The following is a 46,030-nucleotide window of genomic DNA, read 5'->3' as shown; positions in this document are numbered from 1 at the left end:
ACGCTGTCCGGTCGTACGGACAACCCGCCCCTGGTGGCGGGACCGAACGACCTGGCGTACTGCATCTACACCTCCGGCTCCACCGGGCGCCCCAAAGGCGTCCTCATCGAGCACCGCTCCCTCGTCAACCGACTGCACTGGATGACCGACGACCTGGGGCTGGGCGCCGACGACGTCTTCCTGCAGAAGACGACCTACTCGTTCGACGTCTCCGTCTGGGAGCTGCTGCTGCCCGGGATCATCGGGGCAAAGCAGGTCATGCTCCGGCCGGGCGGTGAGTCCGACCCGGAGGCGATCCGCGCCACGATCCAGCGGCACGGCGTCACCACCCTGCACTTCGTGCCCTCGATGCTGAGCCACTACCTGGCCACCGTCGACAACGGCTTCACCGGCGTCCGGGTGTGCGTGTGCAGCGGCGAGGAGCTGGACCAGGACCTCGCCCGCCGATTCCTGGACGCCGCCGCGGGCACCGGCGCCCGGCTGTTCAACTACTACGGCCCGACCGAGGCCGCCGTCGACGTCACCACGCTGCTGGTCGCGGATCCGGACCAGCCTGTGACGTTGGGGCGTCCGGCGCCGAACAACCGGTTGTATGTGGTGGACGAGCGGGGTGAGGCGTGTCCGGTGGGTGTGACGGGTGAGCTGTGCATCGGCGGCGTGCAGGTGGCGCGTGGCTATCTGAACCGGCCGGAGCTGACAGCGGACCGGTTCATGGCGGACCCGTTCGTTCCGGGCGGGCGGATCTACCGCACCGGTGATCTGGCGCGCTGGCTGCCGGATGGTGAGGTGCTCTACCTGGGCCGCCGCGACAACCAGATCAAGATCCGTGGCCATCGGATCGAGCTCGGTGAGATCGAGCAGGCACTGCGTGATCTGCCGGGAGTCGAGCGGGCGGTGGTGCTGGCCCAGCGCGACGGCGCGGGGACGCAGTTCCTGTGTGCGTATCTCCAGGCGGGATCGGCTTGCCTGCCCGCCGATCAGGTGCGTCAGGCGCTGTCGACGCGACTGCCGCGGTACATGGTTCCCTCGCGTTATCTGCGGGTCGAGGAGACCCCGGTCACGCGGAACGGCAAGGTGGACCGGGGCGCACTGCTGCGGATGGCGGGTGCGGAACTCGCCGCGGGTGAGCATGTGGAGGCGTCCACGGACGCCGAGCGGGCGCTGGTGGAGATCTGGCGGTCGCTGCTCCCCGTCGAGCGGCTCGGCGTCACGGATGACTTCTTCGCGGTCGGGGGCCACTCGCTGCTGGCGCTGCAACTGGCCAGCCGCGTCAACCAGCACTTCGGGACCGACCTCCAAGCCGCGACCGTCTTCACCCACCGCACCATCACCGCACAGGCCGAACTCCTCCGGCAGCCCTGCGACGGCACTCGGGCGACCCCGGTGGAACCGGTGGCCCGTGGTGAGCGCCACGTCCTGTCCTACGCGCAGGAACGCATGTGGTTCCTGCACATGCTCGACCCGGACAGCACCGCGTACCACATCCGCACGCTCGCCGCCTTCCACGGCCCGTTCGACACCGAGTCGCTGCGGGCGGCGCTGGCCGATCTCGTCGACCGCCACGAACTGCTGCGCGTCACCTACGACACCGTCGGCGGCGAGCCCTGCCAGCGGCAATGCCCGGGCCTGCCTCTGGCGTTCGACCTGGTCGACCTGTCGGGACTCGGCACGCAGGAAGCCGAGGAGGCGGTCGCACGCGTGGTCCGCGAGGACGACACGCGCCCCTTCCGGCTCCGCGAGGAGTCACCCGTACGGTTCACGCTCCTCAAGCTGGGCGACACCGAGCACCGGCTGCTCACCACGCTCCACCACATCGCCGGCGACGGCTGGTCGGTGCGCCTCCTGATGCGCGAACTGTCGGCCCTGTACGCCCGCCGCACGGGAGGAGTCGCCGAGCCGTTGCCGGAGCTGCCCGTGCAGTACATCGACTACGCGGCCGCCGTCCGTGACCCGGCCCACCAAAAGGCCGTGGAAGGCGACCTGACGTACTGGGGGGAGCGGCTGGCCGACGCCCCGGCACTCGAACTGCCGACGGACGTCCCGGACCGGGACACCCGGCGCGGCAGTGGCCGGGTCGGGCTGACCCTGTCCGCCGCGCACGGCCGCCTGCTGCGGGACCTGGCCGAGCGGACCTCCACGACCCCGTTCGAGATCACCATGGCGGCTCTCAACCTCCTGCTGTCCCGACTGGGCGACCAGCAGGACATGGTTGTCGGCTACCCGGTGGCCAACCGCAAGAGCGTCGAACTGGAAGGAATCGTCGGCCTCTTCCTCAACACCCTGGTGCTGCGCACCGACCTGTCCGGCGACCCGGTCTTCGCCGACCTGCTGGGCCGGGTCCGCACCGGCATCCACGAGGCCTACGCCCACCAGTCGGCCCCGTTCGAGCTGCTCGTGGAGCGGCTCAACCCGGTGCGCCGACTGGACCGCACCCCCGTCTTCGACGTGCTGCTCAACTACATGGGCAGCCTCCGCGAGGAAGCCGAGATCGAGGGGCTGGCGGTCGACTTCGACGACCAGCTGTTCGAGCCCGAGGCCAAGTTCCCGCTCACCTTCTACGTGTGGGACGAGGACACGGACGCCGCCGGGGGCTCGGGCGAAGCCGAAGCAGGACGTGGCCCGCACATCGAGCTGGTCTACCGGCCCGACCTGTTCTCACCCGCCCGCGCCGCAACCATGCTGCGGCAGTTCGGCGGACTGCTGGAGCAGGTCGCCGACTCCGCCGAGCAGCCGCTGAGCGCGTACACCCTGGCCCTGGCCGGCCCGGCCGACTCCCGCCGCCGGCTGAAGCAGCCCCTTGACGTGCCCGCGCAGCGGCCGGTCACCGAGCTGATCGCGGCGCGTGCCGCGGCCGACCCCGACCGGGCCGCGGTCGCCCAGGGCGCCAGGAGCCTGTCGTACGGGGAACTGGTGCGTCGGTCCGAGGCCGTCGCGCGGCAGTTGCTGGCCCAGGGCTGCCGGCCCGGCCAGGTCGTCACCGTGACCGGCCCGCGTGGCATCGGGTTCTGCGTGGCCATGCTGGGCGTCCTGCGCAGCGGCGCCGTGTTCTTCCCGCTCGACCCGGCGCTGCCGGAAGCACGCCGTGAGCACCTGTTGAAGGTCGGCCGCCCCACCCTGTGCGTCCACGCCGAAGCCCCGGTTCCGGCGGTGGATCCGCTGACCGGCGAAGCCCAGCCACAGCACCCGGTCGGCCTGCCCACGCTCGTCGTTGACGCCCACACCGGGCTGATGGAGCGGGAAGCCCTGGCCGGCGTGCTGCCGCCCGTGGACCCGGACGGGCCCGCCTACCTGTTCTTCACCTCCGGCACCACGGGCACCCCACGGGGCGTCCTCGGACGGCACGCGTCGCTCAGCCACTTCCTGAACTGGCAGAGCAGCACCTTCGGCATCGGCGCGCAGGACCGCTGCGCCCAGCTGACCGGTGCCTCGTTCGACGTGATGCTGCGCGACACGCTGCTCGCCCTGGTCTCGGGCGGGACGACGGTCGTTCCCGAACCCACCGACGTGCTCGGGGGCAAGGCGGTCTTCAGCTGGCTGGAACGCGAGCGGATCAGCGTCCTGCACGCGGTGCCGACCCTGCTGCAGACCTGGCTGCCCGACGCCCCCGGTCTCGCGCTGCCGTGGCTGCGGCTGACCTTCCTGGCCGGCGAGCCCCTCAAGGCCGCGCTGGTGGAGCGCTACCGGTCCGCCTTTCCCGGCGTCGGCGAGATCGTCAACCTCTACGGGCCCACCGAGACCACGATGGCGAAGTTCGCCCACCGGCTTCCCGCTCAGGGGCCCCTGCCGCCGGTGCTGCCGGTCGGTTCCCCGCTGCCGGACACCCAGGGCATCGTGATGCGCGACGGAGCGGTGTGCGGCGTCGGCGAGCCAGGCGAGATCGTCATCCGGACCCCGTTCCGCACGTTGGGCTACCTGGACGACCCGGACGCGAGCACGGCGGCCTTCTTCCGCAACCCGGTGCGCAGCGACGCGGACGACCTGCTGTACCACACCGGAGACATCGGCCGCCTCCGTCCCGACGGGCTGCTGGAGATACTCGGCCGCGCCGACCACCAGATCAAGATCAGCGGCGTACGGATCCACCCGTCCGAGATCGAGCACGCGCTGGTGTGCCACCCGCAGGTGTCCGCCTGTGTGGTCGTGGCCCACAAGACGCTCCAGGACGAGTACCACCTGGTCGCCTACGTGGTCCCGGACGCCTCCGCGGAGCTCGACGGGCTCCCGGGCCGACTCCGCCGCCACCTCATCGGGCAGTTGCCGCAGCCGATGGTGCCCGCCGAGTTCATCGTGCTCGACCGGATCCCTGCCAACCCCAACGGCAAGCCGGACCGGGCCGCCCTGCCGGCGCCCCGCTTCCTCGACTCCGCCCAGGCGCCCGCCGAAGCACCCCGCAGCGACACCGAGCTGCGTATCCGCGACGCGTGGAAGACCGCGCTGGCCCGCCCCGTGCCGGGGGTGGAGCAGGACTTCTTCGAACTCGGCGGTACCTCCCTGAAGCTGCTGCGCCTCTACTCCTTGCTGGAGGAGAGCTTCCCCGGCGCCTTCCGGGTCGCGCAGCTGTTCACCCACCCCACCATCGCCCTCCAGGCCCGGCTGGCCGCACCCGCGTCCGGCGACGCGGACCCTACCCACTGCGAAGACGAGGTTTCCGAGCATGACTTCTGACGAGAGCGCCACGGCCGCCGGGGCCCGCGACATCGCCGTCATCGGCATGGCCGTCCGGCTGCCCGAGGCCGACGACACCCGGCAGTTCCTGGAGAACCTTCGCGAGGGCCGCGACAGCGTCCGCCCGTACTCCGCCGAGCGGCGCGCACGCACCTCGATGCCCGCCGACACCGACTTCCAGCTGAACGGCTACATCGAGGACATCGACTTCTTCGACCATGCCTTCTTCGGCATCTCCAGGGGTGAGGCGCAGCTGATGGCCCCCGAGCACCGTCTGCTCCTGCAGACCGCCTACCAGGCGGTGGAGAACTCCGGCCACGACCCGGCCTCCCTCCGGGGCCGCAGGGTCTCGGTGTACGTCGGCGACACCCGTATCGCGTACCACCAACTGGCCCGCACCATCGAACCGTCGATGGTGATGGGCGTGCACCTGTCCGCAATGGCCGGCCGGATCTCCCGCTTCCTCGGGCTCACCGGGCCTGCCGCCATGGTCGACTCCTCCTGCTCCTCAGGCCTGATGGCCACGCATCAGGCCGTCAACGACCTGCTGCTCGACGAAGCCGAACTCGCCCTGGTCGGCGGGGTGAACCTGAACCTCTTCGGCGAGCCCCGCACCAACGACGACGGACTGGACCTCGGCATCCGGTCCGCCGACGGCAAGACCAGGGCCTTCTCGGCCGAAGCGGACGGGACCGGGTCCGGCGAGGCCGTCGTCACCGTGGTCCTCAAGCGGCTGGGCGCTGCCCTGCGCGACGGGGATCCGGTGCACGCCGTCATCAAGGGCATCGCGGCCAACAACGTCGCCGACCGGTCCAGCTCGCTGACCGCCCCCGACAGCACCGCGCAGGCCGAGGTGATCGAACGTGCCTGGCTCAAGGCGGGTATCGACCCGGCCACCATCTCGTACATCGAGGCCCACGGCACCGCCACCCGCCTCGGCGACCCCATCGAGATCGAGGCCCTCGACCTGGCCTTCGACCGGATCAGCGGCCGGAAGGCACCCGTCGCGCTGTCCACGGCGAAGAGCAACATCGGCCACGCCTGGAGCGCCTCCGGCCTCGTCGGCCTGGTGAAGGCGGTCCTGGCGCTGCGCGAGGGGCAGCTCTTCCCCAGCGTGCACGCGCAGACCCTCAGCCCGCTCATCGACTTCACGAGATCGGCGGTCACCGTCACCCGGGAACTCACCTTGTGGGAGCCCGCGTGCGGGGTGCGCCGGGCCGGTGTCAGCTCCTTCGGCATCATGGGCACCTGTGTGCACACGGTCCTGGAGGAGGCACCGGAGCGCACACCCGTCGGCGACCCGTCGGCCATGCCGGCGGACGGGCACTGGATTCCGGTCTCCGCCAAGACCGCCACCGCCCTCGCCGCCAACGTGGCCGCCCTGCGCGCCTGGCTGGACGGCGAACAGTGGCCGCGGCTCGCCGATATCCGCCGAACCCTGGTGGAGGGCCGCGAGCATCACCGGTACCGCCACGCCGTGACCGCGCGCGACACGGACGAGCTGACGCGGGCCCTGGCCGAGGCGCCTGGTACCGATCCGGTGCCGGAGCCGGTGACCGTGCTGCTCGTGTCCGGCCGCTGCCCGGCCACCCCCGAGCTCACGGCCGCGTTCCGGGCCGCGCACCCGCAGTTTGACGCCCTGTATGTGCGGTGCGAGAGCGCGGCCGAGGCGCAGGACGTGCCGCTGGACGAGCAGTTCGCGTTCCAGTACGCCCTGCACGGGCTGCTGCGGGAGATCGGCCTGGGGTTCCGCCACGTGGTGGGCGAGGGAGCGGGCAAGCACGTGATCGATGCCGCTGCCGGGCGTGTCCCGCTCGCGGACGCGATGCGGCAGTCACGCGCCGACCGGGACCGGCAGCCCGGCCGGCCGGCCGACCTGGACGCGCGCGTGGACCGTCTGCTGGGCAAGTTCGGCGGCGAGCAGCCGGTGCTCTTCGTCGAGGCCGGCCCGCTGTCCACCGTCTCCGGCGCTCTTCGCGGACGCGGCGGCGCCGGCTACCGCGTCGTCACCGTGACCGCGGGGCCCGCCACCCTGCTCCGCGACCTGTACACGGCCGGCGTCGACTGGCGGTGGGCGACGACGGCGGGCGACGGCCTGCGCACCGAACTGCCCGCGTACCAGTTCGACCGGGTCCGCTGCTGGCTGGACGACGCGAGCGTCGTCCAGCACGAGGAGGCCTCGGCCACTGCCGACGCCATGGCGGAACCGGCACCGCAGGCCGCTGCCCCCGTCGAGCTGCTCACGGGTGTGACAGGGATCTGGCAGGAGGTCCTCGGCAGCGACGACGTCTGCGCCACGGACTCCTTCTTCGACCTCGGCGGCGACTCGATCAGCGCCCTCCAGGTCGTCAACCGGGTGCAGACTCTCTTCGGCATCGAGATCGATGTCCTCACCGTCTTCGAGTACGAGACTCCCGAAGACCTGACCGGGCTCCTGGAGGAACTGCTGGCGGAGCGGGCGGCGCCTGTCGCGGCCGAGGAACCGCGGGCCCCGCAGCCCGCGGCGCCGGTCGCGGGCGAGCCGTTCCCCGCTTCTCCCGCCCAGCTGAACGTCTGGCTGGCCTCCCAGTTCGAGGGCGGCTCCGTCGCCTTCAACCTGACCCGCAGCTTCGAGCTCGGCGGCACGGTCGACACGGCGGCGCTGCAGTCGGCGGTGGACGGCTTGCTGGCCCGCCACGACGGCCTGCGAACGTCCTTCGCACTGGATGGGGAGCACCTGCTCCAGCGGATCACCCCGCATACCGATGGGGCTGTCACCGTCGATCTGCGCACGGCGCCGACCCCCCTTCCCGACCGGCCCGAAACCGTACCGCTGATCAGGGAGTTCGCCGCCCGGCCCTTCGACCTGGAGCACGGACCGCTGCTGCGGGTCCAGCTCACCAGCTTCGAGGACGAGCGTCATCTGCTCACGCTGAGCACCCACCACATCGTCGCCGACGGCTGGTCGCTGGGCCTGCTGGTGCGTGACGTGTGGGCCCTGTACGCCGCTGCCGCCGAGGGCCGGCCGGCAGTCCTGCCGCCCGTCTCCGGAAACTACCGGGAGCACCATGTCCAGGAGGCGGAGCGCATCCGCGACCAGCGCGAGCGGGATGCCGCGTACTGGCTGGACACGTTCGCCGCCCCGCCGGCCGCCCTGTCCCTGCCCACCGGGGCAGGGTTGGCCGAAGGCCCCGCGTTCAGCGGCGCCTACCGTGACTACGTGCTGCCCGCCCCCCTGTGGCAGCGGCTGAAGTCCTTCACCCGGTCCCGGAAGGGTACGGCCTTCACCTCCGTCGTCAGTGCCTTCTCCGCCGTGCTGTCCCGCTGGAGCGAGGGCGGCGAGATGGTGATCGGCACCTCTCTGGCCGGCCGAGGCAAGCAGTCCCTGGAACAGCTCGTCGGGATGCTGGTGCGCACCGTGCCGCTGCGTCTGAGCGTGGACGAGGAAGCCGGATTCGACGACCTGTTCGAGCACGTGCGCACGACCTTCAACGGTGCCCTGAACCACGCCGACTACCCGTACGAGGACCTTGTCCGGGAGCTCCAGCGGCGCGGCATCACGCAACAGCCGGACCTCTTCGACGTACTGATCGAGTTCCAGCAGTTCACGGGCGCCGGACAGCGGCCCACCGGCCGGCCGAGCGCCGCCGGGCTGTCCGTCACCCCGGTCGACGTGACCCTCGAGACCAGTGTCTTTCCGCTCAACATCATGCTCGCGGAGCAGGAAGAGACACTCGAAGCGGCCATCCGCTTCGACACCACCCTGTTCGATCCCGCCACCGTCGACGGGATCTGGGCGGCCTTCGAGACGCTGCTGGAATCCGCCCTGGCCGATCCGGCCGGCCCGCTGCAGAAGCTGCCGCTCCTCGCCGCCGAGGAGGAGCGGCGCGTGCGCACCCTCGGCCACCGGGAGCTGGAGTTCGACCACACCTTCCAGATCCACCGGGCCATCGAGCGGCACGCCGTGGCCGTGCCCGACCGGCTCGCCGTGTCCTGCGCCACCGACCCCGCCGACCGGCGTACCTTCGCCCAGCTCAACACCCGGGCGAACCAGCTCGCCCGGTACTTCGCCGAGGACCTCGGGGTGCGCCCCGGCGAGGTCGTGGCCCTGGTCATGGACCGCTCGGTGCTGATGATCGAGTCGATCCTCGCGCTGTGGAAGTGCGGTGCCGCGTACATGCCGGTCGACCCCGGCTACCCCGCCGCGTTCGTCCGGTCCATGCTGGACTCCTCCGGCGTCCGCGCCGTCGTCCTGGACCCGCGGCAGGTGCCCGACGCGATATACGCCGAGATCCCCGCCGACTGCCGGTCCGTCGAGCTCACCGAGGCCACCGGCCGCCACCACGCCGGCACCGACCTCGAGACGCCCGTGGACGTGTCCGGGCTCGCGTACGTCATCTACACCTCCGGCTCGACCGGAGTGCCCAAGGGCGTCATGGTGGAGCACCTCGGCATGCTCAACCACCTCCACGCCAAGATCGCCGACCTCGGGATCACCGAGGACAGCGTGCTCGTGCAGAACGCCTCCAACAGCTTCGACATCTCGCTGTGGCAGATGTTCGCGGCGCCGTTCGCAGGGGGCCGCACCGTCGTTGTCGCCGAGGCGCTCCAGCTCGACCCGGTCCGCTTCGCCGACAGCGTGGAGGCGGAGGGCGTCACGGTGCTGGAGCTCGTGCCCTCCTACCTGGAGGCGATGCTCGACGCGTGGGAGCGCGCGGGGCGGGAGATCGCCCTGGAGAAGCTCGAGTACCTGATGGTCACCGGCGAAGCGTGCCTGCCTCGCCAGGTCAACCGCTGGCTGCGGGCCTACCCTGAGATCCCCGTGGTCAACGCGTACGGCCCGACCGAGGCCTCCGACGACGTCACCCACCACATCATGGCGCGGGCCGTGGAGAGCGAGATCGTGCCGCTCGGCCGGCCCGTCCCCAACACCCTGATCTACGTCCTGGACGAGCACCTGCGGGCCGTGCCCCAAGGCGCCCGCGGCGAGGTCTACGTCTCCGGCATCTGCGTGAGCCGCGGCTATCTCAACGCACCCGAGCAGACCGCCCGCGCCTTCATGACCGACCCCTTCCTGCCCGAGCGGCGCATGTACAAGACGGGTGACAACGGCCGCTGGACGCAGGACGGCCTGCTGGAATACCTGGGCCGGACCGACAGCCAGGTCAAGGTACGCGGCTTCCGCGTCGACCTCGGCGAGATCGAGCGCCGGGTGGACGAGGCCCCCGGGGTGAAGCAGACCGCGGTGGTCGTCAAGAACCGAAGCGGAAGCGACCGGGACAAGGAGCTGTACGCCTACCTGGTCCTGGAACCCGGCGGCACGGTGTCTGCCTGCCGCGACCATGTGGTGCGCGAACTGCCGCACCACATGGTGCCGAGCGAGTTCGTCGTCCTGGAGCGCCTGCCGCTGACCTCCAACGGCAAGGTGGACCGAAAGTCGCTGGCCGCCCTGGAGGCCGCGAGGACCGTCTCGGCGGCCGTCGCCCCGCAGACCGAGACCGAACGGGCCCTGGCGGGCATCTGGGCCGAGGTGCTCGGACTGGACACCGTCGGCGTCACGGACCGCTTCTTCGACATGGGCGGCAACTCGCTGCGCGCCATCCAGGTACTGGCCCGGGTCCGTGAACGGTTCGGCGCCGACGTCGGCCTGGAGCAGATCTTCGCGCACCCCACCGTGGTGGGGCTGGCGCGGCAGTTGTCGGGCGCCACCGGAACGGACGCGACCCGCGCCATCCCCCGCCTCGGCGGCCCCGGCACCTACGCAGCCGCCGCCACGCAGCGGCTGCTCCTGGACGTCGAGAGCGCGTACGCCCCCGAGCAGCGTGCCGCGTTCAACCGCAACGACCTCCTCGAACTGCGCGGCCCGGTCGACCCCGAGCTGCTGGAACGCGCCTTCGCGCTGCTGGCCGAGCGTCACGAGACCCTGCGCACGACCTTCGACCCACGCATCGAGCCGCCGGTGCAGACCGTGCACGCGCCGGGTGCGCTCGCCCCGCAGTTCCGGACGCACGACCTCGCCGCCGCCCCCGACCCGCAGGCCCGCCTCCAGGCGTTCGTCGAGCAGCGCATCCGGGAGCCGTTCGACATCACCGGGCAGCCGCTGGTCCGGGCCGACCTGCTGCGCTCCGGCGAGGACAGCCACGCGCTGCTCACCTCCATGCACCAGCTGGTTTCGGACGGGACGTCGGCCGTCGTGCTGCACCGGGAATGGCAGGAGCTGTACGACGCGCTGGTGGCGGGCCGGGCGGCCGAGCTGCCCGCGCTGCCCGTCCAGTACAAGGACGTGGCGGCCTGGCGAAACGGCCGGCTCGACGAGGAACGCCAGCAATCGCACCGCGAGTTCTGGAAGCGGGAACTGGACGGCGCCTCCTCGCGGGTGCCGCTGACCGGGGACTTCCCCCGGCCGTCGATGAGCGCGCTGGCGGGCAACCGCCTGCGGCTTGCCGTGCCCACGGGCCTCGCGCGACGCTTCGCCGAGCTGGCGAGCGAGCTGGGAGTGACGGAATTCGTGGTGGCGCGCGCCGCGGTCGGCCTCCTGCTGGCCGCCGAGACCGGGCAGGACGACCTCACCATGGGCACCTACACCCAGGGCCGCGGCCGGCTGGAGCTGGAGGGCCAGATCGGTTTCCACATCAACACCGTCCCGCTGCGGTTCCGGATCCGGCCAGGGGAGGACGTTCACGGCCTGCTCTCGCGGACCCAGCACGAGGTGCTGCGCGCCTTCCGGCACGAGGAGTACCCGTACGGCTGGACCATGCGCGATCTCGGCTGGGAGCGCGGCACCGACCGCAGCCCGCTGTTCGACGTCATGGTGGCGATGGACCGGCTGGACGACGACGAGCGGGCGCGCCGCAGCGGCGGCGTCTCGTTCGAGATGCGCGAGCTGCCGCGGCGCTCGAAGGAGGCCGACCTCCAGTTCGTCTTCCTTCGCTCCGCCCGTGGGCTGGAGCTCGCCCTGACCCACAACAGCGAGCTCTTCGGCCACGAACGAGCCCAGGCCCTGCTGGAGAAGCTCTGCTCTATTCTCGACACCATGATCGAGAACGGGCCGATGGCCCAGATTCTGGACCGCGAGGGGGCCTCCCATGACTGACCACGATCTGCTGGCAGGACTCGACGGAGAGCGCCGGGCCGTGGGGAGCAGCACCGGGCGGGGAGGTGTCGTCCGGGAGCACGCGGCGGACGGCTCCGAGCGCCGGATCGTGTACGCGCGCTGCGCCCCCGAGGAACTCGACGAGGTCATCAAGGAGGAGACCGACCTCGCACAACGGCTGTCCTACACCCTCGAATGGAAGGTCTACGGGCACGACACTCCCACGGACCTCGGTGAGCGGCTCATCACCGCGGGCTTCGAGCCCGACGACCGGGAGAGCGTGCTGGCGCTGCCGCTCTCAGAGGGCGCCTTGGCGGCCTTCGACCCGGCAGGCCGGGACATCCGGCGCGTGGTGAACGAGCAGGGCCTCGACGACTACGCAGAGATCGCCGCCGCGCTCGGCAGGCGCGACGCGCAGCAGGAGAGACAGCGGCTGGCCTGCGAACTGCGGGACGTGCCGGGGGCGATGAGCATCCACATCGCCTATGTGGACGGACGACCGGCGGCCTGCGGCCGGGTGTACTTCCGACCGGGCGGCCCGTACGCCGAGCTGGCGGGCGGCCGCACCCGGCCGGAGCACCGCAGGCAGGGCCTGTTCACCGCGCTGGTGGGCAGCAGGCTCCGGGAGGCACGGGACCGGAGCCGCACGCACGCCTTCGTCGACGCCCTGCCGACCTCGGATCCCATCCTGCGCGGGCGGGGCTTCGAGCCGGTGACCTGGACCCGGCCGTTCGTGTACGAGCCCGGCGCCTGACAACGACAGGGGCACAGCAAGGAGGACTGACGTGGCGGCAGATGTCGTCGTGGTGGCCAGCGGGCCGAACGGCTTGGCGGCCGCGGTCACCATGGCCCGGGCCGGTCTGTCGGTCGCCGTGTACGAGGCGGCGGCCGACATCGAGGGCGGGCTGCGCACGAAGGCGCTGTTCCGCGACGACGTGGTGCACGACATCTGCTCCGCCGCTCGGCGGGCAGCGCAGCCTCCCCGGGATCCGCGTGCTCCGCTGCTCCTGGGGCTGGGCATGCTGCGCCACGGCAGACCGTGGGCCCGGCGTGCCTTCGCCGGGCAGGAGGCGGCGGCCCTGCTCGCCAAGGTCGCCGCCCATGTGGTCGGCCGTATGCCGACTCCCCGCCCGCTGCTGCCGCGCGCCTACCGCGCGGACCTGCGGGCCTTCCGGTACCGCCCCGGCGCCGCCAAGGTCGACCTCCTCACCTCGGGGCCTGTTCCCCGGGCCGACCCGGATATGGGACGGGCCGGCACGGTGCACCTCGGCGGCCGAGGATCGCAACCTCGCAGATGTCCAGACCCTCGGCATCAACGCGGGCGTGGCGGTCGCCGTTCGGGACGGCCGAGGAGCGCAACACCGCGACCAGCGTGGCCGACGACGCGACCGGCCAGTGGCGGTCGCCCTCCGGGGCGGCCGAGGATCGCAAGCGCTTGGAGACCCGTTGCCGCGTTGCAGGCCGTTAGCCTGTCGGTATGTCAGAGCGTGTCATGCCCGGTCGCACGGACGGCCTGATCACCCTGGGTGCCGCGGACGCTCTGTGGGTCGATTTGACGGCCGACAGTGCTGTGCCGACGGCTTCTGGGGCATTCACCTGCTCTCCTGCCCATGCCCGGGTGGGATACGTCCTGCTCGGCGGCCATGTGGTGGCGACGGTGAGGGCGAGCGGCGGGCAGTGGAGTGTTCCGGAGGTTGAGGTGCGCCGGGCGGCCGCGGAACTGAACGCGGTTGGGATGGATCGGCAGGACCTGGTCCGCATCGGTCCGTTTCGTGGGGCGCCGAGGCAGGAGTGCAACGAGGAAACGCCGCTGCGTTGGCGCCGGCGCATCACGGGGGAACTGCGGGAGCTGGGCGGCCCCGAGAGGGCAGCACGACGTGAAATCGGCCGGCCGTACCATCTGGCGGGGATCGACTGGCGACAGATACTCGTGGAGCAGACCCGCGACGGGACGCAGCGGACGTGGTGGCTGCCGCGCGCTGTGGTCAGGCTGCTGGACGCGGCCGAGTACACCGAAACGCAGTGGGTGCAAGCCGCGCGGACCCACCAGGCAAGCGCAGCCGTCACCGGGCCGCCCTCCCACCCCCGGAAGGCCCGAGATGCCGGCGGTCGGCAGACGACGAGCCCCGAGGGCCCCACCGCCTCACTGCGCCCGTACAAGAAAGAGCTGGAAGGCCAGCTGTACTCGGTGCTCAGCAGGAAGCCCGGTACCTCCCGCAGGGTGGCCGGGTGGGCGTGCGCCGTCTGCCGCACCGCGCCCGCCACCGTGCTCGACCACTGCCACGAACACGGCTACGTCCGCGCCCCCGTCTGCCAGTCCTGCAACACACAGGAACGCCCCGACCACCTGTACAGCAACGACATCCGCGTGGCGAACCGCTACACACGCCTCTTCCACACCGACACCGACGACTGGCTCCGCCACTGGCACCGCTGCCCCGGCTGCCGCTCACGCACCACCCTGCCCCTGCCGCACCTCGCCGCATGGACCGCCCACATAGCCTGCCGATCGCTGCGCCCGACCCACCGCGCCCCCCGCGGGCGCAAGCCCTGCGGTGTCCTGCGCGTGTCCTGGACGGGCAGTCAGAACGCCCCCCGTTCCTGCCTGCTCACTGTCGCCGTCGACTTCTGCCCCTCCGGCGAGCACCGTGTCCTGGCGCAAGTCCCCTACCGCGAAGCCGCCGAGCGGTTTCGCCTCTGGTTGGCCGAGACGGCCCCTGCCGTGGCCGCCGCGGCCGGTCCTGACCGCTTGGACGGCCTCCCTGCCCAGTTCCGGCCAGTCATCGCGGACACCAGCGGCGAGGGCCTAGCACTGTTCTGAGCGGGTACCGGGAGACCTGACACCCCAACGTCACCTCGCAGCTGCTGACCCCCGACACGGTCACCCCGCACGCCCCAGCGAAATGCGCAGCGGGCGGTCGGTGTCCGCGTCGAACGCCACGGCCTGGGCGTGCCCGGCGAGCCCGGGCGCGGCCGCGGCAAGGCTGGCCTCCCACTGAGCGGGGACGCTTCCGCCGACGGCCGGGGCGACCAATGCCGCGCCGCGGTGCCGAGTCCGAGCGGGTCGTGGCCGTCTTGGTGACCGCACCCGGCGGACCGACCACCAAGACGAGGGCCCGATCGGTCCGTCTCGCGCGCCGTGTTCAGCGACTGGTGTCGGTCATCCGAACTCGGGCGTCATGGCGGCGGCCATCTTCAGATGCAGAGAGGCTTGGCCCTCATCCCCCAGGCGCTGGAGGGTGCGACCGAGCATGAGCCTCGCATAGGAGTCGTCCGGCGCGTCGTTGATCAACTGCTCCAGCATGTCACGGGCCCGGCTCAGTTGCGCGGAGTGGAAGTAGCCGCGGGCCGCGATACGACGGACGTTCAGGTCATCCGAGTGGTCGTCGAGCAAAGGCTTCAGCAGGGTAAGGGCGCCCAGCGGCTGCCGCTGGTCCAGCAGGGACTCGGCCCAGCGCAATCGCTGGACCTCCTCCGGCACCTTGCGCTCGAAGTCGCCTCCGGCGAGAAAGTCCGCGATCACCTCTGGCGGCTGGGCGCCGGCAAGGGCCCGGTCACCGACCACGATCGTTGGTGATGTCGTGATGCCTCGCGCTTTGCCGATCAGAAGAAGCTCCCGTACCTCTCGGTCACCCGCGTCGGTGTTCAGTAGCTCCGCGCCCTCGGCGAATCCGGAGCGGACAGCGGCCATCCTGAGGCGACGGCGGTCACTGATGTCGTCGCCATCGATGAAGTGGGCCTTCAGCACCTGCTCGGCCACCTCGTTCTGCAGCGCAGCGCTGCCGCGCTCCCGGGCCAGGTGGAGAAGACGGTGAGCGTCATGGCTGCTGGCGCGCCAGGCCGCTCCCCACTGTGGCCCCAGTCCTTCGTCCGCCGCGATCTGGGAGACACGGACCCGGTTCTCCGCCGGAGACAGGTCCGGGGCGCACTGCCGCAACGCGGCGTCCACCAGCGGATCGCGCCATGTCTCCTCGATGGGAATCGCCTGGTCCGGCGTGGTCGGGTCGATACGGAACGGACGCCATACCACCTCGGCCCCGGCATCGGCGAGTGCCGGACTGGCCAGTGCCTTCTCAAGGCGCCGCTTACCGATGTATGCCCATGCGCAGACCATGTCTGCCCAGATCTCGACTCGCATACCCGGAACACTAACCGACACCCGTCGATTACCAAAGCAACAAATGCTGGTTAGTGTGGAGCCATGAACCTGGACGACCCTCGTGCCCAGCGCAGCCGGGCCCGGCTGCGCACGGCGATCCTGGAACTCGCCGCGGTCAAGGACCCCGCCGCGATCACCATGTCGGAGGTCGCCAAGCACGCCGACGTGAACCGGGCCACCGTCTATCAGCACTTCCCCGACGTGAACGCGCTCGTGACGGACGCCATGGAAGACGCGGTCGAGCATGTGGCGCATGCGGCAGCTCTGTGCCCTCTCGACGCGCCTGGGGACGATGTGCCCCAGCCGTTGAACGATTTATTCCAGGGCATCGCCGACAACGCAGCCCTGTACCGACGCATGTTGGGCCCCCAGGGAAGTGCATTGCTCGCCGCGCGCATGCGGGAGCGGCTGACCACCGAACTCGTCACCTCATTCCGCGAAGGACGCCGCCCTGCCGGGTTCGACGATGTGCCGGACGAAGTACATGCTGCGTATCTGGCCGGCGCCTTGATCGGCGTGATCACCACCTGGATCACGAAGAACGCGTCGGTCTCCGCGCCGACGATGGCCCTCGCCTTCTGGAGGATGTTCCGGCGCTGACTCCGCCAGCCAGCCGGGCGCGGCGATGGCGCCAGGTGGGAGCGTCCAATCAACAGCGGATCTGCTGATCAAGGAGAGACGCCAAGTGAGTGAGACGACGATCGAGCAGGTAGCGGCTGGCGGGGAATGCGGCGGAGGGGCAGGCGGCGTGCACGGGCAAACGGCACCCCGGGCGCGGGTCAGGTGAGGTTCAGCGGAGTAATGCCGGTACCCGCACACAGCTCGGGTTCCAGCGACAGAACCGTGAGCGGCTCCCCCGCCTTCACCGCGTGCCAGGCGATCGCAGCCGCGTGAGCCACCGGCCAGTCCACGGCTCTCCAGTCCAGCGCATCCACGGCATGCGCAGCGGTGAACGCCGAATTCGTGCCGTTCACCACTGGCTGTGTCACTTCGGGGGAACCTCAAACCACTGTAAGATACAAACTAGCCGGTTTTTTTCGTGAGAGACGGCGCAACCCTCATACATCAACCATGCAGGTGGAGGAGGCGAGAGTGGCGAAGCAGGATCGAGCCATCCGTACACGTCAGACGATCCTGTCGGCAGCGGCCAAGGTCTTCGAAAAGCACGGCTATCAAGCAGCCACCATCACCGAGATACTCGCCGAAGCGGGAGTGACGAAAGGAGCCCTGTACTTCCACTTCCAGTCCAAGGGAGAACTGGCCCAAGGAGTACTCAGCGAGCAGGACCAGCGCCTCACCGTCCCCGACCGGCCGTGCAAGACGCAGCAGGTCGTAGACGTCATCATGCTGCACGCCCACCGACTGCAGACCGACCCCATGGTCCGCGCCGGTGTCCGCCTGTCCCTGGACCAGCAAGCACAGGACCTCGACCGCAGCGGCCCCTTCCTGAACTGGAGCCAGATCATGCGAGGACTCCTGGAAAAAGCACAGGCCCAAGGAGAACTCCTCCCCCACGTTGCACCCCACGAAACCTCTGACGTACTGGTAGGCAGCTTCGCCGGCATCCAGGCAATGTCACAAGCACTCAGCAACTACCAAGACCTCGACGAACGCGTCCGCTCCCTCCTCCGCCACCTCCTGCCCAGCGTGATACTGGCATCCGTACTCGCATCGGTAGACCTCTCCCAAACACGAGGCAGGACCGTCTTCACCGAACTCACCGAAACACCCGCCAAGAAAACCAACACCCCAGCCGGCCAGAACCCGTCCAGCGGTCCGGGAACAGACCGCCCCCGGCACCTCACCCCATGAAAACCCCCATGCCGCAGAGCGTATGCGCGTACCAGGATCTACTGGCCGGACCTCGGCCCTGCTGCGGCACCTGTTGCCCAGCGTGGCACTGTCCTCCGTGCTCGCTCTGTAGACCTCACTCCGAGCCAGGGCGAGACCGTCTTCACCGAACTGCGGCCCCGGCTGTCCGACCAGGAGCAGACGGCAGGCCAGTGACTAGTGTGATGCACCGCAAATCGCGAGGGTAAGTTGCCACCCTTTTCCTGTGTCGCATCCTGGGCCTTCTGCTGTGTCGATTACGTTGTCTGAGGACGAGCGTGCCGAGTTGGTGCGTCGGGCGGAGGCGTGGGACCGGAGGGCGGCCGAGCGAGCCCGGATCATTCTGGCGTGTGCTGACGGTATGTCGAATGCTGCTGTCGGGCGGCTTGTTGACGTCCAGGCCAAGACGGTGGGCAAGTGGCGTCGCAAGTTCGCGGCCGAAGGACTGGCCGGCCTGCAGGATGCGGCCCGTATCGGTCGGCCGAAGGCCGACCTGCTCCTCAGTGACGGCGAGCGGGACCAGTTGGTGCGCTGGGCAAGGCGCGCGAAGACCGCACAGTACCTTGCGCTGCGGGCCAAGATCGTGCTGCGCTGCGCGGAGGGCGGGACGAACCGGCAGGCCGCGATGGACCTGGGCGTCGACGAGTCGACCGTCGAGCGCTGGCGGGCCCGGTTCGTGCAGCGGCGGCTGGACGGGTTGCAGGACGAGCCGCGTCCCGGCAGGCCTCCCTCGATCCTTCTCGACCAGGTCGAGGATGTGCTGGTGACAACGTTGGAGTCGACGCCGGGCCGGGACACGCACTGGTCACGGGCCTCGATGGCCGCGCGCACGGGGCTGTCGAAGTCGACCATCGGGCGGATCTGGAAGAAGTTCGACCTCAAACCGCACCTGCAGGACAGCTTCAAGCTGTCCACCGACCCGCAGTTCGTGGACAAAGTGGTGGACGTCGTCGGGCTGTACCACAACCCGCCCGAACGGGCAGTCGTGCTCTGCGTCGACGAGAAGAGCCAGATCCAGGCGCTGGACCGGTCCCAGCCAGTCCTGCCGATGATGCCGGGCATGCCCGAACGCCGCACCCACGACTACCTGCGGCACGGCATCACCAGCCTGTTCGCGGCCTTCAACATCGCCGACGGGACCGTCATCAGCGAACTGCACCGGCGCCACCGGGCCCTGGAGTTCAAGAAGTTCCTCACCACCATAGACAAACCGTCCCCACCGAACTCGACGTACACCTGGTGTGTGACAACTACGCCACCCACAACACCGCCGAGATCAGGACCTGGCTGGACCGGCACCCTCGCTTCCACATCCACTTCACCCCGACCGGATCGTCCTGGATCAACCAGGTCGAGCGCTGGTTCGGCTTGCTGACGGACAAGCTCATCCGGCGAGGCGTCCACACATCCGTCAAAGCTCTCGAGGACGACATCAAGTCCTGGATCGACACCTGGAACCAGGACCCGAGACCATTCACCTGGACCAAGACCGCCGACGAGATCCTCAAATCCCTCGCCGACTACCTCGCCAAGATCAACCCACCCAGCCAGACATCAAAGAAATAGTTACCCTCGCGATTTGCGGTGCATCACACTAGTCGGCATCGACGTCAACATGGCCTTCGCGGCGGACGCCAACGGGCTGAACGTCGGCCTCGGAGCGCCGACACACGTCAAGGCCCCGGTCTTCGACCCGGAGCTGCCCGCCTCGTGGCTGGTGGACCTCTCCCACGTCGACCTGTCGAAGGTGAAGGTCGGCAAGGAGTGGGCCCGGATCAACCTGTACAGGAAGCTGCTCAAGCACGCGGCGTGCACCGGCCAGTACCCCGTCGCGATCGTCTCCGACTGCGTCGTCCACGCGGTCGACGGCGCGAGCCCGCTGGATTTCCTGCCGTACCGGGAGAGCAAGCCGCTGCAGGGCGGCTGCAAGCTCGGGGTCGACCCCGGCCTGGTGGAGCACGAGGGCACGCAGACCACGCTGTGGGGCGAAGGTGTCAGGGAGCACTTCAAGGCCCCGGAGCTCAACCTCGCCCGGTACATCAAGGACGGCACTGTCACCGACGTCGACAACGGGGAGGAGGTAGGCGATGAGCATATTCCGGGACGGCCTGGATGCTGCAGTGCAGAAGGCGTTCACCCGCCCGGCACCGAAGTCGGCCAGCGCTCAGATGCGGTACCTGGTCAAGCAGTACAAGGGCACCAAGGCAGTCGCCCAGATGCTGCGGGTGTCCCAGCGCACCGTCGAGCGGTACGTGAAGGACCAGATCAAGAAGCCCCGCCCGGACCTCGCCGCGCGCCTGGAGCGCGAGGTGAAGGCCCGGTGGCAGCCGCAGATCCGAGCCAAGGCGAGGGAGAAGCCCAGGAGCAGGGCGCCAGCGACGACCGGCTCAAGGAGATCGCGGCCGAAGCGCTCAAGGAGGTGTACTTCCAGAACGGTGGCCGCCGCGCCGGGAGCCTGGAGGAGGTCCGCTTCACGGACGTGGAGCACCTGGAGTTCGACCTGTAGCGGGCGCTTCCCCGAACAACGAGTGAGCCCCGGTGTTGAGCCGAACGATAGTTGTCACCAAGGCGGGCTTGTTGTCACCAAGATCATCTGCGCGACGTGACAGCTCGCCGAATAGGTGTCCTGTCGCGCTATGGCTGTCGGATTCTCAATGCTTCTCTTTTGCGCTGTCGGATGGTGGGCGGCTCTTTTGCGCTGTCGGATGGTGGGCGGCCGGTCGCGCGGAAGTGAGTCCGGTCCACCGCTCCAGTTCGTCCGTGTGACTGCCAGATGCTGTTGCCCGGGCGACCGATGTAGCTTCCTTCGAGGTCGGCTCACCCTGGCGGGAGAGCAAGGTCAGCGGCCAGGTCGGGGGGCCCGACTGCTCGCCGTCGAAGGGCTGCCAGTCCCAGGCTGCGTCGAACCGCCAGGCACGCCCGTTCCGGTCGGCGACCTCATCACCCGGTTCGAGGAAGGAGTACGGCCGGAAGAGCAGCTCGATATGTATCGGTTCCCCGTGGTTCGGATCGATCGTGTAGCCCTGGTCCTCAAGTTCGAGGTCTCGGGTCTCGCCCTGCCGCAGGACTTCGAGGTAGGACGCCGGCCGGGGCAGCATGCCGGTGACCAGGGGCGGATCGAAGTGATGGATCGCCTGGACGTGCACCACGGTCGCAGGGATTCCGACCTGACAGGTGCCACCCGGCTTCAGTGCGGTCTCCGACGGTTTCGTTCGGAAGATCTCCCACTCACGGGCTTCGGGCGTTGGAAGCGCCCTTCGGCCGTTCCACCTGATGTTCTCGGCCTGCGGATCCACCTTCAACCACGGCCACAATACGGACACGTAGTAGCGGCTTACCGCAGTGACAGCGGTCTCGGTGAACGCGCACTCCAGCAACAGCACGTCTCCGGGCCGGTAGTCATGACTCATGGAAACATTCTGCAGGGCTTCGCTGCAATGGAACTCCCTCTGCTGCTCAGGCGGTCCACAGGCTGCCCCGGCCGGCGACAACAACGGTGCTTCGGCCCTGCCGGTGACAAGTAGCTCGCCGGTCGGGTGGCAGCTACGATGCCTCACCTCGTAAGAACCGCAGGTCAGTGCAGGCCCTCGGTGACAGCCATCGTGCTTCCGAGCACAATCAGGAGCCGTGCCCACCTCTCCTGATCCCACTGTCCTGTACCCCGACGTTGCGACCTTCGGCAGCCTCGCCACAGCACTCCGGGCCGAGGCGGAAGCCTGCCTCGGCGCCGTGCCCGTCACGTCCCCCGACTGCGCTCCGATGCTCCACGCGACCGTCGCGAGTACTCTGCCGCACCGTGAGACGCTGCAGATCAGCGCATGGTTGCACGAACGGTGGTGGTCGATCCGTGGCGAGGAACCGTTCCAGAGCCTGGCCTTGATCGATGGCAGGACGAACGATCTGTCGGAGGTTGCCAGGGCAGCTCGGGCGTGGCACGACGGGGCATCCCTGGACGACATCCGCCAGGCGGCGCCCTTCGTGCACCTGACCGGCCGGTTCGAGGTACCCGACCACGATCCCGCACGCCTGACGGAATCCGAGTGGCAGAGCATGCGCCAGGAGGCAGGCGAACTGGAGTACGCCTGACAGGAGACGTACCAAGCCCTGATCGAGGCAGCGCACGCCGAGCAGGCTCTGCGCGCCCTCTATCCGTTCACGAGCCACTGGGCGCTGCGCTTCTCGACCACCACCCGCCCGCACCTGACCGTTGTCGGACCGTGCCCGACAGCGAACAGCGACGGCCTGTATGGGGTGGGCCGGGGCCAGGACCTCGGCCGGTTCGCCACAGCGCACGAGGCCGTTGCGCTGGCTGTGTGCCAGCTGCCGTCCGGCCTCGGCCCGGTCGCGCTCGGCGGATGACCCGACCCGGCACCAGAGCCGTGCCGACCACCGTCCGCACAGGCCCGGAATTGCCGCCGCAGGTCCCACATCCGGCACGTCCCTCGGGACGGCGACCTCGACCGGCCCGACGTCGGTCAGCACCGTCTTGCTCCGGGTGCCCTTGCGGCTGTTTCCGCTGTTTCTCCCGGTCGGCTTGTCATAGCCGACGTGGTCAGTGATTTCGCCCCCCAGTGCGGACTCCAACACCCGCTTGGTCAGCAGCAGCCCGCCCTCGCTGGTGAGCTGGAGGCCCTCGGAGCGGACCCGGTCCACCAGCATCGCGATCAACTGTCATCCGACACGGCGCCGGCCACCGGACCAGCCTCAACCTCGACCGACTCCAACTCGAATGCTTGCTCGGTCACTTGACGCATCACCCTTGATCGGTAGATCCGCCGCCAGCCCCACAGCCCCGGTCGCTTTCACCCCGCGCGGCTTCCAAGCTGAGAGAGAATCGCCCGTTGCTCTCACTCGTGAGCTTCATGTGCGAAGAATTCTCGGGTCACAGCCACGGCGGAACCTCCCAGTTGGAGGTCATTCGCTCATCTTGCCTGTGCAGTAGGGCAGTTGATGCGGCTCTTCCCGGGCGAGGCGGTCGAGCCGCTCGTAGAGCGCGCGGACGAGCCGGGCGCGGTCCTGGACACAGGAGAGGGTGCCTTCCAGCGAAGCGGACAGCAGCTGTCCGGCCGCCTACGTGGTCGTCCTGCCCCGCTGACGGCTACCGCTTCGCCGTGGCCGTGCCGCAGAACTCCGCCTCGATCAGCTTCTGGGTTTCACCGGTCCAGTCGGCGTTGAAGTTCGCGGCAAGGGAGTGCTCCCCATCCCGGGTGACCTGGGCCTCGGAATGGGACCCGTGGATGCCGCCGCCGTGCCCCCAGACCTCCTTGCCGCAGCTCAGCTTCTGCCGCATGAGACCGAGCCCGTAGCCGACGCCGGGCAGGTCGGGAGAGATCTGCACGGTGTCGGTCATCTCCTTCATCTCGGCCGCCGGAAGCAGCCTGCCCTTGAGCAGCGCACGGTAGAAGGTCTGCAGGTCGTTCGCATCGGAGACCATCTCGCCGGCGGCGCCAGCGATGCTCGGATTGAGCTCGGTGACGTCGTACGTGGGCCTGCCGGTCTCGCGGGAGAGCTTGGAGTAGGCGCGGGAGTTCGGCTCGGGCATGCGGGAGTCGGTGCCGGGCACGGAGGTGGCGCGCAGCTTGAGCGGCTGGACGATCCGGTTCTCAATCGCATTGCCGTAAGGACGTCCGGTCACCTTCTCGACGACCATCCCGGCCAGCACGAAGTTGGTGTTGGAGTAGTTCCAGTCCGTCCCAGGGGCGAAGTCGGGCTCGTGCGCCATCGCGACGGCGACGAGCTGCTTCGGGGTCCAGGTGTCGTAACGGCGCTGCAGGAAGCCGGGACCGAAGACCTCCTCCTGGAAGGCCGGGTCCTCGGTGTAGCTGTGGATGCCGCTGGTGTGGTTGAGCAGCTGGCGGACGGCGGTCTTCCGCCCGTCGTGCCCGTGCCCGCGCACCACACCGGGCAGCCACTTCTCAACCGGGTCGTCAAGGTCGAGCCGGCCCTCGGCCTGGAGCTGGAGCAGGACGCTGGCGGTGAAGGTCTTGGTGATGGATCCGACCCGGAAACGATCGTCCCCCTTCCGCTCCCCCGCGGTGCCGACCCAACGGGCCTTTCCGTCACGGGCCTGCGCGACGGCCCCGGGCACGCCCTCGGTGACGGCCGCGTCCAGGGCCTCCTGGGTGGCGGCGTGGGACGGCTTGGCCGGCGGCCCGGCGGCGACGGCGGGCGCGGCGAGCGCGGTGGCGGTGATCCCGGCGACGAGTCCGGCGGCGAGGAAGGTACGGACGGTACGTGCGGCTGACATGCGGGCTCCCGTGATCGTGAACTGCGGTCACGGGAGGGGACCGCGGAAGGCGAGCGGCGGGTTGATCCCGGTCGTGACGGTTGAGTCGTTTTCAGCCGTTCACCGGATCGGTCAGGTGCGAGCGACCCAACGCGGTCGGTGGCGCCAGAGTTGCAGTCCGATGTCGACCGGCTCGACACGGTCGAGGAGGGGCACGGAGTCGAGCGGAGGCCAGGCGGAGAGATCGGCCCTGTTCTCGTATAGCTACGGCGAACGGACATGTAGCACTGCGTGACCGGTGTGATCGTCGTTTCCCTGCGCTGGGCGTCTCGTTGAGCTGAACGAGTGATCGCGGGTGGGACAGAGGAGCACGGGTGCGGCAGGACTGGGAGCCGGAGGACCTGATCGAGGTCTGGACACTGCTCGAAGACGACATGAAGCGGGTGCGGAACAAATCCGGGACGACCAGGCTCGGCTTCGCGCTGTTGCTGAAGTTCTTCGAGGTGGAGGCCCGGTTCCCGGAGTCGGCCAAAGAGGTCCCGGCCGCCGCGGTGGAGTACGTGGCCCAGCAGGTGAAGGTGCCGGCTGCCGCGTGGGCGGGCTACGACTGGCAGAGCAAAGCGATCCAGCGGCACCGGGGCGAGATCCGGGCGGCGTACGGGTTCCGGGCGAACACCGAGGAGGACCAGGACCGGCTGGCCGCGTGGTTGGCGACCGAGCTGTGTCCGGTGGAGCTGTCGCGCGACAGGCTCGCGGCCGCGGTCGTGGCCCGGTGCCGCAACGACCACATCGAGCCGCCGGCGCCGGGGCAGGTGCGGCGGCTGGTGGGCAAGGCGGTGAAGGACTTCGAGAAGCGGTTCTGCCGGAACACGCTGGACCGGCTCAGCCACGCAACGCGCTCGCGGCTGGAGGACCTGGTCGCGGGCGACGGCACGGAGGAAAGCGCCGACGGTGACGGCGCAGTGGCCGGGGGCGGGCGCTCGCACTTCGCCGATCTGAAGACGGACCCGGGGGCGCCGGGACTGGAGAGCCTGCTGGCCGAGGTGAACAAGCTGGAGCGGGTGCGTCGGCTGGAGCTGCCCGCGGACCTGTTCGCCGACGTGTCGGAGAAGCTGGTGGACGCCTGGCGGGCGCGGGCGTCGAAGGAGTACCCGGCGAACCTGGAGCGGGTGAAGCCGCCGCGGCGGCTGACGCTGCTGGCCACGCTGTGCCATGTGCGGCAGACGGAGATCACCGACTCCCTGGTGGACCTGTTCATCCAGCTCGTGCTGAAGATCAACACCCGGGCGGAGCGGAAGGTCGAGAAGGAGCTGGGGGCCAAGCTGAAGAAGGTCCGCGGCAAGGAGGCGATGCTGCTGCGGGTCGCGGAGGCGGCGTTGTCGGAGCCGTCCGGCACGGTGCGGCGGGTGATCTTCCCTGTGGTCGGCGGGGAGAAGACGCTCAAGGCGCCGGCGGCGGAGGCAGCGGCGAACGAGGCCCGCTACAAGGCGAAGGTCCGCACGATGCTGCGGTCGTCGTACTCGGCGCACTGGCGGCGGATGCTCGCGCCGCTGCTGAAGGCGCTGGAGCTGAAGTGCAACAACACCGCCTACCGGCCGGTGATGGACGCGATCGACCTGCTCAAGAGGTACCTGGAGCAGCCGCTGAAGGAGGGCGCGTTCTTTGACCCGGCGGAGACGGTGCCGCTGGACGGGGTGGTCCCGGAGCAGTGGCGGGCGGCGGTCGTCGACGACAAGGGCCGCCTCGAGCGCATCCCGTACGAGCTGTGCGTGCTCGTGTCCCTGCGGGACGCGCTGCGCCGACGGGAGATCTGGGTGGTGGGCGCCAACCGGTGGCGCAACCCGGAGGACGACCTGCCCGCCGATTTCGAGGACAACCGCGATGTCCACTACGCCGCCCTGGGCCAGCCGCAGGACGCCAGCGAGTTCATCGCCGCGCTCCAGGGCAGGCTGCGGGCGTCTTTGGACCGCTTCGAGCAGGCCCTGGCCGAGGGCACGACGGGCGGGGTGGCGATCGTCAAGAAGCATGGCGAGCCCTGGATCAGAGTGTCCCCTCGCGGCAAGCAGGACGAGCCGGAGTCCCTGGTGGCGATCAAGACGGAGATCGAACGGCGCTGGGGAACCATCGACCTGCTGGACATCCTGAAGTACGCCGAGTTCGACACGGACTTCATCGCCGAGTTCACCTCGGTCGCCACCCGCGAGAACCTGTCCAAGGACGTGCTGCGGCGCCGCCTACTGCTCGTGCTCTTCGGACTGGGCACCAACATGGGCATCAAGCGGGTCGCGGTGACCGGCAAGCACGGCGAGTCCGAGGCGACGCTGCGCAGGGTGAGACACCTGTTCGTCAACCGGGCCAACATGCGCGCCGCGCTCGTGAAGCTGGTGAACGCCACCTTCGCCGCCCGCGACGAGATGTGGTGGGGCACCGGCACCGCCTGCGCCTCCGACAGCCGCAAGTTCGGCTCCTGGTCCTCGAACCTGATGACCGAGTGGCACCAGCGCTACCGGGGCCCCGGCGTGATGATCTACTGGCACGTCGAGCGGAAGTCGGTGTGCATCTACTCCCAGCTCAAGTCCTGTTCGGCCTCCGAGGTCGCCTCCATGATCGAGGGCGTGCTGCGACACTGCACCGACATGGAGGTGGACCGCCAGTACACCGACACCCATGGCGCGTCCATCGTCGGCTTCGCCTTCGCCCACATGCTCGACTTCAAGCTGATGCCCAGGCTGAAGAACATCGGCTCCGCGCGCCTGTACCGGCCGGCCGCCGGAGAGGACGACAACTGGCCGAACCTTGCGCCGGTGCTGTCCACCAAGACGATCAACTGGGACCTGATCCGCCAGCAGTACGACCAGATCGTGAAGTACACCACCGCCCTGCGCCTGGGCACCGCCGAAGCCGAGCAGGTCCTGCGCCGCTTCACCCGCGGTGGCCCCAAGCACCCCACCTACCAGGCGATCGAGGAACTCGGGCGGGCGGTGCGCACGGCATTCGTCTGCGACTACCTCGCCGACGTCGAACTGAGGCAGGAGATCCACGAGGGCTTGCAGGTCGTGGAGAACTGGAACAGCGCGAACAAGGACCTCTTCTACGGCAAGGACGGTGACCTAGCCGGACAGGACAAGGAATCCCAGGAGGTGTCCATGCTCGCCCTGCACCTGCTCCAGTCCGCACTGGTCCACGTCAACACTCTGCTGATGCAGCAGGTCCTCGCCGACCCGAAGTGGGCTGACACCCTCACCGACGCTGACCGGCGGGCGCTCTCCCCGCTGTTCTGGACCCACGTGAACCCCTACGGCCGGTTCGAGCTGGACATGAACAGCCGCCTCGACCTGGGCCTGCATCTGACCGCCGGGACGGCGGCGGTGCCCGGCCCGCGTACTCCTGAGGGCCAGGCTGCGGTGCCTCCCAGGTAATTGGCGCCGGGCGAGGGTTGCGGCCCCTCTGCGACCCGGACGCGGCCCAACCCGGACGCCGGCGCGGGCCCCCGGCCTGCCCCGGCCAGGGGCCCGCACGCAAGCACGGGGCAGGAGTCAGCTCGGCTGGTCCCCGGTGTACCGGTAGATCTCACCGCCGGGGTTGATGTGCCACACGGTGCCGTCGGCGCCGGCGGCGATGTCGTGGGCGTTGCCGGGGATTTTGATCCATGGGTTGCCGCCGCTGGCGTCGTTGTTGGTGTACCGGTAGATACTGCCGGCGGGATCGACGCCCCACACGTTCGTCCGGGAGCCCACCGCGATGCGCTTGAGACTGCCGGGAACGCTCTTCCACGGGTTCGAGCCGTCCTGGTCCCCGACGTACCGGAAGACCTGGTTGCCGCCGTTGACACCCCATACGGTGCCGTCGGCGGCCGCGCCGATGTCACTCAGCGCCCCGGGAATCTTGATCCACGGGCTGGCGTCGTGGTTCGTGTACCGGTAGATGGCGCTGGCGGAGTCCACCCCCCACACGTTCGTCCGAGATCCCGCGTCGATGCGGACCAGGCTCCCGGAAATGCCCACCCAGTTCGTGGTCCCCTGGTCTCCGGCATACCGGTAGATCTGGTTGCTGCCGTTGACACCCCACGTGGTGCCATCGGCGGCCGCGCCGATGTCGCTGAGGCCACCCGGGATGTTGACCCACGGGCTGGCGTCGTAGTTGGTGTACCGGTAGACGGCGCTCCCGTGGTTCACACCCCACACCGTCGTCCTGGACCCCGCCGAGATGGCAGCGAGACCGCCCGCGACCTTCACCCAATCAGCCATGCCGAAATCCCCCTTCGTTGACCGGCGTTGGCTTCCATCATGGGCGACAAGATGAGCCGATGAAATCGGAGAATTCTTGTTCTAGTACTGAATAAGCCAGCAAATCGATGTTTAATTTCCCGCTGCCTTGCGTGGGTGGGGCGGGAGCGGCTCGGCTTGGAGGAACTGGGCTGGAGGCGCTGTCCCACCCAGGGGGGATAGACAGAAGCGTCGATCCACGCCTCCTACCGGGACGGGACCGGGGGCGCCGGTAATCACGTGCGACGACGTGCGGCGGGGTCACGTTCCGCGACGTGTCGGGCGGCAGCATCTACGCCGGGGCGGGCGCACCGCTCCAGGGAGCGGACAGAGGCATGGCGGGAGCGGGCCAGCAACATCGGGGTGGAGGTGCCGTCCTCGGCTTCGTGCGTCAGGGCGCTGTGCCGCAGCCGGTGGAGTGTCCAGCCGTCCAAGTCCTCGATGTCATCGGCTGAGGCGAGAGGGTTGGCCAGCAGCCGGGTGTTCTCCTCGAAGATCTCCTCAGCCCGCCGGTAGGAGAGCCGGGCCCGTCCGGTCCCCGGGCACACGTCCAACGTCGGCGTCCCGGCCGGGGCCTTGCGGTCAGTGAGGAACAGCGGGCCGCGGGTACGGCGGGCGATGAGGCGTGGCAAGAGCTGGGCGGTGCCGGACTGCCAGTGAATCCACTCCGTGGCCCCGCCCTTGGCGGTGATCCTTCCGCGCTTGTCCTGCGGGTACAGGTCTTCCACGTTCAGGCACAGCACCTCGTCGGCCCGCGCGGCGGACTCGTAGAGCAGCTTCCAGAACGTCTTCTCCCGCAGAGCGACGTCCAGGCGCCACAGGGCGGTGATCTGGTTCTCGGCCAGGGCCTTGGTGCGGTCGGGCGGTGCCGGCCGCCGCTCGATCCCGACCGTCGGGTCGCAGGTGATCCAACCCTGGCGCTGCCACCAGCCGATCACCTTGCGTGCGATGGACAGTTCACGGTTGACGGTGTCGGCGTCCATCTGGTCGGCCCGCGCCGCCGCCAGTTCGGCCAGCACCTCGGGCAGCGCCGGTTCGTCGATCGCGGTGACGGGGAAGACAGGCGGCTTCGCGCCGCGTCGGGCAGGTCCGGTTGGCGCGGGTTCGCCGGCGAGCATCCACCCCCACGTCGTCAGCGAGATCCGGTAGATCCGGGCAGAGGACTTCGCGATGCCCGCGCCGGTGAGGTACCGCTCGACCGCCGCGGTGTACGACGAGGGAGGGGCGGACAGCGACACGACCCGGGCGCGCGGCAGTCGGAGCGCGCCCCCGCTCCCGGGTTCGGTCACCGGTTCGATCGCCACGCCCGTCCCGCCCTTCCGGCACTGCCGCAGTAAATGCGTACATCTCGCTTGCGGCGGCCGGAGAGCCCGCCACAGGTCGCGAAGATCACGGTAGAGGCTCCGCCGCAGTAAATCCGGCATTTACTGCGACAGCGCTCCGACGAGCCTTCAGGTGTCGCAAGTCCGATAAGCGGATCTCGGAGCGGAATTGCCGCTACCGCCAATCGCTGTACCGCCGACCCCCGCGCCTGCCCCAGCCCCGAGCATCACCCTGCGCTACATGTCCGTTCGCCGTAGCTATACGAGAACAGGGCCAGATCGGTGGACCCGTCGGTGTCGTGATCGCGAAATGAGCAGCGACAGAGCGAACGACGTGGCGGGAGCCGCGGGCGCTCTTGCCGTCCACCGCCAGGGTGTCGGCCCCGGCCGGGTCGCATCCCAGCAGGTCGGCGAGGCAGACCCGGTTGATGATCCGGCGGATCGTCGCCGTACTCGGCGCGACGCTCACGGCGTGCTGGCCGAGATCATGACCGAGGTTGCCGACTCCGGGGCGCGGTCATCTTCACCGACCACCGCGAATCAGTGACCAGGGCCCAAGCCACCCGGACCTGCACGGTCAGCAACGGTTACGTGGCATTGCGGAGGCCCGAGCCCTGGGCCACGGCCCGCGCCGGTGAACGGCGCGGGCCCGGTGGATCAGACTCCTCTCAGCAAGCGGTGGTGCGGAGGGCGAAGTCGGTGGTCGCCGCCTCGCCCGCCTTGAGGTTCACCAGCCTGGACTGCGGCTTCCAGCCATCCTGAGCCGCGATGATCTCGACCGGGTTGTCCCTCGGAGCCCAGATGACGTACCGGCCATCCGCATCGGTCTTCAGGGTGTGGGTCCAGCCCTTCTTGCCGTTGATCTGGACGGTCGCCCCGCGCAGCGCGGTGCTGTTGCCACGGCAGTCGACGCCGGTGACGACGCCCGTCGCCTTGCCCCAGTCCTTGGGCGGCTGCACGGTCATCGTCACGTCGATCGGTGCCACGGGCGTGGTGTCCGACTTGATGCCGAGCTGAGCGGTGTACTTGCCGGGCTGCTGCACGCCTGCCGCCGTGGTGGCCTCGAACGTCACCTTCACCGTGATGCTCTGCCCGGGCTGCAGCGTCGCCGTGGTCGGGGACGCGGACAGCCACGGTACGTCGGTGACAGTGGCGCACTGATCGAAGCCGGGCAGCAGTTCGCTGTCCGGCGTCGGGGTGAAGCCGCCGGTCGAGCCACCGACCTTGACGAACCCGCACGCCGCACCCGCCCGGTAGCGGGCGAAGTTGGCGTTGGGCAGCGCCGACCAGGAGTTGGCCGCCGGATCGTACGCCCAGCCCTGGTTGGTGACCGTGGCGGAGTTGTTGATGACACCGGTGGAGAGCAGCAGCAGGCCGTTCGCGGTGTCCGCGGCCGCGCCCCAGACGTCGACCGGCAAGTCGGCCATCTGGGTCCAGGCGTTCGCGCCCGGGTTGTAGGCGTACGTGCTCTTCAGCGTCGTCGGCCCGTTGCCGCCGGCGCAGTAGAGCGTGCCGTCGATCCCGCCGCAGCCCTGCCACGCCACCGCGACCGGGTACGCGGCGACCGTGGTGAACGTGTCGGCCCCGGGGTTGTACCGGACGGTCACATTGGACTTGTTGCAGGTTCCGTCCACGCAGCCACCGACCAGGTAGATCTGGCCGTCGACCACCCCGATGCCGGGCGCGGCCCGCGGGGCCGGGTTGGTGCCGGCCCGGGTCTCCCACGCGTTGGTACCGGGGTCGTAGGCGTAGACCTTTGCCGATGTGTTGCCCGCCGGGTCCCAGCCACCGAAGACGTAGAGCTTGCCGTCGACGAACGTCGCTGCCGGCTTCTCCAGGGCCGCCGGCATGTCGGCGATCTTCGTCCAGGTGTTCGCCGCCGGGTCGTACACGTAGCTGCTGGCGAGGTTGGCGGCGCCGTCGGTTCCGCCAACCGAGTACACCTTTCCGTCGTACGCGGCCACGGCGTTGTCCATGACCTTGATCGGGTAGTTGGCCGTGTTGGTCCACGGCGGCGCGTACGGGGTCGGCTCCAGGACGTCACCGGGCTGGCTGTCGCCCCGCCAGGCGGGCGATACGCCGCCCCCCTTGACCCGGATGTTCTGCAGGCGCGCGCCACGCGTACCGAGCATGTCGAAGTTGCCGGCCCGCTCGGACAGCTCGAACGTGGCCGGTGCTGTGCCGTCGTTGCGGATTGTCGTCGTCGCCGTCTTGGTCTGCCCCAGCGTCAGGCTGCTCTCCACCGATGGCGGGGTGATGGTCAGCCGGCCCGCCTTGAGTGCGAAGTCCTCCCGCGTGGCCCGGTCAGCCGCCACATCCACCGTGGATGTGACTGATTTGTACTGTTTTTTCGCCCCGGTGAACGGGTGGTTTCCGGCCAGGGTCGAGAACATCCAGTAGAAGCCGTCGCCGAGTTTGGCGTCGTCCGGAGTCGGCCCGGTCACCGCCTTCTCCGCCGACTTGTCCTCACTGGTCACTGTCGCATCGTTGAGCCCGGCGCTGGTGTTGCCGTCCAGCACCCGGCCGACCACCAGACCACCCGGGATCGGTTCGCAGGCCCGGTTGACGATCGACACATTGTCCAGCTCCCACCACCATGCGTAGGTGGCCTGGTAGTGGAACCGGATCCGCACGTCGGACTTCCCGGCCGCCTGCGGCACCGGGATCTCCTCCAGCACCGGACCACGCCGGCTGGTGCTGGTCCAGCGCGACACGTTCTTCCAGGTCGTGCCGTCGTCAACGCTCACGTCGACGCCGGCGAACCCGCCGAGCGCCCGGTAGTCGCTGTTGAACCGCAGCACCGGTGCCGGTACGGCGGACAGGTCCATCGCCGGGGTGATCAGCGCGGTGTCCATCGGCTTGCCGGAACCGGCGTTGTCGCTGTCCGCAATGGCGTACTTGCCGCTGCCGCCGGTGAGGTTGCTCCGGTTCTTCGGGTCGGTGAAGTCCCAGCCGCCGTTGGGTGTGGTGTTCACCACGCTCCAGCCAGCTGGCGTGTCCCCGGACTCGAACTGCTCGGTGATGAGTGGGTCGCTGTAGCTGATCTTGTACCCGGTGGCGTCGCAGGAGGTCTCGACCGCCAGGTCGAAGTTCCGCACCAGGTTGCTGTCACTGACGGTGACTTGTGCCGTGCCTTGCTGGTAAGACGGGTACATCGCCTTGACCGTCAGGCCGTATTCGGCCCCCTGCGGCAGATCGACGCTGTACGCGCCGGTCGCCGGGTCGGTGAAGACCGGGCCGCCTGGCTTGCCGGCCACGTCGATGCGCGCGTAGAGCGGCCAGCCGTGCCCGGAGCCGTCCTTCACCACGCCGCTGACCTTGCGCAGCGGAACCGGGTCGAGCGCGAAGTTCGCCGTCACCGTGCCACTGTCGGGCACGGTCACCGTCTCGGACTTCGACGCGTAGCCGAATGCCGATGCGGTCACCTCGTGCTGACCAGCCGACAGGGTCAGCTTGTACCCTCCCTGATCGTCGGTGACGGTGCCGCTACCGCCGACGTGTACCGTCGCACCGGCGATCGCTCCGCCACCGGACTTGGTGACCTTGCCGGTCACCTCACCCCGCGGGCCGTTCACGCAGTTGGGGAACTTCATCGCACCGATGCGGGTCTGCCAGTTGGCGGAGCTGGTCTGGGACATGTACTCGGAGGTGAACCAGAACGTGCAGCCGTCCGTCGGGTCCACCGACATCGAGCTGTAGTCGCCCCAGCGGGCCGCCGAGTGGGTCTGTGCACCGGTCCCGGCGATCAGGGTCCGCTCGCTCTGCCCCAGTTCGCCCAGCGGGTCACCGGAGAGTCGCCCGGCAACCCGGATCGACGGGAAGGACGTGCTGCCCGATGACGAGTAGCCGATGGCCATGTTGCCGGTGACGTCCATGGCCGCGCTGGCCATCCACCGGTTCTCGCCGTCCGGCGCATAGGTGCCCTGCTGATGGACAGCCCAATCGGTGGGCGAGTTGCTGCGCAGTTCGTACCACCGTACGCCGGCGTGGTCGCCGCCGGCATCCACGGTGTGGTTGAGCACCATGGAGGCGTGGTCGCCGAAGTTGCGGTAGGCCGCCCGGTACATCAACCGGTCGGCGATCGCGTCCAGCCGCGCCGAGGTGCCCTGCTGCGGGATGCAGGACCGGGCGCCGTTGCACATGTTCGAGTCGAACGGTGCGGTCTCCAGGGACCGGTTCGGGGCCAGGTTGTTGCCGAAGGTGGAGTTCGCCGGGTTGGTCCAGTCGACGTGGAAGTCCCACATCAGCAGCCGGTCGGTGGGCGAGGTGCCCCACGCGTCGTCGTCGAACATGGAGAACGGGTTGGGTGCCCCGGCCGGCGGCGCCTGACCCTCTGCGTCGGCGGGCAGCAGGCCGCCGAAGTCCGGACCGAGGTGGAAGTACACCATCCGGGCCGGCTGGCCGGCGAGCATCTTCTCCCGCTCGAAGGCAACCGCTCCGGCGCCGACAAAGGACGGCGCGAACTCGTTGGTGGTCATGTAGTAGGCGTCCGGCCAGATCCCGTACTTCGGGTAGTCGTTCATCCGGGTCTGGTGGTAGAGGAAATCGTACCGGTAGAAGGCCCCGGTCGGGTCCGGGGTCTGCGAGATCGCCATGCACTGGTGGTTGCCGGCGGATCCGCCCGGCAGGGCGAACTGGGTGATCATCCAACGATCGGCGGTCTCGTCGTAGAGGACCACCGGGTCGCCGTCGTTCCTGGTCTCGCACGGTCCGCCGAAGCCGGCGAAGACCGCATTGCCCGGCAGCGGCCCGAGCAGCTTGTTGCCGCTCTTGTCGAACACGGCGTAGTGGAGGTTGACCATCTGGACGTAGTGGTTGGGGCCGACATCGCCGTTGGTGTCCGGCGGAAGCACCCCGTCGACGTTGCCGACGCCCTCGAAGTCGGCCTTGAACTCAGGTACCCGGCTGGCGGTGAAGCCACGCTGGACCTGGCTGCTGCCCTCCTTCGCGGACGGGTTGACGGCGGCGCGCTCCAGCGAATGGGAGGGCTGCGCTGAGGGCTTGGCGCTGCTGCGCTTGGTACCGCCAGGCTTCGCGGAGATGTCACGCAGCTTTGGGGAGAGGTCGTGTTGCACCGCGTCGCGTACCTTCGCCTTCGCGGCCGGCCGGGCTGCGGGTGCGGCGGGCACCGTGTCGGCGGGCTTCGCCGTGGCTGGTAGGCCACCGACGAGCAGGGCCAACATGGCCAGGACTGCAACCAGTCCCGCTCGTAGCGTTCTTCGTCGTGCACGTTGCATGGGACATTTCCTCCTTGCCGAGGCAAACCAAGGATGTCTCAGACCACGTGGGGGGTTTGGGCTACAGGGGTTCGTATTCGTCGCCCGAATAGGTCCCGGATGACATGTCCGCAACAGTTAAGAGAACGTAAGGCCTGCTGAGTAGAGTGATTTCCGGACATACATGGGGCCAGGGCCCCGGACTCATCTGCCTCTTCAGCGCGCCCAGGCCGGTGCAGCGGATCACGGGTTCGCGCTGGGTGTGCAACGCGTCGATGGTCACGGTCACGCCGGTAAGGTCGTAAGGGGTCAACAGGGTGGCGAATCAGGTGATTTCGTTGGTCTTGTCCGGCACCCTTCCACCCCCGGCATCCGCCGGACGCGACAGCCAACAGCACGTCAGACCAGATGCCGACGAGCAGGCTGTATCGCCTCACGCAGCATTCGCGCCGCAAACACAACGAATACCGCTGACCAGCACGGATGTGGCCTGGGCTGCTGATCAGACGTCCGGTCCGACGGGTTCGGCGGCGCCTTCGCGGTGCTTGCGGAGTTCCCGGTACAGCGTGGAGCGGCTCACCCCGAGTTCGGCGGCGACCTGCTCGGGGATCGCGCCGTCCTTGATCCACTGGGCAGCTCCGGCACGGGTGGTCGCGTTGAGCTTCGCCGGACGCCCGGGTCAGCAGCGCCGCAAGGCTGTCCTCGCCGTCCTGGCCTAGCGGGATGTCCGGCACCATCCGTCCCGCCCACGGGTGTCCGGGGTCTCCGGAGGCGGGGTAACGGGTGCCGACAGCGGTGATCGCCTCGGCCAACGGCCCGGCCGTGTCCCCGGACTCGGCCAGCTCGGCGGAGCACGCCTCTCTTGGGGATCCCCGGCCTTGCCGACTCGCCGCGAGAACCAGCGGCGCCGCTCAACCACAGGCGTGATCGCTCCACTGGAACGGCACCCCACGCCCCAGGCTGTCGTGGAACCCGGGTGTCACGCCTCCCGCACGCTGACGGCGGCCCGGTGATGACGGGGCGCCTCGATCTCGTCGATCAGTGCGATCGCCAGGTCCGCGTACGTAATCCGGCTGGCCGGGTCGCCATGCTCAGCGATCCGATACCGGCCAGTGCGCGTGCCCTCATGGTCGAAGTCGCCTGCCGGGGCCACGTACGCCCAGTCCAGGTCACACCTCCGCAGCTCGTCGAGGCCCGCCGCGTGGCCGAGAGAGAACGAGCGGTACTCGTTCGGGTAGCCGGGCTCGTCCATCAGGGGAGCGCCGGACGCACCAGGCATGATCGATGCGAGCCCGACCACCACGAGGCGGTGCACGCCCGCGTTGGCCAGCCCGGTGGTCAGGGCGCGAGACGACGCGGTGAAGAACTCCTGTGGTGGCACGGACAGGTCCGCGGCGGCACTGACAGCGGCGTGATGCGCGGCAGCCGCATGCTCGATGCTCGCCGTGTCCGTGACGTCGCCCGCCACGACCCGCACGTCGGTCAGGTCGTTGTGGCCCGCGGGGTCGCGCACCACGGCGGTGACCTGGTGCCCGCGTCGGTGCGCCTCCGCGACAGCCTGCCGCCCGGCCCGGCCACCGGCACCGAAGACCACAATGTTCATGACGTACCGCCTCTCACCAGGGCCGGAGCACGTACCCCGGCCAGTTCTCGGACGATACCGAGGCCCCCGGTTACCACTCGGATACCGGCTAGGGTGAGGCCATGAGGGAACCGTTGCCCGCCGACATGTTCGACGAACTGTGCCCGTCCTCACTCAATCCGATCCGATTCGGCGACAAGTGGGCAGCGCTCATCATCCGCTGTCTCGAACATGGGCCGCGCCGGTTCTCCGAGCTGCGCGTGCCGCTGAGCCGCGTCACTCCCAAGGTCCTGACCCAGTCGCTGCGGTCCCTCGAACGAGATGGTCTGGTCAAGCGCACCGTCTACGCCGAGGCCACCCCGCATGTCGAGTACGAACTGACGCCGCTGGGCCGCAGCATGCTCCAACCGATAGCGGTCGCTTGCGCCTGGGCGGAGAAACACTGGGACGAACTGCTTGACGCCCGGGAGTCGTACGACCAAGCCACCCGCCTTGACCGCACCGGATAACGAGGCGACCGCTGGTCCTGCGCTACAGAGGATTCAGACTCCTCCGCCGGGGTGCAGCGCCAGTATTCCGGCACCGCCGGCCCGGTCACCCTGGGAAAGCCCCGGGTGACCGGGCCGGACCGCGCGCCGTACCGCGCCGACCGCCGCGTCGGCGGCGGATCGTGGAGGAGCGAGCGCTACCTCGCCGACCGCTGCCGCGGGTCGAGCCCGAACTTCGCGGTCAGCACCTCCCCGAGTGACTCCAGCACGCTCGTGTCCCGAAGCATGTCCTCGTGGGCGACGCCCGTCGGATGTTCCTCGACACGCCCGTCCAGATACGGGTCCCACATGTCGAGGGAGACGTCCATGCTCTCGTTGTGCGTACCCGTGAAGAACACGACATCGCCACGGAAGAGGGTGGGAACGTACCGCTGCATCAGCAGGATGTTGTTGATGTAGACCTCGAAGCGATCGCGAATCTCCTCGTCGCGCAACTGCGCGACCGGACCGCCCTCGGCGCGCACACTTTCCAGGTAGCGCGAGAAGACCGGCTCGATGCCGCCTTCCAGCTCGGCCTCGTCGACGTCGACCCCGGCGGAGCGGAAGTTGCGCGCCATCAGCCGGTATCTGTCGTCCTTCGGCTTCTCCTGGTCGTTGGGGTAAGCGTCGACGAGCACGAGCAGGTCGACGCTCTCGCCGCTCTCCTGCAGCAGTGTCGCGACGGCATAGGCGATCTGACCGCCGAACGACCAGCCCAGCAGCCGATAGGGACCGGACGGCTGAACCCTGCGGATCTCGGCGAGATAGTCGGCGGCCATCTCCTCCATGGTCGCCGGGAAGCTGCCGCCCGCGGACGGCCTGCGCGCCTGCAGGCCGTACACGGGCAGGTCGGGCGACAAGTGCTTCAGCAGCCCGCCGTAACACCAGCTCAAGCCCGAACCCGGGTGCAGGCAGAACAACGGCGGTTGCGTACCTCTCGCGCGCAATGGCAGCAACGTGGCGAAGGCGTCCGTGGCGTGACCGGTCAGCAGCTGTGCGCAGAGCCCGGCGGGAGTCGGCGACTCGAAGATGTCGCGGACGGTCAGTTCCACCCCCAGCGTCGACTCGATCCGGCGCAGCAACCGGATCGCGAGCATCGAATGGCCGCCGAGCCGGAAGAAGTCGTCATCGACCCCGACCCCTTCGACGCCGAGCACCTCGCCGAACAGCTCGCACAGCAACTCCTCCTGCGGACTGCGGGCCGGCGTCGCTGCGCTCGTCGACACCATTGTGGGCTCGGGCAGCGCCCGGCGGTCGAGCTTTCCGTTGGCGGTCAAGGGGAGTTCGTCGAGGAAAACCACGCCGGACGGCACCATGTAGGACGGCAGCCGGCCGGCGACGTGCTCGCGCAGGGCTGCCGCGTCTCCCTGCTGCCCGAGCGCCGGCACCACGTACGCGACCAGCCGGGCCTCGGGCCCGGACGGCGCCGGCACGGCGCACCGGGCGACGCTGTCGTGCGCCAGCAGCGTGGTCTCGATCTCGCCGAGCTCGACGCGGAAACCTCGCAGTTTGATCTGGTTGTCGGAGCGGCCGTGGTAGCTCAGCGTTCCGTCCCGCCGCCACTCCACGACGTCACCGGTGCGGTACATCCGGCTGCCCGGCGGGCCGAACGGGTCTGGGACGAAGCGTTCCGAGGTGAGTGGCGGGCGACCGAGGTAGCCGCGCGCGACGCCGGCGCCTGCCAGGTACAGCTCGCCCGCGACCCCGACCGGCACCGGCGTCAACCGGTCGTCGAGGACGTAGACCCGGGTATTGGTCACGGGCGTGCCGATGGGGGCGGTGTCCGGCCAGTCCGTCACCGCATCGGGCAGGACGCAGCCGGTGGCCACGTGGGTCTCTGTCGGACCGTAGTTGTTGTACAGGCGGCGATCCGGCTGCTGGGCGAAGAACGCGCGGACGTCGCTGCTCACCGTCAACGCCTCGCCGGCCTGCACGACCGTCCTCAGTTCGGGCAGTTCGACATTCTCCTCGAGCGCGGCCGAGGCCAGCGAGTCGATCACCAGCTTCGGTGCGAAGAGCTCCCGCACCCGGTGGTCGTGGAGCCAGCGCGCCAACGCAAGCGGGTCGCGGCGCACGTCCTGGGGGCACATCACGAGCGTCTTGCCGTACAGCAGCGTACCCACGACCTCCTGGACCGACACGTCGAACGTGGACGCCGTGAACTGCGCGGTGCGCGTACCGGGTACCGCACCGAACACCGTGCGGTGCCAGCGCGCCAGGTTGAGCACGCCCCTGGCGGGCATGACGACGCCCTTCGGCCGGCCGGTCGAACCCGACGTGTACAGCACGTAGGCCGGGTGTTCCGGCACCATGCGCCGCACTCCGTCCTCGACGCCGAGGTCGTGGTCCGGCAGCGCGGACAACGCACGGACCACGTCCGGCTCGTCCAGGGCGACCAGCGGCGCCTCTCCCGTGGGGACACGCTCGGCGAGGGCGTCGACCGTGACGGTCAGCGTCGGGCGGGCCTCGCCCACGGTCCGGGCGTTGCGTTCCACCGGGTGGTCCGGGTCGAGCGGCAGATACGCGGCGCCGGCCTTCCAACTCGCCAGGATCGCGACGGGCAGCAGTTCGGTGCGGCCCACGGCCACGCCGACGACGCTTTCGGGGCCGACGCCGTGCTGGAGCAGCAGCCGGGCCAGCCGGTTCGCGCGGGAGTTCAGCTCCGCATAGGACAACGCGACGTCGCCGCTGATCAGCGCCTCGGCCGCCGGAGCCGTACGGACCCGCTCCTCGAACATCTCCGCGAGAGTCTGCCGGGACTCGTCGGCGGCGGTGTGGTTCCACTCCACGAGCAGCGTTTTGCGCTGCCGCTCGTCGAGGACGTCGAGTCGGCTGAGCGGACGCTTCGGTGACCGCACGATGTCCGCGAGGAGCCTGGACAATCCGCCGACGAGGGCTTCCACGGTCTCCCTGTCGAACAGGTCCGCGCTGTACTCGATGCCCCCCGCGATGCCGCGCGGGCTTCCGTCCTCCGCCCGGCGTTCGGTCAGCCCGAACAACAGGTCGAACTTGGATGCTCCGGATCCGGCCCGCTCGGGTGTCAAGGTGAGTCCTGCCGGCACCACCACGTCCTGGTCCATGTCCGCGTGCAGGTCGGCGATGTTGTTGAACGTGAGCATCGTCTGGAAGACCGGATGCCTGGACAGCGACCGGGGCGGGTTCAGCTCCTCGACCAGACGCTCGAACGGCACGTCCTGGTTCCGGTACGCGGCCAGGTCGGTCACCCGCACCCGGCGCAGCAGTTCGGTGAAGGTGGGGTCGCCCGAGAGGTCGGTGCGCAGGACCAGTGTGTTGACGAAGAACCCGATGAGGTCGGTGAGCGCCTCGTCCGTGCGCCCCGCGATCGGGGTCCCGATCGGGATGTCCGTCCCGGCCCCGAACCGCGACAGCAGCGTCGCCAGAGCCGCGTGCATCACCATGAACACGCTGCAGCCGCTCCGCTGGGCGATCTTCACGATGCCGGCGTGCACGTCCGCGGGGATGTCCACCGGCACCCTGCCGCCGCGGTTCGTGCCGTGGACGGGCCGCGGACGGTCGAACGGCAGCGACAACTCGTCAGGAATGCCGTCCAACTGGTCCATCCAGTAGCGGATCTGCTCGGAGAGCACGCTGTGCGCGTCGTTCTCGGAGCCCAGAACCGCGCGCTGCCACAGCGTGTAGTCCGCGTACTGAACGGGCAGAGGCGGCCAGGTCGGCTCGTTCCCCTCCAGCCGCGCACAGTACGCCGACGTCACGTCCCGCAGGAACGGTCGCATTGACCAGCCGTCCCCCGCGATGTGGTGCAGCAGCAGGAGGAGCACGGACTCGGTCTCGTGCAGCCGCAGCAGCCAACCCCGCAGCGGTGGTTCCTGCGCGAGATCGAATGCGTGGCGCGCGGCCTCGGCGAGCGCCTCGTCGAGGCATTGCTCGTCGATGTCCGACACCGTCAGTTCCGGAACGGTCTTTCCGGGCGGCAGCACGATCTGGACTGCCCCGGCGTCGTCCTCGGCGAAGACGGTGCGCAACGCCTCGTGGCGGACGGACACGTCGGCGAGGGCGGCGCGCAGGGCGTCGGCTTCCACCGGGCCGTGCATCCGCACAGCCAACGGAATGTTGTACGTCGGACTCGGCCCCTCGAACCGGTGGATGAACCACAGCCGTTGCTGCGCGTACGACACCGGCAGTCGCTCGGGGCGGGGAACGGCCTGGACCAGAGGTGCGCGCGCCGGGCCGGATCGTTCCAGCTCCTTGCCGAGCCCCGCCACCGTGGGTGACTCGAACAGTGCCCGGACCGACAGCTCGACGTCGAGCACCCGGCGGATCCGGCTGATCAACCGGGTGGCGAGCAGAGAGTGCCCGCCCAGGTCGAAGAAACTGTCGTCCACACCGACCGCGGGAACACCGAGGACCTCGGAGAACAGCTCGCAGAGAATTTCCTCCTGCGGGGTGCGGGGGGCTCGGATGGCGGTGTGGTGTCGCAGTTCGGGTTCGGGCAGTGCGGTTCGGTCGATTTTGCCGTTGGGGCTGAGCGGGAGCTCGTCGAGCGTGACGACGGCGGCGGGGATCATGTAGTCCGGCAGGCGGGTGCGCAAGTAGCCGCGGACGTCCGGATCGGCATCGTCGGCACCGCACACCACGTAGGCCACCAGTTGGCGGCTGCCGGGGCGGTCTTCTCGGGGTATCACCACGGCCTGTGCTATTCCGGGGTGCTGGGCCAGCGCGGTCTCGATCTCACCGAGTTCGATACGGAAACCGCGTATCTTGACCTGGTCGTCCGCACGGCTGACGTACACCAGCTCGCCGTCGCGGGTCCAGCGGACCAGGTCTCCGGTGCGGTACATCCGTGTGCCCGGGCCACCGAAGGGGTCGGCGATGAAGCGTTCCGCGGTCAGCCCGGCACGGTTCCAGTATCCGCGGGCCACCCCGGCCCCGGCGATGTACAGCTCCCCGGTCACTCCGGGCGGCACCGGCGCCAGACTCGCGTCCAGCACATACACCCGGGAGTTGGACACCGGTCCGCCGATGCCCGGTGCCTGGATGTCGCCGCCGGCGTCGCGCCACATCGTCGCGTACACCGTCGCCTCGGTCGGCCCGTAGCAGTTGTACACCCGAGCCCGTGGCGCGGCCTTGCGCATCGTTCCCAGCGCCGAGGCCGTGAACGCCTCCCCCGCCAGCACCACCGTGCCGACGTCCCATTCCGCGTCGAGGCTGGTCGCCACGTTCGTCATCGCCGACGGCACACCACTGACCAGACTCGCACCCTCGGTGACACCGGAATCCATCAGCGACAGCAAGTTCTCGACCAGACGCACACCACCACCGCATGTCAACGGCGAGAACAACTCGAACACCGACACATCGAAGCTCATCGACGTCGACACCACGACCGTCGACAAACCCTCGCGCCCGAACTCCCGATGCGCCCACCCCACCAAATTCGCCACACTCGACCGGGACACGACCACGCCCTTGGGCCGTCCCGTCGACCCGGACGTGTAGATCGCGTACGCCGCACACGAACCCGGCACCCGCAGCGCGGTGTCGGAGGAGTCCTGCCGGGCGCTCTCCTCCACCACCGCCGTGTCGTCCAGCACGAGCGACGATGCGTCCGGCGGCAGCATCCCTGCCAAGTCCCGGGTGGTCACCGTGACCGCGGGCCCGGCATCGGCCAGGACGTAACCGATGCGCTCCGCGGGGTAGTCCGGGTCGATCGGTACATACGCCCCGCCGGCCTTCCACACCGCCAGCAGCGTCACCACCAGGTCCACCCCACGGGGCAGGAGCACCCCGACGAACGACTCGGCCCCCACACCACGCCCGGCCAGCACTCGGGCCAGACGATTCGCCCGCGCATTCAACTCCGCATACGAAACCTCTTCGTCCCCGCACACCACCGCAATCGCGTCGGGCGTCTCCCCGACCTGCCGCTCGAACCATTCCAGCACCGTTCCCGGCCTGATCTCCGCCGCGGTGTCGTTCCACTCCTCGATGACGCGGTGCCGTTCCCCGGCGTCGAGCAGGTCCAGGCGCCCGGCCGACCGGTCGGGGGTGATCGCGATGCCCGTGAGGATGGCGACGAGCCGCCTCATCGTCGCGGCCGCTTGTTCACCATCGAGCACACCCGACCGGAAACCCAGCCGCAGACCCAATTCCTGCGCCGGCTCGACGATCAGGGTGAGCGCGTAATGCGTCGCGTCCCGCACACCGGCGTTACGCACCCGGACCGGCTCGGCCTCGTGGGACTCGGCTCCCGAGTCCGTGACGTGGTCGGCGCTCACCGGATAGTTCTCGAAAACGGTGGCGGTGTCGAAAAGTTCGCCGTGCCCGGCCCAGCGCTGGATGTCGGTCAATCCGACGTGGTGGTGGTCGACCAACCGGGACTGCTCCCGCTGCACCCGCACCACCAGGTCCCGCAACGATTCCGCCGGGTTCACGGTCACCCGCACCGGGATGGTGTTGATGAACAGCCCCACCATCGACTCCACACCCGGCAGATTGGCCGGGCGGCCCGACACCGTCGCGCCGAACACCACATCGTGACGACCGGTCGTCCACGACAGCACCAGCGCCCACGCCGCCTGCACCACCGTGCTCAGCGTGACGCCCCACTCCCGCGCACACCGGCCGAGCGCCTGCGTCGTCCCGCTGTCCACCGACACGCGCATCTGCTCCGGAACCACCGCTTCCCGGGCATTCGGCCCCACCAGCGTCGGCCCCTCCAGCTCTGCCAGGGCACTGCGCCACGCGCGCTCGGACTCAGCCCGGTCGCGTTCGGACAGCCACCGCAGGTAGTCGCGGTACGGGCGCACCCGGGGCAGTCCCCGGTCGTCGCCGCCCTGCCGGTACAGCACCAGCAACTCGCGCAGCAGCACGGGGGTCGACCAGCCGTCCCACAGAATGTGGTGGTGGGCGATCGCGAACCGGTAGCGATCACGGCAGAGGCGGATCAGCATGAACCGCACCAGGGGCGGACGCCGCATGTCGAACCGCGCCCACCGGTCCGCCTCCACCAGTTTCGTGGCGGCCGCCTCGACGTCGTCCGCGTCCGAGACGTCCTCGTCGCGCCACGGCACCGGCACCGACCGCGCCACCACCTGAACCGGCTGTGAAAGGCCCTCGTATCGGAATCCGACTCGAAGATTCCCATGCCGCTGAAGCAGAGCCTCCGCCGCCGCCTTCAACCGGTCCCGGTCGATCTCGCCCTCGAGGTCGAACGTGATCTGCACCGTGTAGATGTCGACGTCGTTCTCGTCGTAAACGCTGTGGAAGAGAATCCCTTCCTGCAACGGCGACAGAGGAAGAATCTCTTCGATGTTGCGTTTCTGCGTGCTCATTCGAAGGTCTCCCATTCGTCGTCGAGCAGGTCGATTTCTTCTTGACTCAGTGAGGTGAGTGCGGCGTCGGTGGGGGTGAGTCCGCCGGCGCCAGGATCGGTGGTGTGCCGGGCGATGCCGGCGAGTGCCTCGGCCCACAGATCGGCCAGCTCGCGCACCGCCTTGTCCTCGAGCAGGCGGAACGCCCACGACCAGGTCGCCCGCAGCACCAGACCGCCGGCCCGGTCCTGCTGCGCCACCGCGTTGACCTCCAGAACATGCCCCAGCGGCGTCCGCTCCGACTGCCCGGCCACACCGGCGGCCAGCACACCCCAGTCACCACCGGACTCCTCACCCGACCCGACCGTGAACCGGCCCAGATAGTTGAACCCGATCTGGGGCGGCGGACACCCGCGCAGCGTGGCGGCGGTGTCCGGGTTGAGGTAGCGGAGCATGCCGTAGCCGGCCCCACGGCCGGGCGTGGCACGCAGCTGTTCCTTGACCCGCTTGATCGCCGCACCGACCACCGGGCCACCGGCGACCACCTCGTTCCATGATGCGGGACCGGCGTCCACCCGGACGGGATACATCGAGGTGAACCAGCCCACCGTGCGCGACAGGTCCGCACCCGGCAGCAGTTCCTCGTCGCGGCCGTGACCCTCCAGATCGAGCACCCAGCCGTCCCCGCCGCCCCGGGATGTCCACCGTGACAGGGCCAGCGCAAGGCCCGCCAGCAGCACGTCGTCGATGCCCGCGTTGAACAGACCCGCGGTCCGGGCCAGCACGACCTGGGACACCTCCGGCGACAGCGCCATCGCGTATGAACCCGCGGTCCCGTGCATGTCCCGGGCAGGGTCGAGTTCGCCGTCAGCGACCGGAGTCCGCTCCGCCAGCACCGACCGCCACCACGGCAGTTCTGCCGCCCGCTCGGAAGTAAGGGCCTGTCGCGCCACCTGTGACGACCAGCGCCGCACCGACGTGCCCACGGGCGCCAGCACCCCACCCGATCCGGCGCAGGCCACCGCCTCCGCCAGGTCCGGCAGCAGCACCCGCCAGGACACCCCGTCCACCACCAGGTGATGCGCCACGATCACCAGCGCCCCCGACTCGGACGGCCCACGATCCAGCCAGACCAGCTGGACCATGGCCCCCGCCATGGGATCGAGCGCCTCCCTGGCCCGCACCGCCTCCTGCTCCACCAGCGCACGCCACCGCTCCTCGCCCACACACCCCGCGGCGTCCACCCGGACCAGACACCCGCCGGCCGGCACACCACCGACCGGCAGCACCTCGACCTGCACCGGCGCGGCCGACGCGTCCACCACCCGCGACCGCAACGCGTCATGGTGATCCAGCACCGCCTGCAGCCCGGCGGACAGTGCCGCCTCACTCAGCCCGGCCGGCGTCTGCACCACCTGCGACTGGTTGAAGCCGCGCCACTCGCCGCCCCGCTCCGCCAGCCACGACACGATCGGCAGCCCCGCGAACGCCCCCACCGGCTCGTCGACCACACCGGCGTCACGGTCCTGACCGGACCAGTCCGCCACCTGCGCCAGCCCGGCCACACTCTGGTGCTCGAACACCTCCCGCACCGACAGCACCGCACCCGCCCGGCGCGCACGCGACACCAGCTGGATCGACAGGATGCTGTCCCCGCCGAGCTCGAAGAATCCGTCGTCGATGCCTACCTCGTCGACGCCGAGTACCTCGGCGAACAGCCCGCAGAGGATCTCCTCCCGGGGCCCGCGAGGGCGGCGGCCCGTCACTGTCTGGTCCTGCGCGGGCGCGGGCAATGCCTTCCGGTCGAGCTTGCCGTTCGAAGTCAGCGGCAGGCCCTCGATCGTGACCTGAGCCGCGGGAATCATATGGCCCGG

Annotated in this window: 24 protein-coding genes and 5 pseudogenes; 16 read left to right on the top strand and 13 right to left on the bottom strand. The window is 69.5% G+C overall.

The features are described from left to right. The first annotated feature begins 33 nt into the window (after positions 1-33). The 5 genes from ACH4EW_RS30245 to ACH4EW_RS30225 are packed head-to-tail and all read left to right on the top strand — an operon-like array spanning position 34 to position 14,558. The gene (locus ACH4EW_RS30245) at positions 34-4,665 is read left to right on the top strand and encodes an amino acid adenylation domain-containing protein (RefSeq protein WP_398262379.1); all 4,632 of its coding nucleotides are present in this window, start codon (positions 34-36) and stop codon (positions 4,663-4,665) included. Next, the gene (locus ACH4EW_RS30240; protein WP_398262377.1) at positions 4,655-11,737 is read left to right on the top strand and encodes an amino acid adenylation domain-containing protein; all 7,083 of its coding nucleotides are present in this window, start codon (positions 4,655-4,657) and stop codon (positions 11,735-11,737) included. The genes ACH4EW_RS30245 and ACH4EW_RS30240 overlap by 11 nt, the downstream gene beginning before the upstream one ends. Further along, positions 11,730-12,491 carry a GNAT family N-acetyltransferase gene (locus tag ACH4EW_RS30235; RefSeq protein ID WP_398262375.1) on the top strand — a complete coding sequence of 254 codons (762 nt, stop codon included), beginning with the start codon at positions 11,730-11,732 and terminating at the stop codon, positions 12,489-12,491. Before ACH4EW_RS30240 ends, ACH4EW_RS30235 begins: the two co-directional genes overlap by 8 nt. A 31-nt stretch (positions 12,492-12,522) precedes the next feature. After that, complete coding sequence (locus ACH4EW_RS30230; protein ID WP_398262373.1) at positions 12,523-13,254, top strand: NAD(P)-binding protein; 732 nt, start codon at positions 12,523-12,525, stop codon at positions 13,252-13,254. Further along, positions 13,215-14,558: an endonuclease domain-containing protein gene (locus ACH4EW_RS30225; RefSeq protein ID WP_398262371.1), complete on the top strand. Its 1,344-nt coding sequence runs from the start codon at positions 13,215-13,217 to the stop codon at positions 14,556-14,558. The genes ACH4EW_RS30230 and ACH4EW_RS30225 overlap by 40 nt, the downstream gene beginning before the upstream one ends. Before the next feature lie 60 nt (positions 14,559-14,618). Here the strand turns inward: ACH4EW_RS30225 and ACH4EW_RS30220 are convergent, their stop codons facing one another. Next, positions 14,619-14,771, bottom strand: a complete 153-nt coding sequence (locus tag ACH4EW_RS30220) for a hypothetical protein (protein ID WP_398262369.1) — start codon at positions 14,769-14,771, stop codon at positions 14,619-14,621. Between the two features lie 126 nt (positions 14,772-14,897). Beyond that, the gene (locus tag ACH4EW_RS30215) at positions 14,898-15,875 is read right to left on the bottom strand and encodes a DsbA family protein (RefSeq protein ID WP_398262367.1); all 978 of its coding nucleotides are present in this window, start codon (positions 15,873-15,875) and stop codon (positions 14,898-14,900) included. Between the two features lie 63 nt (positions 15,876-15,938). Between ACH4EW_RS30215 and ACH4EW_RS30210 the strand changes: the two genes are divergently transcribed. After that, on the top strand, positions 15,939-16,496 hold the full coding sequence (locus ACH4EW_RS30210; protein WP_398262365.1) for a TetR/AcrR family transcriptional regulator: 558 nt from the start codon (positions 15,939-15,941) through the stop codon (positions 16,494-16,496). A gap of 179 nt (positions 16,497-16,675) precedes the next feature. Here the strand turns inward: ACH4EW_RS30210 and ACH4EW_RS30205 are convergent, their stop codons facing one another. Further along, positions 16,676-16,885: a hypothetical protein gene (locus ACH4EW_RS30205; protein WP_398262363.1), complete on the bottom strand. Its 210-nt coding sequence runs from the start codon at positions 16,883-16,885 to the stop codon at positions 16,676-16,678. 103 nt (positions 16,886-16,988) lie between these two features. On the opposite strand from ACH4EW_RS30205, the gene ACH4EW_RS30200 reads away from it, so the two are divergent. From ACH4EW_RS30200 to tpg, 4 genes and pseudogenes are all read left to right on the top strand, one after another. Continuing rightward, on the top strand, positions 16,989-17,708 hold the full coding sequence (locus ACH4EW_RS30200) for a ScbR family autoregulator-binding transcription factor (RefSeq protein ID WP_398262361.1): 720 nt from the start codon (positions 16,989-16,991) through the stop codon (positions 17,706-17,708). 268 nt (positions 17,709-17,976) lie between these two features. Further along, positions 17,977-19,292 (top strand): annotated as a pseudogene (locus ACH4EW_RS30195) (IS630 family transposase). A 28-nt stretch (positions 19,293-19,320) separates the two neighbouring features. Beyond that, positions 19,321-19,803: pseudogene (locus ACH4EW_RS30190) on the top strand (hypothetical protein); the annotation flags it as partial. A 10-nt stretch (positions 19,804-19,813) separates the two neighbouring features. After that, positions 19,814-20,232 (top strand): annotated as a pseudogene (tpg, locus tag ACH4EW_RS30185) (telomere-protecting terminal protein Tpg). Between the two features lie 145 nt (positions 20,233-20,377). On the opposite strand, the gene ACH4EW_RS30180 reads toward tpg, so the two are convergent. Next, positions 20,378-21,136 (bottom strand): hypothetical protein, encoded by a 759-nt coding sequence (locus ACH4EW_RS30180; protein ID WP_398262359.1) that lies wholly within the window; start codon positions 21,134-21,136, stop codon positions 20,378-20,380. Positions 21,137-21,353: 217 nt separating this feature from the next. Between ACH4EW_RS30180 and ACH4EW_RS30175 the strand changes: the two genes are divergently transcribed. Further along, the gene (locus ACH4EW_RS30175; RefSeq protein ID WP_398262383.1) at positions 21,354-21,812 is read left to right on the top strand and encodes a hypothetical protein; all 459 of its coding nucleotides are present in this window, start codon (positions 21,354-21,356) and stop codon (positions 21,810-21,812) included. Positions 21,813-21,827: 15 nt separating this feature from the next. Then, a pseudogene (locus ACH4EW_RS30170) lies at positions 21,828-22,085 on the top strand (DUF6193 family natural product biosynthesis protein); the annotation flags it as partial. Positions 22,086-22,163: 78 nt separating this feature from the next. Here ACH4EW_RS30170 and ACH4EW_RS30165 read toward each other — a convergent pair. Further along, positions 22,164-22,480, bottom strand: a pseudogene (locus ACH4EW_RS30165) (transposase); the annotation flags it as partial. Between the two features lie 344 nt (positions 22,481-22,824). Beyond that, positions 22,825-23,973, bottom strand: coding sequence for a serine hydrolase domain-containing protein (locus ACH4EW_RS30160; RefSeq protein ID WP_398262357.1), 1,149 nt, complete (start codon positions 23,971-23,973; stop codon positions 22,825-22,827). Between the two features lie 353 nt (positions 23,974-24,326). Between ACH4EW_RS30160 and ACH4EW_RS30155 the strand changes: the two genes are divergently transcribed. Beyond that, positions 24,327-27,371, top strand: coding sequence for a Tn3 family transposase (locus tag ACH4EW_RS30155; RefSeq protein ID WP_398262355.1), 3,045 nt, complete (start codon positions 24,327-24,329; stop codon positions 27,369-27,371). Between the two features lie 117 nt (positions 27,372-27,488). Here ACH4EW_RS30155 and ACH4EW_RS30150 read toward each other — a convergent pair whose 3' ends face one another. Both ACH4EW_RS30150 and ACH4EW_RS30145 read right to left on the bottom strand, forming a co-directional pair. Further along, positions 27,489-28,199 (bottom strand): tectonin domain-containing protein, encoded by a 711-nt coding sequence (locus ACH4EW_RS30150; RefSeq protein WP_398262353.1) that lies wholly within the window; start codon positions 28,197-28,199, stop codon positions 27,489-27,491. Between the two features lie 254 nt (positions 28,200-28,453). Continuing rightward, positions 28,454-29,521, bottom strand: a complete 1,068-nt coding sequence (locus ACH4EW_RS30145) for a tyrosine-type recombinase/integrase (protein ID WP_398262351.1) — start codon at positions 29,519-29,521, stop codon at positions 28,454-28,456. 328 nt (positions 29,522-29,849) lie between these two features. Between ACH4EW_RS30145 and ACH4EW_RS30140 the strand changes: the two genes are divergently transcribed. Next, positions 29,850-30,086: a hypothetical protein gene (locus ACH4EW_RS30140; RefSeq protein ID WP_398262349.1), complete on the top strand. Its 237-nt coding sequence runs from the start codon at positions 29,850-29,852 to the stop codon at positions 30,084-30,086. Between the two features lie 121 nt (positions 30,087-30,207). Here ACH4EW_RS30140 and ACH4EW_RS30135 read toward each other — a convergent pair whose 3' ends face one another. Together ACH4EW_RS30135 and ACH4EW_RS30130 are read right to left on the bottom strand one after the other, a co-directional pair. Beyond that, on the bottom strand, positions 30,208-34,722 hold the full coding sequence (locus ACH4EW_RS30135; protein WP_398262347.1) for a carboxypeptidase regulatory-like domain-containing protein: 4,515 nt from the start codon (positions 34,720-34,722) through the stop codon (positions 30,208-30,210). 535 nt (positions 34,723-35,257) lie between these two features. Beyond that, a complete protein-coding gene (locus ACH4EW_RS30130; protein ID WP_398262381.1) occupies positions 35,258-35,380 on the bottom strand; it encodes a helix-turn-helix domain-containing protein in 123 nt (40 codons plus the stop codon). Between ACH4EW_RS30130 and ACH4EW_RS30125 the strand changes: the two genes are divergently transcribed. Further along, positions 35,322-35,474 (top strand): hypothetical protein, encoded by a 153-nt coding sequence (locus tag ACH4EW_RS30125; RefSeq protein WP_398262345.1) that lies wholly within the window; start codon positions 35,322-35,324, stop codon positions 35,472-35,474. The two genes, ACH4EW_RS30130 and ACH4EW_RS30125, sit on opposite strands and share 59 nt — an antisense overlap. Positions 35,475-35,734: 260 nt before the next feature. Here the strand turns inward: ACH4EW_RS30125 and ACH4EW_RS30120 are convergent, their stop codons facing one another. Then, positions 35,735-36,358: an NAD(P)-dependent oxidoreductase gene (locus tag ACH4EW_RS30120; protein ID WP_398262343.1), complete on the bottom strand. Its 624-nt coding sequence runs from the start codon at positions 36,356-36,358 to the stop codon at positions 35,735-35,737. 101 nt (positions 36,359-36,459) lie between these two features. Here ACH4EW_RS30120 and ACH4EW_RS30115 point away from each other — a divergent pair, with 101 nt between their 5' ends. Beyond that, positions 36,460-36,846: a winged helix-turn-helix transcriptional regulator gene (locus ACH4EW_RS30115; protein WP_398262341.1), complete on the top strand. Its 387-nt coding sequence runs from the start codon at positions 36,460-36,462 to the stop codon at positions 36,844-36,846. Positions 36,847-37,022: 176 nt separating this feature from the next. Here ACH4EW_RS30115 and ACH4EW_RS30110 read toward each other — a convergent pair whose 3' ends face one another. Together ACH4EW_RS30110 and ACH4EW_RS30105 are read right to left on the bottom strand one after the other, a co-directional pair. Beyond that, the gene (locus ACH4EW_RS30110; protein ID WP_398262339.1) at positions 37,023-44,177 is read right to left on the bottom strand and encodes an amino acid adenylation domain-containing protein; all 7,155 of its coding nucleotides are present in this window, start codon (positions 44,175-44,177) and stop codon (positions 37,023-37,025) included. After that, on the bottom strand, positions 44,174-46,030 hold a 1,857-nt coding region (locus ACH4EW_RS30105; RefSeq protein ID WP_398262337.1), incomplete at its 5' end, for a condensation domain-containing protein. The genes ACH4EW_RS30105 and ACH4EW_RS30110, both read right to left, overlap by 4 nt.

Source organism: Streptomyces sp. NPDC018000 (assembly GCF_044328025.1).
GTDB lineage: Bacteria > Actinomycetota > Actinomycetes > Streptomycetales > Streptomycetaceae > Streptomyces.
Note: the sequence above shows the minus strand (reverse complement) of the source record. Positions and strands in the feature narration are given on the sequence as shown.

What these genes read in the sequence shown, in the direction of transcription:
- ACH4EW_RS30240 (WP_398262377.1), top strand. Translation starts at nt 4,655, where the DNA reads ATGACTTCTGACGAGAGCGCCACGGCCGCCGGGGCCCGCGACATCGCC.
- ACH4EW_RS30235 (WP_398262375.1), top strand. Translation starts at nt 11,730, where the DNA reads ATGACTGACCACGATCTGCTGGCAGGACTCGACGGAGAGCGCCGGGCC.
- ACH4EW_RS30225 (WP_398262371.1), top strand. Translation starts at nt 13,215, where the DNA reads ATGTCAGAGCGTGTCATGCCCGGTCGCACGGACGGCCTGATCACCCTG.
- ACH4EW_RS30215 (WP_398262367.1), bottom strand. Translation starts at nt 15,875, where the DNA reads ATGCGAGTCGAGATCTGGGCAGACATGGTCTGCGCATGGGCATACATC.
- ACH4EW_RS30210 (WP_398262365.1), top strand. Translation starts at nt 15,939, where the DNA reads ATGAACCTGGACGACCCTCGTGCCCAGCGCAGCCGGGCCCGGCTGCGC.
- ACH4EW_RS30180 (WP_398262359.1), bottom strand. Translation starts at nt 21,136, where the DNA reads ATGAGTCATGACTACCGGCCCGGAGACGTGCTGTTGCTGGAGTGCGCG.
- ACH4EW_RS30160 (WP_398262357.1), bottom strand. Translation starts at nt 23,973, where the DNA reads ATGTCAGCCGCACGTACCGTCCGTACCTTCCTCGCCGCCGGACTCGTC.
- ACH4EW_RS30150 (WP_398262353.1), bottom strand. Translation starts at nt 28,199, where the DNA reads ATGGCTGATTGGGTGAAGGTCGCGGGCGGTCTCGCTGCCATCTCGGCG.
- ACH4EW_RS30140 (WP_398262349.1), top strand. Translation starts at nt 29,850, where the DNA reads ATGAGCAGCGACAGAGCGAACGACGTGGCGGGAGCCGCGGGCGCTCTT.
- ACH4EW_RS30135 (WP_398262347.1), bottom strand. Translation starts at nt 34,722, where the DNA reads ATGTTGGCCCTGCTCGTCGGTGGCCTACCAGCCACGGCGAAGCCCGCC.
- ACH4EW_RS30120 (WP_398262343.1), bottom strand. Translation starts at nt 36,358, where the DNA reads ATGAACATTGTGGTCTTCGGTGCCGGTGGCCGGGCCGGGCGGCAGGCT.
- ACH4EW_RS30115 (WP_398262341.1), top strand. Translation starts at nt 36,460, where the DNA reads ATGAGGGAACCGTTGCCCGCCGACATGTTCGACGAACTGTGCCCGTCC.
- ACH4EW_RS30110 (WP_398262339.1), bottom strand. Translation starts at nt 44,177, where the DNA reads ATGAGCACGCAGAAACGCAACATCGAAGAGATTCTTCCTCTGTCGCCG.